This window comes from Streptomyces sp. NPDC016640 (genome assembly GCF_043076215.1).
Classification (GTDB): domain Bacteria; phylum Actinomycetota; class Actinomycetes; order Streptomycetales; family Streptomycetaceae; genus Streptomyces.
In genome coordinates, this window is sequence record NZ_JBIBRG010000006.1 from 229,316 (window position 1) to 286,172 (window position 56,857).

Sequence of the window (56,857 nt, forward strand, 5' to 3'; positions counted from 1 at the left end):
TCAGCCCGATGTCCTTGGGCAGGCCGGACAGACCGTAGGCGTCGCTCTCGTACGGCCAGCGCTGGGTGAGCGCGGCGTAGAGGAGGGCACCGATGGACTCGGTGTCGGTGCGCTGCGGGGTGTGGGAACTGATGCCCCGCAGCGCCGCGTTCACGGCGAGGCCGCGGATACGCCACTGGCCGGTCGAGGTACGCAGTACGGCATTGGGATTCAGGCGCAGATGGGCCAGGCCCTCGCGATGGGCGGCGGCCATGGCGGAGGAGATCTGACTGACCATCTGGTAGGCGTCGTACACCTGCAGTGGCCCGGCAGCCAGGAGCGTGGTCAGCTCGGTGGCGTCGGGGAGCCATTCGTGCACCACATAGACGACGTCGTTTTCCTCGACGGCGTCCAGGACCTGGACGAAGCGCGGGTCGCCCAGCAGGGCGGAGGAGCGGGCCGAGGCGAGAACGGACCGGGCGCGTGAGTGATCCGCCGGCAGGATGTGGACGCCGACGGCACGGCGGAGCTTCTCGTCCACGGCGCGCCAACTGCTGAATCCGTCCAGGCGGGTGACGCACTCCTCCAGGCGGTAACGCCTGGCGAGCTTGTGGCCGCTGTGCAGTTCGTGCGGCGAGGTCTTCCCGGAGCCTTCGGCCCCGGTGCTCTCCTGTGCCTCGTCGCTGTCCGTGTCCCGCTCCCGCTTCTTGGCCACACCGTCGGCCGTGGACTGGTCCGCCTGTGCGGTCAGCGACTGCTCGCCGCTGTTGTCTGCCACGTCGACGGCAGCTGTGCTCCGTTCCGCCACCGTCGTTCCCTGCCTCCCCATCCCATGCGCGTCGGCCGGCGTCCGTCGCGCGCCGTCCGACGCCGGAACCAATTGTGCCCACAGTCCGTCGCTCTGCACGACACATGGTCGCCGACGATGGTTGTGCGCCTACCCCCGGCCTCAGCGTCCAAGGCGTCCGCGGACCATGCCGACCAGGGAGTTGACCTCCTCGATGCGCATTCGGCGGGCGGCCACGAAGAAGATGCCGAACAGAACGATTCCGCCCGCCAGCAGTGCCGCGAACGATCCCGCGACGCCCTGGCCGAGCGTCTGCACGACCCCGTAGCAGGCCGCCCCGCTGAGCAGTGCGGCCGGCACGGAGGCGATGCACAGTCGCGCGTAGGTCCGCAGCACCCGGGCGCCGTCCAGGTCCCCGCCCAGCCGCTTGCGCAGTCGGCGCCAGGCGACGCCGACGCCGATCGCGTAGGCCAGTCCGTACGAGGCGGCCATGCCCACCACGGCCCAGCGGGCCGGAAGCACGAAGAAGCACACGGCCGAGGCGATCGCGTTGCCGGCGGCCACGATGACCGTGTTGTAGAAGGGCGTTCGGGTGTCCTCGTACGCGTAGAAGGCCCGCAGGACCACATACTGCACGGAGTAGGGGATCAGGCCGAGGCCGAAGGCCATCAGCATGTAGCCCATGTTGGTGGCCGCTCCGGTACCCGAGGAGCCGAAGATCAGCGTGCACATCGGGATGCCGAGCGAGACGAAACCGAAGGCGATCGGCACGATCGCGACCGCCGTGGTGCGCAGGCCCTGGGAGATGTCGTCCCGGACCGCGCCGCCGTCGTCCTCGGCCGCCGAGCGCGAGATACGGGGCAGGAGGGCGGCCATCAGGGAGACGGTGATGATCGCCTGGGGCAGGCCCCAGATGAGCTGGGCGTTGGAGTAGGCGCTGAAGCCCGTGCCGGAGATCTCGGTGCCCTTGACCGACGCGGTCGCCAACTGGGTGACCACCAGGGCGCCCGCCTGGTTGGCGAGGACGAAGAGGATCGTCCACTTGGCGAGCATGGCGGCCTTGCCGAGACCGTGGCCCTTCCAGTCGAAGCGCAGGCGGATGCGGAACCCGGTTTCGCGGAGGTAGGGGATCATCGCCAGGGCCTGGACCACCAGGCCGAGGAGGATGCCCACGCCGAGCAGCCGCTCGCCCTCCGGCGGGATGTTCTCGACGGTCATCCCGGAGTCGGCCGCGGTGCCGTAGACCCAGATGAACGTGCCGAGCGTGACGATGATGACGATGTTGTTCAGGACCGGGGTCCACATCATCGCCCCGAACCGGCCGCGGGCGTTGAGGATCTGACCCATCACCACGTGCACGCCCATGAAGAAGATCGAGGGCAGGAAGAAGCGGGTGAAGGTCACCGCGACGTCGTTGGCCGCGGGGTCGGTGGCGACCGAGACCGACAGCGCGCGCACCAGGAGGGGGGCGGCCAGCCACGCGAGGGCGGTGAGTGCGGCCAGGGCCACCATCACCAGCGTCAGCAGACGGTTGGCGTAGGCCTCGCCCCCGTCATCGTCGTCCTTCATCGACCGCACGAGCTGGGGCACGAAGACCGAGTTGAGACCACCGCCGACGGTCAGGATGTAGATCATCGTCGGCAGCTGGTAGGCGATCTGGAACGACTCGCCCAGCAGAGCGAGGCCCAGGGCGGAGACGATCATCGCGGACCGGACGAACCCGGTGAGGCGGGAGACCATGGTGCCGGCCGCCATCACGGCGCTCGACTTCAGCAGTCCCCCGGCACGGCCGCCCTTCTTCGGAGCGGGGACGGGAGCCGGTTCGGGCGCGGGTGGTTCGGCGGCGAGCGGTGGCGTGGCCCCCGCGTAGTGGCCGGGCGTCGGGGACGGGCCGGGGACCTGCGCGACTCCGTGGGGCTGCTGTCCGCCCACCGGCTGCGGGCCCGGGTATCCGGCTCCGGGCCGGTCGGGGTATCCGCCGCCCTGCTGGTGGCCGGGGTACCCGCCGCCCTGCTGCTGGTCCGGGAAGGCACCGCTCTGCTGTTGATCACGGAAGAGGTGGGCGAAGGCGTCCGGCTCGTGGTGCTGGTCCCCCGCCTGGCCGACCAGGTCGTCCACGCCCACGAACTGTGTCGTACGGGGATCGTCGCCGTACGGCAGGTACTGCGACGGACCGTCCGGTTCCGGCGCGGGCGTCGGGGCCCACACCCGCGGGTCGGGAGCGTACGGCGACTGGGGCGGCTGCCCGTACAGCGGCTGCTGCGCGGAGTACGTGCCAGGAGGCGGCGGCGGGTGGGCGGCGCGGTCGTAGAGCGCCTCGGCGACCGGGTCCTGGGCGGCGAGGTCCTGCGCCCGGTAGGGATCCTGGTCGTAGACGTCCTGGAGGTACGGATCGGCGGGTGGCTGCGGCACCTGGTCGTGCCCGGGCGGCGGACCCTGCGGGGGGTCCGACTCGGGATGGCCCGAGTTGCCCGCGGCATGGCCGCGGTCACCGTCGTACGGCGCGTTCATGGTTACCCCACCTCATCGTCCCGGGCCCACGGCCACGACATTCAACGGTCCACTCTCTCACCCGTGCCGGACGGGCCGGCACCTTCCGGTGCGGTGTCCGGCGCCGGGTCACTCGGCTGCTCCGGGTCGTCCGGGCGCGGGCCCGTCCCGGGCTGCTCGGTGAGACGTTCCCCGGGAGCCTCCGGGTTCTGCGGGCCGTCGATGTCCTCGCCCGCCTCGTGATCCTGCTCCTCCGCCTCGCGGGCCGCGGCACGCTTGCGCTGGGTGTACATCCGGAAACCGGCGAGGACGAGAAGCAGCACGCCACCGCCGATGACCAGCATCACCGTGGCGGTGATCTCGGTGACCCTCACGTCGAACGTGACGGCCTCCCCGTACTTCTGGCCGTCCTGCGTGTACAGCTGGGCGACCACCGTCGCCCGGCCGTTGGCGTTCGCGGACGTGGTGAACTTCACCGACTGGCTGTGGCCGCCGGAGACCGCGACGGGCTGCTCCTCGTAGGCGTCCCCCCCGATCTCGAGACGGGTCGGGTTGGTCGAGCTGAGCCGCAGCACAAGGTGGTCCACGGCCTGCACCAGGTTGTTCTGGACCGTCACGGGGATCGTGGCGCTGCGGCCGGAGAGTTTCGTCTCCGACTTGTCGATCAGCCTCACCTGGCTGATGAGCGTGTCGAGGTAGGCCTCGACGCCACTCCGGTAGATCGCCGCCTCGGACTGCCGCCCCCGCCACGACACGGACATCCCGCGGTTCAGGGCGCGCCCGAACGGGGTCACCACCCGGGACTGGTCGGAGAGGATCACCTCGAACTTGTCGAGCTTGGCCTGCGTCCTCGCGATCTGTTCGAACGTCGACCGCGGGAGTTCGCGCTTGCGCAGCGAGGAGGGGTACGAGGAGGCCGACGGGACCTTGGTGGTGGCGGCGGGGTCCGGCTTGGCCTTGGCGGCCGACGTGAGGTCCTGCGGCTCGGACCAGGATCCGTCCTGCAGGATCTGCAGCGCCTCGGCCATGGTCCGGGCCTGGCTCGCGGTCGGCGTGCGCTGCGGTGCGACGACGACGCTGCGCTGCTGACTCGTCTGCAGTCCGAGGGTCAGGCTCTGGGCCAGGAACCGCTGCGCCGCGAGCGTGGCGGAGGAGGCCTTGGTCATGTCGCCCTGGAACGCCGTGGACAGCCGCGCGTCGGCGACGACCGCGGTGGTGCCGCCGCCGATGGGGCGGGGCGCGGAGGGCGTGTAGGACAGGCCGTCGCTCTCCTCGAAGGTGTCGCTGCGGGCGATGACCTTGTCGGCACCGGCGGATGTGGCGACCTTCACGATGGAGGGGTCGACGGCGCCGTCCACGGGCCAGGCGAAGTCGGTGGTGGACTTCACGTGGAGGATCGGGTCCACCGTGCGGGAGGCGACGTCGGTGGCTTCCTTGAGGTGGCTCAGCGAGCCGGTGACGGAGGTGCCGCTGTGGGCGAGGGAGGCCAGGTCGGGGTCGCCGAACGGCAGCGCGACGACCTCCTTGTCCGCCACCGCGTTCTGCACCTCGGTGAGCCAGCGCTTGGCGACCGACTGGTGGCCGCCGACGATGGTGTCGTCCCCCGTGCCGGGGATCTCGTAGCGGTCGGTCATCGCCTCGACGGACGCCAGCAGGTCCGGGTCGATCACCCAGGTGACGTCGAGATCCCGGCCCAGGGCGACCATCCGGTCCAGCCGGCCCCCCGGGGAGATCTCCTTGGCGAGCTCGTCGTCGTGGAAGACCGGCGTCTGCTGCTCGTCCGAACCCGTCTCCGCCGTCATGTGGACCGTGGAGACCAGCGGCCAGAGGAAGGTCGTCTTCGTCCTGGTGTCGGCTTCCTCGGGTTGCCACGGAAGGAATGTCCGCTGGACGCCGAGGGTCTGCTCCCACGGCTGCGCGGAGGTCTGTCCGGCGAGTGAGACGGCCAGCTGATAGACGCCGTCCTTGCCGAGGTCCAGCTCGTCGACCGGTACCGAGAGGGTGAAGGGACGCGAGACGCCCGGAGTGAGTTCAGGGACCTCCTCGGCGTACTTGTCGCCGACCTCCGTGCCGAGGGGATTCCGGACGTCGTCGCTGTTCCTGGCGACGGTGTCGATCCCCGAGCGGGTGTCCAGCAGCGGCCCGACGCGCAGGTCCACGTGTGCGTCGGTGACGATCTGCTTGCCCTTGTTGGTCACCGTTCCGGACACGGTGACGGTGTCGCCCTCGCCGGGGGCGCCGGGGGTGAGGGAGTTCACCGAGACGGAGACCGGACCCGCTCCGGAGACGGCCTGGGAGGCGCCCGGGGCGGCGGCGTTCGCGGGGGACGCGGCCGGCAGCTGCATGAGCCCGGCCAGCAGCGGCGCTCCGGTGAGCAGGGCTCCGGTGCGCCGCAGCCAGCGGCGGGCAGGTGAGGGATGGGTCCCCTGGAAGTCTGCCGCCTCGGCCACGCGCTCGCCCGTCCCTCGTCATCGTCAGTGGTCGTCGGAATGTGCGTCCACGCATGGTAACGATGTGCGCTGGGGGGAAGTGCCGCGGACCGGTGCACAAGATCGGTGGACGTGGTCCTTGTCCGTGTATCGACGGGGGTGTCCGCGCGCGTCATGGGGGAGCTCCCGGCCGTTCGGGCCACGTACCCTCTTCTGTTGTGCCGAACGCCAACGAAGACACCAGTGCCCTGAGCCAGGTGCAGGACCGTGCAGTGAGCGAACTGCTGCGGGTCGCCCCTGTCGCCGACGACCTCGCCCGCCGCTTCCAGGAGGCGGGGTTCTCACTCGCCCTGGTCGGCGGCTCGGTACGCGACGCGCTGCTCGGCCGTCTCGGCAACGACCTGGACTTCACGACCGACGCCCGCCCGCAGGACGTACTGAAGATCGTGCGTCCCTGGGCGGACGCCGTCTGGGAGGTCGGGATCGCCTTCGGCACGGTCGGTGTGCAGAAGGACGCCCGCGTCGGAGACGTGGAACGAAGCTTCCAGATCGAGGTGACCACGTACCGGTCGGAAGCGTACGACCGCACCTCGCGCAAGCCGGAGGTGTCCTACGGCGACTCCATCGAGGAGGATCTGCTCCGCCGTGACTTCACGGTGAACGCGATGGCCGTCGCGCTCCCGGAGAAGCGGTTCGTCGACCCGCACGGCGGTCTGCAGGATCTCGCGGCGCGGGTGCTGCGTACGCCGGGTACCCCCGAGGCCTCCTTCTCGGACGACCCGCTGCGGATGATGCGGGCCGCCCGGTTCGCCGCCCAGCTCGATTTCGAGGTGGCCTCCGATGTGATCACGGCGATGAGGGAAATGGCCGGGCGCGTCGAGATCGTCTCCGCCGAGCGGGTACGGGACGAGCTGAACAAGCTGATCCTGTCCTCACACCCCCGTAAGGGGCTGTCGTTGCTCGTGGACACCGGTATCGCCGAACACGTCCTGCCCGAGCTGCCGGCCCTGCATCTGGAGAGGGACGAGCACCACCGCCACAAGGACGTCTACGAGCACACGCTGATCGTCCTGGAGCAGGCGATGGCTCTGGAGGAGGGCGGGCCCGACCTGACCCTTCGCCTGGCGGCCTTGCTGCACGACATCGGCAAACCGCGTACACGCCGCTTCGAGAAGGACGGCCGCGTCTCGTTCCACCACCACGAAGTGGTCGGGGCGAAGATGACGAAGAAGCGGATGACGGCGCTCAAGTACTCCAATGAGCTGGTGAAGGACGTCTCACGCCTCGTCGAACTTCATCTGCGTTTCCACGGCTACGGCATGGGAGAGTGGACGGATTCCGCCGTCCGCCGCTACGTCCGTGACGCCGGACCGCTGCTCGGCCGACTCCACAAGTTGACCCGCTCGGACTGCACCACGCGCAACCGGCGCAAGGCCGCCGCGCTCTCGCGTGCGTACGACGGCCTGGAGGAGCGCATCACCCAGCTTCAGGAGCAGGAGGAGCTGGATGCCATCCGTCCGGACCTCGACGGCAACCAGATCATGGAGATCCTCGGCGTCCAGCCGGGCCCGGCAGTGGGCCAGGCCTACAAGCACATGCTGGAGCTTCGGCTGGAGAACGGTCCGATGGAGCACGACGCGGCGGTGGCGGCGCTCAAGCAGTGGTGGACCGTGCAACAGGGCTGACAACGTGAGGCGGGGCCATGTTTCACGTGAAACATGGCCCCGCCTCACGGACGGAAGGGGTGGTGTTTCACGTGAAACACCACCCCTCGGGTGTCTGAGACGTCCGCCTTACTTGTCCTTCAGGCAGAGCAGGAAGTCCTTGCCGTCACCGCTCTCGGTGTACGTGTACTGGAAGTCCTTGGCCTCGGCCTCGCACTTGCTCGACGCCAGAGTCTCGGTGAGGAACGATCCCTCGATCTTGGCCAGCACCTCGTATTCGGCCTTCGCGTTGGCGCAGTCGACGACCTCGAGGTCCGGGTTGTTGTCGTCCGTGCTGCCACGGTGCATGCAGTCACCGGCCGAGGCGGTGTTCGCGTCGTCCCGGCTGGAGATGTAGCCGCCGATGGCCACACCGGCGACGATCAGAACGATGACGATGTTCTTGATCGTCTTGAAGCTGAGCTTGCGGCCCTGCTGCGGGGGGACCGGAGCGCCCGGCGGGGGGAAACCGGGCTGGCCGACCTGCTGCGGGAACCCACCCTGGGGCGGGTACGGAGCCTGGCCCTGGGGCTGGCCGTAGGGCTGCTGCTGGCCCTGTGCGAACGGATTGCCCTGGGGCGGCGGAGTGGTCACTTGGGGGTCCCCCTAGAACATAGGTACGTGACGCGAAAGGCGCGTTGATAAGACGCACGTAAGCTACCGGCCCCCACTGACAACTCTGTAGCCCTGTAAACCTCTGTGGCATTGATGTGACACTTACTGACGCACAAAACGCCCCATAGTCGTAGCTACTGCTCCGTAGATAACGGCGATCGTTATCACCAGTGGGACCGACCGGCCGTCCGGTGGGAGCATCAGGGCGGCCACCCCGGCGGCGCCGACGAAGGCCACGTTGAACAGGACGTCGTACACCGAGAAGATCCGGCCACGGAAACCGTCCTCGACGGCGGACTGGACGATGGTGTCCGTGGCGATCTTCGCGCCCTGGGTGGTCAGCCCCAGGACGAACGCCCCGGCCAGAAGCGGGCCGGTGGCGAACGGAAGACCGAGCGCGGGCTCCAGCACCGCGGCCGCGGCGGCGCACACCACGATCCAGCGACCCGGCCCGAGCCGCCCGGTGGCCCAGGGCGTCATGACGGCGGCGACGAAGAACCCGGCGCCCGAAGCCCCCAGCATCAGTCCCAGCAGAGCCAGTCCCTCGTCCGTGGTCGAGGTCAACACGTACCGGCACAGCATCAGCAGCAGGACGAGCATGGCGCCGTAGCAGAACCGCATCAGCGCCATGGCCGTGAGCGCCCAGGCGGCCTCCCTGCGCTGGGGCTCGACGAGGTGACGCACCCCCGCACCCAGGTCGCGAGCGGTGCCGGTGAGCGCCGTGGCCAGCCGGGCGCGTACCAACGCCCGATCGGGTCCGAGCAGTTCCTTCCCGATGCGCAGCGCTGCCACAGCCGCGCACAGGTACAGCGCGGCGCCCACCAGCACGACGGCCGCGTCGGAGTCGGCGATGACCAGGCGGACGGCGAAGGCGAGACCACCGCCCGCGGTCGCGGCGAGGGTTCCGGCGGTCGGGGACAGGGAGTTGGCGATGACCAGCCGCTCGGTGTCCACCACGCGGGGCAGCGCGGCGGACAGTCCGGCGAGGACGAAGCGGTTGACGCCGGTGACACACAGAGCGGAGACGAGGAGCAGCCCGTCGGGCACGCGGCCGAGGATCAGCAGGGCGGTCACCGACGCCATCAGGGCGCGCAGCAGATTGCCGTACAGGAAGACCTGACGGCGGCGCCAGCGGTCCAGGAGAACGCCGGCGAAGGGGCCGACCACGGAGTACGGGAGCAGCAGGACCGCCATCGCGGAGGCGATCGCCGCGGGCGACGTCTGCTTCTCGGGGGAGAAGACCACATAGGAGGCGAGCGCGACCTGGAAGACGCCGTCGGCACCCTGGGAGAGCAGCCGGACGGCGAGCAGGCGTCGGAAGCCCTGAAAGCGCAGCAGGACGCGCAGGTCACGGACGACGGCCATGGGGCCCAGCCTCACATAGGAAGAGGGTCTCCGGGACATACGACCCGGAGACCCTCAACTGCCCACAGCGGGGAGGTCCTAGCGCTCGACCTCGCCCTGGATGAACTTCTCGACGTTCTCACGGGCCTCGTCGTCGAAGTACTGCACCGGCGGGGACTTCATGAAGTACGAGGACGCCGAGAGGATCGGGCCGCCGATGCCCCGGTCCTTGGCGATCTTCGCGGCGCGCAGGGCGTCGATGATGACACCGGCGGAGTTCGGGGAGTCCCAGACCTCGAGCTTGTACTCGAGGTTCAGCGGGACGTCACCGAAGGCGCGCCCCTCGAGGCGGACGTAGGCCCACTTGCGGTCGTCCAGCCAGGCGACGTAGTCGGACGGGCCGATGTGGACGTTCTTCTCGCCGAGGTCCCGGTCGGGGATCTGCGAGGTGACGGCCTGCGTCTTGGAGATCTTCTTCGACTCGAGACGGTCGCGCTCGAGCATGTTCTTGAAGTCCATGTTGCCGCCGACGTTCAGCTGCATCGTGCGGTCCAGGACGACTCCGCGGTCCTCGAACAGCTTGGCCATCACGCGGTGCGTGATGGTGGCGCCGACCTGGGACTTGATGTCGTCACCGATGATCGGGACGCCCGCCTCGGTGAACTTGTCGGCCCACTCCTTGGTGCCGGCGATGAAGACCGGGAGGGCGTTGACGAAAGCGACCTTGGCGTCGATGGCGCACTGGGCGTAGAACTTCGCCGCGGCCTCGGAACCGACCGGCAGGTAGCAGACGAGGACGTCGACCTGCTTGTCCTTGAGGACCTGGACGACGTCGACCGGCTCCTCGGCGGACTCCTCGATGGTCTCGCGGTAGTACTTGCCGAGACCGTCGAGGGTGTGGCCGCGCTGGACCGTCACACCGGTGCCGGGGACGTCGCAGATCTTGATGGTGTTGTTCTCGGAGGCGCCGATGGCGTCCGCGAGGTCGAGACCGACCTTCTTGGCGTCCACGTCGAAGGCGGCGACGAACTCGACGTCGCCGACGTGGTACTCGCCGAACTGGACGTGCATCAGGCCCGGCACCTTGGCCGCCGCGTCGGCGTCCTTGTAGTACTCGACTCCCTGTACCAACGACGCGGCGCAGTTGCCCACGCCGACGATGGCTACGCGAACCGAACCCATTCCGGTTGCTCCCTGTGTGTACGAGTGAGGCCCTCAGCGGGTCTCACGTGGCGGTGTCGTCGGGCGTATCCGGCCGGGGATCGTCCCCGGACCGGGGCAGGCCGCCCGTCGCTCCAGATGTGGTGTCCTGTTGAGCGGGCCCTGCGGTGGCGGTTCCCTTGAGGTCCCGTCCGGCCCGCTCGCTCTCGATGAGCTCGTTCAGCCAGCGCACTTCGCGCTCCACGGACTCCATCCCGTGGCGCTGGAGCTCGAGCGTGTAGTCGTCGAGGCGCTCCCGGGTCCGTGCCAGGGAGACGCGCATCTTCTCGAGGCGCTCCTCCAGCCGGCTGCGGCGGCCCTCGAGCACGCGCATGCGGACGTCGCGCGACGTCTGCCCGAAGAAGGCGAACCGCGCGGCGAAGGTCTCGTCCTCGTACGCGTCCGGTCCCGTCTGGGAGAGCAGCTGCTCGAAGTGCTCCTTACCCTCCGCGGTCAACCGGTAGACGATCTTGGCCCGGCGTCCCGTGAGCGGAGCCGCGAGGGCGTCCTCGGTGGTGTTCCCCGGTTCCTCGATCAACCAGCCGTTGGCGACCAGCGTCTTGAGGCAGGGGTAGAGCGTCCCGTAGCTGAACGCACGGAACACACCCAGTGACGTGTTGAGTCGTTTGCGCAGCTCGTATCCGTGCATCGGGGATTCGCGGAGCAGGCCGAGTACGGCGAACTCGAGGATCCCGGAACGCCGGCTCATCGTCGCCTCCTCTCTGCCGCCGCCGTGCGGTGACGGGCTCGTGTACGGCTCGTCGCCGTCCTTATGCCGAGCTGATGTATCGACTCGATACATCAAGACGATAGAGCGGCCTCCCTCGGGCGACAAGGGGGCGGAGAGTGAACGGGATCACATCACTGCCTCATCGAGAGCAAGTTGCCTGATTTGAGGTGAACTTCTGTGCTCGGCGGGTTTTGGCGGTGCGTAGTCTGTGCGCCATGCACACCACCGGGAACCGAGTGACGCCCGGGGGCGTCCCCGTCCCTGGTGCAGTACGGGTGAATGCGGTAACCGCCGCATCCGTACTTTGGGGGGACCGGAAACCAGCCGCTGTTTCCAGGCGCGCAAGGGTGCGCCTGCCCGAGGAGTAGTCGTTCGATGAGCGAGCACCGTCGCAAACCGCCGCAGCCGCAGGGAGGCGGACGTGCCGCGGCCCGACGCGGCCAGTCCGGCTCGTCCTCCGGCCGCCGCGCGGCTCCGCGAGGCGCCACCGGGTCTCCGTCCCATTCCCTTGGGACGGGCTCCCGCGGCTCGGGGGGTGAGGACCATACGTACGGCAGCCGTGCCGAGGCACGACGCGCGGCACAGAGAGGCGGGGGCCGCCGGGCGGGTTCCGCCGGCCCCGGACGCGGCAGGGGCCGTGGGGCTCCTCCCGGCAAGAAACGGATCATCGACTATCCGCGCTTCGACAAGGACGGCTGGCGCCGCTGGACGCCGTCCTGGAGGCTCGTGTCCGGCCTGTGCATCGCCTTCTTCGGCAGCCTGGTGGCCGTGGCAGGGATCGGGTACGCGCTGGTGAGCGTGCCCGACGAGGGGCACGCCGCGGCGCTGTCGCAGAACAACGTCTACTACTGGGCCGACGGGGACCAGATGGTCGCCACCGGTGCGGGACAGAACCGGCAGAACGTGACCATCGACCGGATCCCCGAGGCCATGCAGTGGGCGGTGATCTCGGCCGAGAACAAGAGCTTCTACCAGGACTCGGGCGTCGACCCCATGGGTATCGCCAGGGCACTGGGCAACATGGTCCGGGGCGGTGACACCCAGGGCGGCTCCACGATCACCCAGCAGTTCGTGAAGAACACCTACCTGAGCCAGGAGCAGACGGTCTCCCGGAAGTTCAAGGAGATGTTCATCTCCATCAAGGTGGGCACGAAGCTCTCCAAGAGGGAGATCCTTCAGGGCTACCTGAACACCTCCTACTACGGTCGTGGCGCCTACGGCATCCAGGCCGCCGCACAGACGTACTACGGCAAGGACGCCGTCAAGCTCACTCCCAGCGAGTGCGCCTTCCTCGCCGCTCTGCTCAAGGGGCCGACGTACTACGACCCCGCGGGCAACGAGGGCCTGGACTCCTCGGCCACCAAGAAGGCCAACCGGGAGCGCTCCGAGGAGCGCTGGGGCTGGATCCTCGAGCAGATGCACGCCGACGACCACCTCTCGGACGCCGAGTACCAGAAGGCGACGGCGGAGTACCCCATGCCTCAGGGCCGCAAGGCCACCAAGGGCATGACCGGTCAGATCAGCTACCTCGTCGACACCGCGAAGCGGTACGTCCTGAAGAACTCGGACATCACCGAGGCGCAGTTCGACCAGGGCGGCTACCAGATCCACACGACCTTCGAGAAGGACAAGGTCGAGGCGCTGAGCCAGGCCGTCAGGAAGATCGAGAAGGAGAAGATCGACCCGGAGAAGCGCGAGCTGGACAAGCACGTCCAGTTCGGCGCGGCGTCGGTGCGGCCCAACGACGGCGCGATCGTCGCTCTCTACGGCGGAGCGGGCTTCGAGAACGGCCACTTCAACAACAACGCCGACACCTCGGGCGTCCCCGTCGGTTCGACGTGGAAGCCGTTCGTGCTCGCCGCCGCGATGCAGCACGGTACGTACAAGACGAACGGCGTGGGGCTCTCTCCGCTCAGCAAGTACAACGGTGACGACCATCTGAAGATCAGGAACAACGACGGCAGCTTCGTCCTCAAGAAGGACAACACTCCCTTCTTCCAGGAGAACGAGAGCGACCGCCCGTGGGGTTACATCACCCTCCACAAGGCGATGGAGCAGTCGGTCAACACGCCGTTCGTCCAGCTCGGCATGGACGTGGGAATGAAGAACGTGGCGGACGTGGCGGAGAAGTCCGGCATCCTCAGGGACACCTTCGCCGTCCCCAACGCGTCGTTCGCCCTCGGCACGTCGACGCCCAGCGCCATCCGCATGGCCGACGCCTACGCGACGTTCGCGGCGTCCGGCAAGCAGGCCGATCCCTACTCCGTGACCGCCGTCAAGTTCAGCGGTGCCGAGGTGCCCGGCTTCCAGAAGCCGCGCGTCAAGCAGGCGATGCCCGAGAAGGTGGCGCACAACGTCACCGAGGTCCTCGAGAACGTGATCCAGAACGGTACCGCCAAGAACGCGCTGGAGCTGGGGCGTACGGCCGCCGGCAAGACCGGTACGACCGACGAGAACAAGTCCGCCTGGTTCGTCGGCTACACCCAGCAGCTGTCGACCTCGGTCGCGATGTTCCGCGAGGATCCCAAGAGCGCCAAGCTGCTCTCCATGAACGGCACGGCGGGTGCGGACTCCATTCACGGTGGTGACATCCCCACGCAGGTGTGGACCGAGTACATGAAGGTCGCGCTGAAGGGGGAGCCCGACCCCGGTTTCCCCGAAGCCGAGGAGATCGGCCAGATCGCGGACGGGATCGGCGCGCCGTCTCCCACTCCGACGGCCACCGAAACCGAGGAAGAGGTGGAGGAGACTCCGTCGGCGTCCCCGTCGCCCATCGAGACCGAGACCACTCCGACGCCCACCGAGAGCACCACGTGTGAACCGTTCGACTTCAACTGCGAAGACGACGACAGCACGGGCGGCACGGACACGGGTGGCACGGACACCGGTGGTACGGACGGAGGAGCGTCCGGTTCACCGGCGCCCACGGAGAGCGGTGACACCGGTGACAGCAGAGGCAACGAAAACGGCAACGGCGGTTTCTTCGGAGGCCCGACCGATTAGCCGGATCGCCGCCCGGCTTGGGTGTTTCACGTGAAACATGGGCCGCCGTACCCTCGAGGTGCGGCGGCCCTCGGCGTATCCCCGGCCCTTTACGGCAGGATGTGCGGCATGTCCAGTGGAGAATCGACGCAAGCGAGCGCCCACGAGCCGGAGCTGGTGAAGCCGACCGAGGAGGACCGGGTCGCCGCGGCCGGCAGCGAGCTGATCGGCGGTCCGCTCGGGCGGCGTGCCCTGCTCGGGAGGTCATGGTGGACCCCGGTGCGGGTGATCGCGCTCGTGGCGATCGGAATGTTCGCCCTCGGTCTGATCCAGAAGGCACCCTGCTACAACGGCGCCTGGTTCTTCGGTGCCAGCTCCCAGTACACGCATGCGTGCTACTCCGACATCCCGCACCTCTACCAGGGGCGTGGCTTCGCCGACGGTCTGGTGCCGTACTTCGACAAGCTCCCCGGGGACATGGAGTACCTCGAGTACCCGGTGCTGACCGGCGTGTTCATGGAGGTCGCCGCCTGGCTCACCTCCGGCGACGGCAGCATCCAGGACCAGGAGCAGTGGTACTGGATGGTGAATGCCGGGATGCTCATGGCGTGTGCGGCCGTCATCGCCGTCTGCGTGACCCGTACGCACGCCCGACGGCCCTGGGACGGTCTGCTGGTCGCACTGGCACCGGCCTTCGCCCTGACCGCGACCATCAACTGGGATCTGCTGGCGGTCGCTCTGACGGCCGCCGCGATGCTGATGTGGTCACGGGGGCGTTCCCTCGCCTTCGGCGTCCTCCTCGGGCTCGCCACGGCCGCCAAGCTCTATCCCGTGCTGCTGCTCGGACCGCTGCTGGTGCTGTGCTGGCGTGCGGGACGGTGGCGGGAGTACGGGACGGCCCTCGCCGGTGTGGCCGTCGCCTGGCTGGTCGTGAACGGGCCGGTGATGCTGTTCGCGTTCGACGGCTGGTCGAAGTTCTACACCTTCAGCCAGGAGCGGGGTGTCGACTTCGGGTCCTTCTGGCTGATCGTGGCCCAGAACTCGGACGATCCGCTGAGCACCGACACGGTCAACACGTTCGCCACGCTGCTGATGCTGTTGTGCTGCCTGGGCGTCGCGGCGCTCGCGCTCATGGCTCCGCGCCGGCCGCGTTTCGCCCAGCTGGCTTTCCTGATCGTCGCGGCGTTCATCCTCACCAACAAGGTCTATTCGCCGCAGTACGTCCTGTGGCTGGTGCCGCTGGCGGTCCTCGCCCGGCCGAAGTGGCGGGACTTCCTCGTCTGGCAGGCCTGCGAGGTGGCGTACTTCCTCGGTATCTGGATGTACCTCGCGTACACGACGAGCGGGGACGCCCACAAAGGTCTGCCCACCGACGGCTACCACTGGGTCATCGGCGTGCATCTGCTGGGGACGCTCTACCTGTGCGCCATGGTCGTGCGCGACATCCTGATGCCGGAGCGCGATCCGGTCCGCCGGTCCGGCGACGACGACCCCTCGGGAGGGGTGCTCGACGGAGCCGAGGACGCCTTCGTGATCGGTCCCGCGGCCCATCCGGCGCGACCCGCCGCCCACTTCGACGGACCGCGGGTCGAATGGGGCAAGGCGGGAGCCGCCGGCGGTTCGCTCTGAGCGAACACGCCCTGAAGGTGGGGAGGTTCTGAGGTCCGAGGAGTCCTGAGGCGCAAGGCTTTTCGCGGCTCCCGGAACAGCGGGCGGTCAGGCGGGGAAGGGCCGTACACGGGGATCCGTGTACGGCCCTTCCCCGCTGTCCCGCCGACCCTGTCCCGCCGGAGCGGGTCCTCAGCCGTTCCGGGCGATGCTCAGCGGTCGACGAGCCGGTCGAACTGCGTGGTGGTGTGCCGGAGGTGGGCCACCAGCTCCTCGCCGACCGTCGGCTCCGGCGCGTCCGCCGGCACGAACAGGATCGACACCTGCATGTGCGGCGGCTCGGCGAACCAGCGCTGCTTGCCGCCCCAGACGAACGGCGAGAGGTTCCGGTTGACCGTGGCGAGGCCGGCGCGGGCGACGCCCTTGGCCCGTGGCATGACACCGTGCAGGGCCTTGGGGGCCTCCAGCCCCACACCGTGCGACGTACCGCCCGCCACGACCACCAGGTAGCCGTCGGAGGCGGCCCTCTGCTGCCGGTAACCGAACCGGTCCCCCTTGGCGACCCGGGTGACGTCGAGGACCGCGCCGCGGTACTCGGTGGCCTCGTGGTCCCCCAGCCACAGCCGGGTTCCGATCCGGGCGCGGAAGCGGGTCTGCGGGAACTGCTGCTGCAGCCGCACGAGGTCGTCGGCCTTGAGGTGGCTCACGAACATCGTGTGCAGCGGGAGGCGGGCCGCCCGCAGGCGGTCCATCCAGCCGATGACCTCCTCGACGGCGTCGGAGCCGTCGGTACGGTCCAGCGGCAGGTGGATGGCGAAACCCTCCAGCCGGACGTTCTCTATCGCGGCGTGCAGTTGGGGCAGGTCCTGCTCGCTGATGCCGTGCCGCTTCATCGAGGACATCACCTCGATGACGACGCGGGCGCCGACCAGGCCGTACACACCGTCGACCGACGACACCGAGCGGATCACCCGGTCGGGCAGCGGCACGGGTTCCTCACCGCGCCGGTACGGCGTCAGCACCAGCAGGTCACCGCCGAACCAGTCCTTGATCCGGGCGGCCTCGTACGTCGTGCCGACCGCGAGGACGTCCGAGCCCAGCCGTGTGGCCTCCTCGGCCAGCCGCTCGTGGCCGAAGCCGTAGCCGTTGCCCTTGCAGACGGGGACGAGTCCCGGGAACTGCTCCTGCACGTGCTTGTGATGCGCCCGCCAGCGCGCGGTGTCGACGTAGAGCGTGAGCGCCATGGCCGGACCTGGAACCTTTCTCGTGGCTGCGGTGTGTCAGAGGTGGGAAGCTGACGAAGTCGACGTCGTCGGGGCGACGGAGACCGGGTCAGCGGCGCGACATGTAGATGTCGAGCGCCTTGTGGAGCAGCTTGTTCAGCGGGAAGTCCCACTCGCCGAGGTACTCGGCCGCCTGGCCGCCGGTGCCCACCTTGAACTGGATCAGACCGAAGAGGTGATCGGTCTCGTCCAGCGAGTCGGAGATGCCGCGCAGGTCGTAGACGGTGGCGCCGAGCGCATAGGCGTCGCGCAGCATCCGCCACTGCATCGCGTTCGAGGGCCGGACCTCACGGCCGATGTTGTCGGAGGCGCCGTAGGAGTACCAGACGTGCCCGCCGACGATCAGCATCGTCGCCGCGGACAGGTTCACGCCGTTGTGCCGGGCGAAGTACAACCGCATCCGGTTGGGGTCCTCGGTGTTGAGGGCCGACCACATGCGCTGGAAGTACGACAGCGGGCGGGGCCGGAAGTGGTCGCGCACAGCCGTGATCTCGTACAGCCGCTGCCACTCGGGCAGGTCGTCGTAGCCGCCCTGGACGACCTCGACGCCGGCCTTCTCCGCCTTCTTGATGTTGCGTCGCCACAGCTGGTTGAAGTTCCTGTGGACCTCTTCCAGGGAGCGGTTGGCCAGCGGTACCTGGTAGACGTAGCGGGGCTGGACGTCACCGAAGCCGGCGCCGCCGTCCTCGCCCTGCTGCCAGCCCATGCGGCGCAGCTTGTCGGCGACCTCGAAGGCGCGGGGCTCGATGAAGTCGGCCTCCAGATCGCGCAGGCGCTTCACGTCCTGGTCCTGGATGCCCCTTTTGATGGTCGAGGCCTCCCAGCGCCGGATGATCACCGGCGGACCCATCTTCACCGAGAACGCGCCCTGCTGCTTCAGGTGCGCGAGCATCGGCTCGATCCACTCCTGGAGATTCGGCGCGAACCAGTTGATGACCGGGCCCTCGGGCAGATAGGCGAGGTAGCGCTTGATCTTGGGCAGCTGCCGGTAGAGGACGAGGCCGGCGCCGACCAGCTCACCGGTCCGGTCGTCGAACCAGCCGAGGTTCTCCGCGCGCCACTCCGCCTTGACGTCGGCCCAGGCCGGGACCTGCATGTGACTCGCCGACGGCAGGCTCTGGATGTAGGCCAGATGCTGCTCTCGGCTGATGGTCCTCAGGGTCAGGGTCATTCGGGGCGCTCCTCGGGCTGGTGTGTCCCCATGGGTTCAGGGGCTCCGGCTCTCGCGCGAAGCCTACTGCGCCTCGGGGGCGCCCCGGTTGGGCGCACGGGACCTTCGCCCCGGCCCGTGGCCGGCCGGGGCGTCCGACGGTGTTCACAAGGGGTGGTGCCCGACGTCAGTCGAAGAGCCCGCCGAAGAGGCCACCGTGCGCCATGCCCAGGAAGAAACCGACCGCCGCGGCACCGAGGCCCAGGATGAGGCCGAAGCGCTCGCGCGTCGTCTCGGAGATCCACTGGCCGTACGCGCCGGTGAAGATCCCCAGCAGGCCGGTCCAGGAGCTGAGCAGGTGCAGGTGGTGGAACATCGCCGTGACGAAGGACGTGAGGCCCAGCACCAGGGTCACCGCGAGCAGCGTGGCCTGGAGCGGATGGGGCTTGCCGTCCGTGGCGAAAAGTCCTCCGGCGGTGTTGGGTCGCATTACCTGTGCCATGGGGCACCTCCTGCGAGAGGCGGCGGATCGTAGCGCCATACACACCCGATGTGTACAGATTGACCGTCCCCACGGCCGGATTTCAACCGGAAGCCGCTGTGCGGGTACTCTGTACCGTCTGCACCGGTGTCTGTCCGGACAGAACCAGGCAAGGGCAGGACCAGCGGTCCGGCCCGGTCGTCCTGGGAATCCGCCGCCCGACCTCGATTGTCAGTGGCGGCTGTTTTACTGACAGGCATCGTTGCGCAACGCATCACGACCCTCCTGCCACGGAACGACCGTGGCCGCTGAGTCCAAAGGAGGTGGGTTCCACATGCGTCACTACGAGGTGATGGTCATCCTCGACCCCGATCTCGAGGAGCGTTCTGTCTCCCCGCTGATCGAGAACTTCCTCTCTGTCGTCCGTGACGGCGGCGGAAAGGTCGAGAAGGTCGACACCTGGGGCCGTCGTCGTCTCTCGTACGAGATCAAGAAGAAGCCCGAGGGCATCTACTCGGTCATCGACCTGCAGGCCGAGCCTGCGGTCGTCAAGGAGCTCGACCGCCAGATGAACCTGAACGAGTCGGTCCTCCGGACCAAGGTCCTCCGCCCCGAGACCCACTGAGCCTTCCGCTCAGCTGATCTCGGGACTCGAGTAGCAGCACCAAGCAGCCAGCAGCAAACCCGCCGAGAGGTTCCCCCATGGCAGGCGAGACCGTCATCACGGTCGTCGGCAACCTTGTCGATGACCCCGAGCTGCGCTTCACCCCGTCCGGTGCGGCCGTCGCGAAGTTCCGTGTCGCGTCGACCCCCCGCACCTTCGACCGCCAGACGAACGAGTGGAAGGACGGCGAGAGCCTGTTCCTGACCTGCTCGGTCTGGCGTCAGGCGGCGGAGAACGTCGCCGAGTCGCTCCAGCGAGGCATGCGCGTGATTGTGCAGGGCCGGCTGAAGCAGCGGTCCTACGAGGACCGTGAGGGCGTCAAGCGCACGGTCTACGAGCTGGACGTCGAGGAAGTCGGCGCCAGCCTGCGCAACGCCACGGCCAAGGTCACCAAGACCACCGGCCGCGGTGGCCAGGGCGGATACGGCGGTGGCGGCCAGGGCGGCGGTGGCGGCCAGGGCGCCGGCTGGGGCGGTGGCCCCGGCGGTGGCCAGCAGCAGGGTGGCGGCGCTCCCGCCGACGACCCGTGGGCGGCCAGCGCTCCCCCCGGCGGCCAGCAGCAGGGCGGTGGCGGCTGGGGCGGTGGCTCCGGCGGCGGCGGTGGCGGCTACTCGGACGAGCCCCCCTTCTAGGTGGGCCGTACCCCACTTCTTGATCACACAGGAGAAACATCATGGCGAAGCCGCCTGTGCGCAAGCCTAAGAAGAAGGTCTGCGCATTCTGCAAGGACAAGGTCACGTACGTGGACTACAAGGACACGAACATGCTGCGGAAGTTCATTTCCGACCGCGGCAAGATCCGTGCCCGCCGCGTGACCGGCAACTGCACGCAGCACCAGCGTGACGTCGCCACGGCCGTCAAGAACAGCCGTGAGATGGCGCTGCTGCCCTACACCTCCACTGCGCGATAAGGGAAGGGTGACCGACTCATGAAGATCATCCTCACCCACGAGGTCTCCGGTCTCGGTGCCGCGGGCGACGTCGTCGACGTCAAGGACGGTTACGCTCGCAACTACCTGGTTCCGCGGAAGCTCGCGATCCGCTGGACCAAGGGCGGCGAGAAGGACGTCGAGCAGATCCGTCGTGCTCGCAAGATCCACGAGATCCAGACCATCGAGCAGGCCAACCAGGTGAAGGCTCAGCTCGAGGGTGTCAAGGTCCGCCTGGCCGTCCGCTCCGGCGACGCCGGTCGTCTCTTCGGTTCCGTCACCCCGGCCGACGTCGCTTCGGCGATCAAGGCCGCCGGTGGTCCCGAGGTCGACAAGCGCCGCATCGAGCTGGGTACGCCGATCAAGACGCTGGGCGCCCACGAGACGTCGGTGCGTCTGCACCCCGAGGTTGCCGCCAAGGTCAGCATCGAGGTCGTCGCTGCCTGAGCGCTACGCTCGCTGAAGCAGTGAAGATGGGGGCCGCACCCTTCGGGGCGGCCCCCATCGCCATGTTTCACGTGAAACGGTCAGCGTGCCGCGCCCGTGACGATCCAGCGGCCCGAGCGGGTACGGACCCACAGGGTCAGCATGCGCACGGTCATCATGAGCGTCATCGCGGCCCACAGCGCGGTGAGCCCGCCTCCGAATGCCGGAACCAGGAGCGCGGCGGGAGTGAATACCGCGAGGGTCAGCAGCATCGCCCATGCCAGATACCGTCCGTCACCCGCGCCCATCAGAACACCGTCCAGCACGAACACGATGCCGCAGATCGGCTGGGACAGTGCCACGAGTACCAGTGCGGGCAGTGCAGCGTCCTTGACCGCAGCATCGCTGGTGAACAAGGGAAGGAACACCGGCCGGGCGAGTACCACCAGCACGCCGAGGACGACACCGACCGCTGTGCCCCACTCGACCATGCGGCGACATGCCTCACGGGCGCCTTGGGCGTCGCCGGCGCCCAGATAGCGCCCGATGATGGCCTGCCCCGCGATGGCGATGGCGTCCAGCGCGAAAGCGAGCAGGCTCCAGAGGGAGAGGACGATCTGGTGGGCCGCGATGTCGGAGTCGCCCAGACGGGCGGCGATGGCCGTCGCGATCATCAGGACGGCCCTGAGTGAGAGGGTACGCACCAGCAAGGGGACGCCTGCCTGGGCCGAGGCCCTGATCCCGGTGGCGTCGGGTCGCAGCGAGGCTCCGTGCTCGCGAGCCCCACGCACCACCACGACGAGGTAGGCCGCGGCCATGCCGCACTGCGCGATGACGGTGCCCCAGGCGGAGCCCGCGATGCCGAGGTCGGCACCGTAGACCAGCGCGACGTTGAGCACACCGTTCGCGACGAATCCGGCGATGGCCACGTAGAGCGGTGTTGTGGTGTTCTGAAGTCCGCGCAGCACACCGGTTGCTGCGAGCACGATCAGCATGGCCGGTATGCCCAGCGCGGAGATCCTCAGGTACGTGATCGCGTAAGGGGCCGCTGTGTCCGAGGCGCCGAAGAGATCCACCAGAGCGGGCGCCGTGAGCAGGACGACGGTTGTGACGCAGGCCCCGAGGAGCAGCGCCAACCAGATTCCGTCCATGCCCTGGCGGATGGCCGACTGGAGTTCGCCGGCTCCGACCCGCCGGGCAACGGCGCCCGTGGTGGCGTAGGCCAGGAAGACGAAGACGCTGACGGCGGTCATCAAGAGGGCCGAGGCGACGCCGAGGCCGGCCAGTTGCGCCGTGCCGAGATGGCCGACGATGGCGCTGTCGGCCATGACGAAAAGGGGCTCGGCGACGAGAGCGCCGAAGGCCGGGACGGCCAGCATGACGATCTCTCGATCATGCTTTCGTCGGGCGGCTCCTGGGGGTGCGGGGGCCTGTGTCATGTGCACTAATCTAATCGTCCACAGGTAAGAGATGCAAAGCTCCAGTGGTCCTTACGTCGTGGCTCTGGGTGTGGGCTTGCGTACACCACATGAAGCGATCTTGATCCGGCTGGGAAAGTTTTTCTTCTACACAGCCGGTGGATGGCAAACATGCAGGTCAGGGCAGTCTTCGCACGGGAGTTCCGGGCTTGTTCACAGGGCTGTCCACCGGCTCGTGCACAGGTTTGGCGGAGTTCTCCACAGCATTGGCCCAGTCATCCACACGGCCTGTGGATAACCAGATTGGCTGACGGTGCAGACGGGCCTACGGTGGTCCGGCGCCCACTCCGTCCGCCGGTTTCACAAACACCACAAATCCGGCGCGCGTCAAACGGAGTTGGGCCTCTTATTTGTCAGTGCCGTGCCGTAGAACAGAGGGGCACGGCGAGGTCCGCTCGGCGGACGGGAGGAGGTGGCTCGGTGAGCATTTCCGAGCCCTTGGACGACCCGTGGGCCGACAGCGGACCCAGTGATCGTCTGCCCGCCTCCCGCCGTCGCGACGACCGGGGCCGGGGCCGCGACGAGCAGCACGACCGCGGTCGGGACAACGGCGAGTGGGACGGGGGAGGCTCCGCCTTCGAGCGGGTACCGCCCCAGGACCTCGATGCCGAACAGTCCGTTCTGGGCGGCATGCTCCTGTCCAAGGACGCCATCGCCGACGTGGTCGAGATCCTCAAGGGGCACGACTTCTACAAGCCGGCCCACGAGACCGTGTACACGGCCATCCTCGACGTCTACGCCAAGGGAGAACCAGCCGACCCCATCACGATCGCCGCTGAGCTGACCAAGCGCGGCGAGATCAACAAGGTCGGCGGGGCCTCGTATCTGCACACCCTCGTCCAGACGGTGCCCACGGCGGCCAACGCGGCGTACTACGCGGAGATCGTGCACGAGCGGGCGGTGCTGCGCCGCCTGGTCGAGGCCGGTACCCGCATCACGCAGATGGGATACGCGGCCGACGACGACGTCGACGAGATCGTCAATCGTGCGCAGGCCGAGATCTACGCGGTCACCGAGCAGCGCACCAGTGAGGACTACCTGCCGCTCGGCGACATCATGGAGGGCGCCCTCGACGAGATCGAGGCGATCGGGTCGCGCAGTGGCGAGATGACCGGGGTGCCCACCGGGTTCACCGACTTCGACTCGCTCACCAACGGCCTGCACCCGGGGCAGATGATCGTCATCGCCGCGCGTCCCGCGATGGGCAAGTCCACGCTCGCCCTGGACTTCGCGCGCGCCGCGTCCATCAAGAACAACCTGCCCAGTGTCATCTTCTCGCTCGAGATGGGGCGCAACGAGATCGCGATGCGTCTGCTGTCCGCCGAGGCCAGGGTCGCCCTGCACCACATGCGTTCGGGCACGATGACCGACGAGGACTGGACGCGCCTGGCCCGCCGGATGCCGGACGTCTCGGCGGCGCCGCTCTACATCGACGACTCCCCGAACCTGTCGATGATGGAGATCCGCGCCAAGTGCCGTCGTCTGAAGCAGCGCAACGATCTGAAGCTGGTCGTCATCGACTACCTCCAGCTGATGCAGGCCGGTGGTTCCAAGCGGGCCGAGAGCCGTCAGCAGGAGGTCTCGGACATGTCCCGTAACCTCAAACTGCTCGCCAAGGAGCTGGAGATCCCGGTCATCGCCCTCTCCCAGCTCAACCGCGGACCCGAGCAGCGCACCGACAAGAAGCCGATGGTCTCCGACCTGCGAGAGTCCGGCTCCATCGAGCAGGACGCCGACATGGTCATCCTGCTGCACCGCGAGGACGCCTACGAGAAGGAGTCCCCGCGTGCGGGCGAGGCGGACCTGATCGTGGCGAAGCACCGAAACGGGCCGACGGCGACGATCACCGTCGCCTTCCAGGGGCACTACTCGCGCTTCGTGGACATGGCCCAGACCTGACCGGTGGCCGTTGCAGGGCCTCGGATTTCGCGGCACGGTCTCATCTCCGATGGCACATCGCGGCACTTGTGCCGTCTTCGTGAGACTCGCTGGTCGGGGTTCTCATCCTTCCGGGTGGTGGGGTTCCGGCCCGTTCCGCCCGTCAGTGCCTGGCTGACACCCTTGGCTGTACGAGTCGTTGCCCGGAGGGCGGGGGTACGCGATGGGCGGTGTCACGGCGTCGGTGAGCATCCGTCAGCAGCGCGGTGCTCTTGTGGAGGACCGGGGCTGGGGTACGGCACCTGCCGGCCTTCTGCAGTCGGCTCGTGCGCGGCGGACGTTCCGTTGGTGCAAGGGCCAGAAGCACTACCCGGGTATCCGCTGGTCAGCGGCGATGCGCGACCACGTGATCTACGAGTCGCGTGTGGAACTGTCGCGGTTGCTCTGTGCCGCTCCGATCCGTCCGTACGCGGCATCGTGGCCCCGCCGTTCCTGCTGAAGGCCGTTGTGGAGGGGCAGGCCCGCAAGCAGATCCCGGATTGCATCCTGACCACTGAGCAGGGTTCGGTAGTGGTGGATGTGAAGCCGCATCGCCGGCTGTCCACCCCCGGGGTGGCGTTCACGTTCGCGTGGACCCCGGCAGGCGGTCGAGTCGCGTGACGGGCGCTCAGCGCCTCGTCTCGTACCTGGTCAGGGTCACGCCGCAGGAAAACGTCCGCGTCTCCACCAGGTTCAGGTTCACCCAGCTGTCCAGCGCGGTGAAGAACGGCGTGCCGCCGCCCACCAGGACCGGCGCGGTGGCCAGCACGTACTCGTCAATCAGCCCGGCCCGCATGGCCGCCCCGGCGAGCGTCGCGCCGCCGATGTCCATCGGGCCGCCGTCCTCGGCCTTGAGCCGGGTGATCTCGGCTACCGCGTCGCCGGTGACCAGGCGGGTGTTCCAGTCGACCTTGTCGATCGTCGAGGAGAACACCACCTTCGCCATGTTCCGCCAGCGGCGCGCGAACTCGATCTCCGCCGGGGTGGCGTTGGGCTGCCGGTCGCCGGTCGGCCAGTAGGAGCTCATCGTCTGCCACAGCTTGCGCCCGTACAGCGACAGGTCGGTCGCCTGCAACTGGTCGGACCAAAACCGGAACAGCTCGTCGCTCGGCACGCTCCAGCCGATGTCGTCGCCGGGCGCGGCGATGTACCCGTCCAGGGTCAGGTTCATGCCGTAGATCAATTTCCGCATGGCGCCAGCCTTCCGTGAGTCGGTCTCACGCGTACGGACCGGCGCGGCGCGGGAAACTCATCGGTGCGCGATCTGAGCTCGCATGCGGTCCCCGTGCTCGGTGGCTCAGCCGCAGACTCATCGTTCCGCCGAGGAAACGGCATCGATCCGAGACTGATCCTGGGTGACATCGCGGTGAGACAACAGAGGACCAGCAGGTCACAGAAGATCGACATGTCATCGGCGGCGAGCCTTCACAGACCGTGCTGGACTGAGGGCATGACGACACCTCAGGAAGAACTGCTGCCCGGGACACGGCGTGCGTTGATGCACCGGATCGCCGTCGCCCAGACCGAGGGACGTGCGCCGTCGCTCGTCGCGGCCGTGGTGCGGGGCGGGGAGACGGTGTGGACGGGGGCGCGGACATCGGTGGAAGGGCATGCCCCGGACGAGGACGTGCAGTACCGGATCGGGTCGATCACCAAGACGTTCACCGCCGTTCTGGTGCTTCGGCTGCGCGACGAGGGGGTGCTCGGCCTCTCCGACCCGGTGGAGGAGTACCTGCCGGGTACGGGGGCGGGCGGGGCGACCATCGCCGAACTGCTCGCGCACAGCGGCGGACTGGCCGCCGAAACGCCCGGCCCCTGGTGGGAACGGACCCCGGGGTCCCTGCGCCCCGAACTCTCCGACGTGTTGGGCGAGCGGCCCCTGCTTCACCCCGCGGGACGGCGGTTCCACTACTCGAACCCGGGATACGCGTTGCTCGGTGCCGTTGTCGAGAAGCTGCGGAATGCCTCGTGGGAGGACGTGCTTCGGCGGGAAGTGCTCGAGCCCCTGGGCCTGCACCGCACAAGCATGCGACCGAAGGCGCCGCACGCAGGGGGTTGGGCGGTACATCCGTGGGCGGACGTGCTGCTGCCCGAGCCGCTGGAGGACCTCGGGCGGATGGCCCCGGCCGGACAATTGTGGTCCACCGCCGGCGATCTGGCGCGCTTCGCGGCCTTCCTGATCGAGGGGGACGAGCAGGTGCTGAGCGCCGCGTCGTTGCGGGAGATGAGGACGCCGGCAGCGCCGGTCGAGGCGGCGGACGTGGCGAGCGGTTATGCCTACTGCCTGGGCCTGGAGCTCCGTCACCAGGACGGACGTGCCCTGGTGGGGCACACCGGATCACTTCCCGGCTTCCTCGCGTGTCTCACGGCGAGTGTGGCGGACGATGTGAGCGCGGTCGTCCTGGCCAACTGCACCTCGGGTCCGGCGCCGTTCACGGTCGCCGCCGACCTGGTCCGGATCGTCGCCGAGGCCGAACCCCGTATCCCCGCTCCCTGGCAGCCGCTGAGGGAGGCCGAGCCCACGCTTCTGGAGCTGGTGGGGCAGTGGTACTGGGGGACGAACGCCTTCGCCCTGCGGTTGTCGGCCGACGGGCTCTTCTCGCTCGAGCCGCTGTCCGGTACGGGCCGGCGGTCGCTTTTCCGCCCGACGGGGGACGGCACCTGGGTGGGGCTGGAGGGGTATTACGCCGGTGAGTTCCTGAAGCCGGTACGGCGCCCGGACGGGTCGTTGAGCCACCTCGACCTGGGCTCGTTCGTGTTCACGCGCCGGCCGTACGACGACCGGGCTCCGGTGCCGGGCGGAGTGGATCCCGAGGGCTGGCGGGGCATCGGCTGACTTCCGGGCATGTGGGAAGTTCGTGCGGGGCCTTGTTTCACGTGGAACAAGGCCCCGCGGGTGGTGTCACAGCGCGAGTTTGAAGCCCACGTGGGAGGCCGTGAAACCGAGCCGCTCGTAGAAGCGGTGGGCATCCGTGCGGGAGATGTCCGAGGTCAGCTGGACCAGTTGGCAGCCCTCGCGGCGGGACGCGTCGATCGCCCATTGGATGAGCCGGCCTCCCAGGCCACCGCCACGCTCGTCCGCATGGACGCGGACCCCTTCGATGATCGACCTGGTGGAGCCGCGGCGGGACAGGCCCGGGATGATCGTGAGCTGAAGAGTGCCGACGACGCGCCCCTCGTGAACCGCGACGACCAGGTGCTGGTTGGGGTCGGCGCTGAGTCGCTCCAGCGCGGTCAGGTACGGGTTGAGGTCGTTCGGTGACTCCCGCTGCGCGCCCAAGGGGTCGTCCGCGAGCATGCCGACGATAGCGGGGACGTCCTCGGCGGCCGCGGCACGTACTTCTGGATCTCCCATGCCCGCACCCTACGCAGACACGGCCGAAGGGGGTGGCCTCTCCGGCGCGCGATCACCCGCCGTCTATACGGGCACGGGCGCCTTCAGTGTTTCCACGGTCCGGACGAGCGGGGCCAGGTCGGGATTCTTCGCCGCCTCGTCGAGGGCCTCGCGCAGGGCGGTGTCGTTCGTGGGTCGCGCCTCCTCCAGAAGCTCGAGGCCGGCCTCGGTGACGTTGGTGTAGATGCCGCGCCGATCGGTCGGGCACAGATAGCGCTCCAGCAGACCGCGGTCCTCGAGCCGGGTGACCAGCCGCGTGGTGGCGCTCTGACTGAGCACGACCGCGTCGGCGACCTGCTTCATCTGCAGATGGCCGCCGTCGCCGTCGTGCTGCCGGCTCAGTACATCGAGCAGGGAGTACTCCCGCACGCTCAGATCGTGCCGAGTCTGAAGAACGCGCTCGATGTGGGCCTCGATCCTCCCGTGCAGCAGGGAGAGTGCGCACCACCCCTGAGCGAGGGCGGTGAGCGCGGGGTCCGTGGCGGTCATGGGCGTTTCCTCCGTCCAGGAGCTGCTGTCCTCCAGCGTAGAACAAGCGCGCAATAGACCGCGCTTGCATGTATCCCGCGTCTGCAATTATTGTTTCAAAGCGAAAAGCGCTTCTGCAATCTTTGGGAAAGGTCTGCCCCTCATGCCTCTCGCGCTCCTGGCCCTCGCGATCGGAGCCTTCGGGATCGGCACCACGGAGTTCGTGATCATGGGTTTGCTGCCCGAGGTCGCGAGCGACTTCGATGTCTCCATCCCCACGGCCGGCTACCTGGTGACCGGCTATGCGCTGGGTGTCATGTCCGGCGCCCCGCTGATGACCGTGCTCGGCACCAAGATCTCCCGCAAGCGGATGCTGATGCTGCTGATGGGACTCTTCATCGCCGGAAACCTGCTCTCGGCGCTGGCCCCGTCCTTCGGCGTCATGCTGACCGGGCGGGTGGTGGCCTCCCTGGCCCACGGTGCCTTCTTCGGCATCGGCTCGGTGGTCGCGGCCGACCTGGTCGCCCCGGACAAGAGGGCCGGAGCCATCGCTTCGATGTTCACCGGGCTGACCGTCGCCAATGTCGTCGGCGTACCGCTGGGCACCCTCGTCGGCCAGTCCACCGGCTGGCGCGTCACATTCGGCATCGTCGCCGCCCTCGGCGTCGTCGGCCTGGCCGGCATCGCGGGGCTCGTCCCCGACGTGCCCAAGCCCGAGGGCGTACGGCTGCGTCACGAGCTGGCCGCCTTCGGGAACGTCCAGGTGCTGCTCGCCATGGCGATGACCGTCCTCGGCTTCGGCGGCGTCTTCGCGGCCATCACCTACATCGCACCGATGATGACGCACGTCACCGGCTTCGCCGACGGCTCCGTCACCTGGCTGCTGGTCCTCTTCGGCCTCGGCATGGTCGGCGGCAACCTCATCGGCGGCCGGTACGCGGACCGCGCCCTGATGCCCATGCTGTACGTGTCGCTGGGCGCTCTCGCCGTCGTCCTCGCGCTGTTCACCCTGACCGCGCACAACAAGGTCGCCGCGGCCGTCACCCTCGTCCTCATCGGCGCTCTGGGATTCGCCACGGTGCCGCCGCTGCAGAAGCGCGTACTCGACCAGGCCCACGGCGCCCCCACGCTGGCCTCCGCCGTCAACATCGGTGCCTTCAACCTCGGCAACGCGCTGTCCGCCTGGCTCGGCGGCCTCGTGATCACGGCCGGCCTCGGCTACACCGCGCCCAACTGGGTCGGCGCCGTCCTCGCCGCGGCCGCCTTGGTGCTGGCCCTCGTCTCGGCCGCTCTGGAGCGCCGTGACACCGCGGGCACCCTGGTCGCCCGCTCGGTGCCCGCCGAGCAGCGGAGCGCCGTCCCCCGTTGACCCACGGAGCGGCGGCGCGGGGCCGGAGCCGTCCTCGCGTCTCCCGGCTCCCCGTCCCGCCACGACCGCCTACTCGTACCGCGAGGAGAAACCCCTCATGAGCACCAGCACCGCCGTCGTCCCGCTCAGCACCACGGATGCCGAAGCGCTCGTCACCGCCGCACACCGGGCCGCCGAAGCCGGCGGTGTCACGGTCAGCGTGACCGTCCTGGACGCAGGCGGGCACCTGCTCGCCTTCCGCCGCGACGACCGCGCCGTGCTGATCTCCGGTGAGACCAGCACCCGCAAGGCGTACACCGCTCTCCAGCTCGACGCGCCCACCGCCGGCCTCGTGGACGCCGTGCAGCCCGGAGGCCTCTTCCACACTCTGCCCACCGCGCTGGACCGGCCGCTGCTGTTCATCGCGGGGGGCGTGCCCGTCCGGCGCGCGGGCCGGCTGATCGGTGCGATCGGTGTCGGCGGTGGCGCGCCCGAGCAGGACCACGCCTTCGCCACGGCCGCGGTGGAGACCCTGGACTGACGTGGAGCCCCTGGACCGACGAGGGCGCCCACCGGACGCGATCGGAGACGCGGCGGCGCCGGCTCCGGGCCCCCGGGGCCGGCGCCGCCGCGTCGGCGGGGTCAGCCCGCCGCGACCGTCACCGGTGCGAACCGCCGGCTCCAGTCCCCGGGCGGTTCCGTGATCCCGTACGTCATGACGTCGTTGAACGCGACGGACGCCAGCCCGCGTTCCTTCGCCCAGCCCAGCAGCTCTTCGTGCCGGATGTCGATGTCCGTGCGCACCGGCCGGTCGGTGCGGGCGGCGAGGGATGCGAGGAGCGCCTTGGCCGTCGCGGTGTCACGGGCGATCAGCGGGCCCACGACATGGGTGTCCATGTTGGGCCAGGCGGCCGCGTAACCGATGAGCCGCCCGTCCTCCTCGGCGACGCGCAACTGGTCGGCGAAGGCGGGCAGCCGGGTGACGATGTGCGTGCGGTCAGCCCCGAACACCTCCTCGTCGAGCCGGAGAACGGCCGGGAGATCCTCCGCGGTCGCGGCCCGTGTGGCGATCCCCGATGGAGTGCCGGTGGGTACGAGGTGGCCGCGCAGCATCTCGGCCCGACCGGTCACCTTGAACCCCAGCTCCTCGTAGAGCGGCCGGCCGGAGGGGGTCGCGTGCAAGGTGAGGGGCGTGGTGCCCATCGCCGAGACGACATGACGCATCAGCCGGCGTCCCACGCCCCGGCGCGCATGCCGTTCGGCGACCAGGACCATGCCGATGGCAGCCAGATCAGGCTGCTCGTAGGGCCCGTACTCGGTGACGACGCAGGCGGACACCAGGCCACCGCCGGGGTCGTCGATGCCGTAACCCTTCCCGGCCGCCAGGAGGAGACCCCACTTGTGTTCCTCCCGTGGCCACCCCCGGTTCTCGGACAAGTCGGCGCAGGCGGTGAGATCGCGGAGCGTCAGACGGCGGATGGGTGATGAGGCAAGGGAAGGTGTCGGCACGCAGGTCAGGCTGTCCGACGGGGGGCTTCCGCGTCCACCCGTTTCAGCAGACTCGTGCGAGCTTTTGGCCACGCCGCGGCCGGCGGCGCGAGTCGTGCACGGTCGGGCGTCACCCCAGGTCGGGGGCGTGCATGGCGCGTACGCCCTCGATGTTGCCGTCGAGGTAGTGCCGCAGCGACAGCGGGACGAGGTGGACGGAGGCGATCCCGACACGGGTGAACGGTACGCGGACGATCTCGTACTCGCCGACGGGTTCGTCGACCTCCGGGCCGTGCCGCAGGGACGGATCCATGGATTCCAGACGGCATACGAAGAAGTGCTGCACCTTCACACCGGTGGCGCCGCCGTCCTCGCCGATGTGCTCGACGGTGTCGACGAAACAGGGCACCACATCGGTGATCTTGGCGCCGAGTTCCTCGTGCACCTCGCGATGCAGCGCATGGACGACGGTCGGGTCCTCCGGCTCGACCCCGCCGCCGGGGGTGACCCAGTAGGGATCCAGGCCGGGCTTGGTGCGCTTGATCAGGATCAAGTTCTCGCCGTCCAGCAGAACGGCTCGGGCGGTGCGCTTGACCACGGGTCGGACGGTCATGGGGACAATGTGGCCCGGCTGGTTCCACGTGAAACATCGCGGGACACCACCGCCCGGCTTTCCGCTGCGGGACCTCGCCGTGGTGCTCAGCACCAGTCGGCGGCCGCCTGCTCCAGCCACTCGTGGGCCCGCGCGATGTGCGGCATCGCCAGCGTGCCGGTGCGGACCACCAGGAAGTACGTACGCAGTGGGGACACCGCCGGTTCGTGCAGGGGCACGACGTCGCCCCGTTCCAGCGCGCCCGCGCACAGGTAGCGGGGCAGTACCGCCAACCCCGCTCCCGCGGTCGCGCAGGCCAGCACCGCGCGCAGATCCGGGACCACGACCGTGCCCGGGGCGACCGGGCGGGAGTCGAAGACGGAGGCCCAGTAGCGGGCGACGAGGGGCAGCGACTCGTGCACCTCGACCACCGGGACCTGCTCCAGGACGGACGGACCGTGGTGGCGGAGCGCGTCGGGCCCGATCCGCTCGGCCCAGTGGGGGGAGGCGACCAGGACGTGCTCCTCGTCGCAGAGCGCAGTCGCCGAGAGCAGGGCGCCGCGCGGCCGGACCGTGCTGATGGCCAGATCGTGATGCCCGGCGGCCAGCCCCTCCAAGGATTCCTCGGCTGTACCGAAGGAGGCACGCAGGGCGAACCCCTGGCCGTTCTCGCCGGTCAGCTCAGTGAGTGCGGGCAGCGCCCGCTCGGCGATGAACTCCGGAGGGCCCGCCAGATGCAGCGTCCGCAAGGACGAGTCCTCCTCCAGCCCGGACTCGGCTATTTCCACGAGGGCGTCGAGGTGCGGCGCCGCCTTGTGGGCCAGCTCGTCCCCGATGGTCGTGGGGGTCACACCGCGCGCCTGCCTCAGGAACAGAGGCCGTCCCAGCTGCCGTTCCAGCGTCCTTATCTGCGAGGTGACGGCCGGCTGGGAGAGGCCGAGCAGGGCAGCGGCACGGGTGAAGGAACCGGCCCGATGCACGGTCACAAAGGTCCGCAGCAAGGCCAGATCCACGGCACACCCTCCCCTCGTCAGCTCCCGCTGCAGACCCGGACGCGCTCAACTATAAATAAGTCGATAGGTCGCTGTCGCTAACGTGATTGGACACTGACACTGAGTCAACTAGCCTGGTTGACGCGTTTCCTGGCGCGCGGAACCGAGAACGGTCCGAGCCACGAGGGGGGAGGCTCGGACCGTCCGCCGCGGTGCGCCGGGTGTCCGCCGGCCGGCAGAAGCGGCCGGTCAGACGGCCGACTCGGCCAGGGCGCGCAGCACGTCCGCCACCAGGTCCTCGGGGTCCTCGGCGCCCACGGAGAAGCGGATGAAGCCCTCCGGCACCGCGTCCCCGCCCCAGCGTCCGCGCCGCTCCGCCGTGGACCGCACGCCACCGAAGCTCGTCGCGTCGTCCACGAGCCGCAGCGCGTCGAGGAAACGGTCCGCGCGCTCGCGCGTGGGCAGCGTGAAGGAGACCACGCACCCGTAACGCCGCATCTGCCGTGAGGCGATCTCGTGCGAGGGATCGTCGGACAGCCCCGGGTAGCGCAGCCCCGTCACCTCGGGCCGCTCCCGCAGCGCCCGGGCGAGCGCCAGCGCGGTGGCGCTCTGCCGGTCGACGCGCAGCTGCAGCGTGGCGATCGAGCGGTGCGCGAGCCAGGCCTCCATGGGCCCGGGAATGGCACCGACGATCTTGCGCCAGCGACGGACTGCCGCCATGGCCTCGGTGTCGCGGCCGGTGACGTATCCCAGGAGCACGTCGCCGTGCCCGGTGAGCTGTTTGGTGCCGCTGGCCACCGCGAAGTCGGCGCCGAGCTCCAGCGGGCGCTGGCCGAGCGGTGTCGCGAGGGTGTTGTCGACGGCGACCAGGGCACCGCACGCATGAGCCGCCTCGGCGAGCCGTCGTACGTCGCACACGTCCAGCTCCGGATTCGAGGGCGTCTCGATCCACAGCAGCTTGGCGCCGTCGAGGACCCCGAGCTGGGCGTCGCCGCCCGTCGGTGCCGTGCGCACCTCGATGCCGTACGTCTCCAGCTGGGCACGGGCCAGGGGCAGCGCCTGGTAGCCGTCGTCCGGCAGGACGACCGCATCGCCGGCGCGCAGCTGGGAGAAGAGCACCGCGGAGACAGCGGCCATGCCCGAGGAGAAGACCAGGGTTTCGACACCGTCCTGCCCGGGCGCCTCCAGCTCGCCGATGGCCCGCTCCAGCAGCGTCCAGGTCGGGTTCTCGTCCCGGCCGTAGGTGTACGGGCCGGTGGGGTCGCCCGGCAGGTGGAAGTGGGCCGCGAACACGGGGCCGGGCAGCGTGGGCTCGTGCTTCACCGGCTCGGGCAGCCCGGCCCGCACCGCGCGGGTGCCCTCACCCGGTCCGTCCGGCAGCGCCGTCCCCTGGCCCGCGTCCGTCGTCGAATCGTTCATGCCACCTGTCCTTCCACCCGCTCACTCACCGCGGCGAGCAGTCCGGTGCTCGCCGCCTCCACCATCTCAAGGCACTCGCCGAAGCCGTCCGCGCCCCCGCCCTCGTGCCAGCCGCCCGTACCGGCGCTGTCCACCTCGACCAGGCCGCCGAGCCCGGCATCCGCCACCCGCGCGCGGAAGACGGATTCGGCGATCGGTGAGCGGCAGATGTTGCCGGTGCAGACGAAGCGGACGCGGTAGGTCATTACCTCAGTCCCCGTCGGGCAGGACGACGTTGAGCGCCCAGGAGACGACGGAGATGATCAGGCCGCCCAGTACGGCCGTCCAGAAGCCCTCCACGTGGAAGCTCAGGTCGACCTGGTCGGCGAGCCAGGAGGTGAGGAGCAGCATCAGCGCGTTCACCACCAGGGTGAACAGCCCGAGCGTCACGATGAGCAGGGGGAGGCTGAGGAGCTTCACGACCGGCTTGACCAGGAAGTTCACCAAGCCGAAGATCAGGGCGACCAGGAGCAGGGTGCCGATCTCCTTGCCCGTGCTGTCGCCGGTCAGGGTGATCTTGTCAAGCAGCCAGACCGCGACCGCCAGGGCGCCCGCGTTGGCGATCGTCTTGACTAGGAAATTCATCATGTGTCTGATCGTGGCAGACACGATCGGGCTTGAGCAGTGAGGCAGGGGCGGGACAAGGCGATGAAGGCATTCCGGCTGGACGAACTGGAGGCGGAACGCGCCGCCAACGACGGGGCCTACCTGCAGTTCCTGCGGGAGCGGAACATGTCGGTCGGTCTCTACGCGCTGGACGCCGGGACCCAGGATCCGCAGCGGCCGCACCAGCAGGACGAGGTGTACTTCGTCGTCAGCGGACGGGCGGCGATCACCGTCGGCATGGAGACCACCCAGGTGGCGCGCGGCAGCGTGGTGTACGTACCGGCCGGCGTGGCGCACAAGTTCCACCACATCAGCGAGGATCTCCGGGTGCTGGTGGTGTTCTCTCCCCCCGAGAGCTGAGCCGCGGTCTCGGGGTTCCCTAGGGGAACGGTCAGGGGAGGACGGGGGATCCGAGGCCCCCGCCGAACCACCTGCCGCCCTAGCATCGAGTGCGGGACATCATCGACGCGACCCGGCACTCGGCGGGCGGAGAGGTAAGGACGAGGGCGATGAGAGAGATCTTCGCGGGACTGCCGTGGTGGGTGAAGTGGATCGCGGTGCCGGTCATCGCCCTGGTGGTGTTCGGCGGGCTGATAGCGAACGTGGTCGGCTTCGTGATCGGACTGCTCTTCAAGGTGCTGGTCTTCGTGGCGCTGGTCGGCGGACTGATCTACGTCGTCCGGAAGTTCACGTCGAGCTCCTCGTCGCGCGGCGACTGGTGAGCCCACGGGGACCGGTGGGTCGGTAACAGGAATCACCGGTTCCCTCGGGCGGGGGAAGTTTCTCCGGCGGGCCGTCTGCGTGCGGTGACAGCCCGTTAGAGTCCGGAACTCGACGCGGGGACGATCCCCGCGAGCGGCGACCCACACCCGTGTCTCCCCACACGGGCTGCCCCCTCGCGTTTCGGGAGTGACCCTTGGCCACGACTGGTACCGCCTCCGCACATCCGACCGGGATTCCTCCCCAGCCCCAGTCGTCGGCGCCTCCCGCCCCGGCGCCGGCCGCGACCCTCATCGGCTCCGTGCAACGAGCCATGCGCCTGTTGGAGACCGTCGCCGGGCACGAGTACGGGGCCCCGGCCAAACAACTCGCCCGGGAGACCGGGCTGGCGCTGCCCACGACGTACCACCTGCTGCGCACCCTGGTGCACGAGGGCTATCTCCGCCGCGACAAGGGGCTGTTCTTCCTGGGCGAGGCGGCGGAGCGGCTGAGCAGCAGCGGAGCCCAGCAGAAACGTCGCAGCACCGTGGTCGACATCCTGGCCCGTTGGCGGGACGCGATCGGGGCGCCCGTGTACTACGCGGTGTACCGCGAGGGCGAGGTCGAGGTCGTCTGGGTCTCCGGCAGCCCGGCCCATCCCGCGGTCGAGGAGTGGGCCGGCTTCCGGGAGACCGGCCACGCCCACGCGGTCGGGCAATGCCTGCTCTCCCAGCTCGACGAGGACGCCCGCCGCGACCATCTCGACCGCTACCCGGTGCTTCCCCTCACGCCGTACACCGTGCGCGACGACCACAGCCTGCTGAGACGCCTGGGACGGACGGGGCGCATGGAGCTGGTGACGGAACGTCAGGAGTACGCCCTGGGGGCGGTGTGCGCGGCGATCCCGATCACCGTGGGCACCACGGCCGCCTCGGTGGCCATCTCCCTGCCCGCACATCAGGCCGACCGGCTGGTCCCCGCGGCGCAGCGACTGCAGGCCGAGATGGGGCGCCTGATCGGCTCGCTCGCGCTGTCTATCAGTATCTGAAAACTCACTCCTTGTGATCTGTTGTGTACGTTCAGCAAGATTCCCTCTAGTGTCACGGTCCATGCCCGGCCAGTCCGCGGCGAATGACGGGGTAGGCGATGCGCGAATCCGTACAGGCAGAGGTCATGATGAGCTTTCTCGTGTCGGAGGAGCTTTCCTTCCGCATCCCGGTGGAGCTGCGTTACGACACCTGTGATCCCTACGCCGTGCGGCTGACCTTCCACTTGCCCGGGGACGCCCCCGTAACCTGGGCTTTTGGCCGTGAGCTGCTGATCGACGGGGTGGGCCGGCCGTGCGGCGAGGGCGACGTCCGCGTCTCGCCGGTCGATCCCGAGACGCTGGGCGAGGTGCTGATCCGGCTTCAGGTCGGCAGTGATCAGGCGGTGTTCCGCTCTTCGACCGCACCGCTCGTGGCCTTCCTCGACCGCACCGACAAGCTGGTGCCGCTGGGCCAGGAAGGGGCGCTCGCCGACTTCGACGCCCACCTCGACGACGCCCTGGACCGGATCCTGGCGGAGCAGAGCGCCGGATGAAGCGTTACTCCAGTCGGGTGGCCTCCAGGCGGAACGCTTCCGCGCGTTTCGCCCCGCGGGGCGGGCATCAGCGCTTGCGGCGCCTGCCCCTTCCGCCGCGCGCCGCGGTCGGCCGGGCATCCGGTACCTGCCCGTGCTCCCGTGCCCCTGTCCGAGCCGTCGGACGATCGGCGGAGACCACCAGCGCGGCCAGAGCCGTGGTGACCGGCACCGAGGCCACAAGACCGATCGAACCGATCAGGGTGCGCACGATCTCCTCCGCGACCAGCTCGCTGTTGGCGACCGTTCCCACGCTGCTCTGCGCGATCGAGAACAGCAGCAGCAGCGGCAGCGCGGCGCCCGCGTAGGCGAGAACCAGCGTGTTGACCACGGACGCGATGTGATCACGGCCGATCCGGATGCCCGCGCGGTACAGCTCGCGCCAGCCCATCGACGGATTGGCGTCGTGCAGTTCCCAGACCGCGGAGGTCTGCGTGACCGTCACGTCGTCGAGCACACCCAGCGAACCGATGATGACGCCGGCCAGCAGCAGACCGCTCATGTCGATCTCGGGGTACAGGCCATGGATCAGACCGGTGTTGTCGTCGGTGTCGCCGGTGAGCGCGGCCCAGCCGATGAAGACCGAGCCCAGGATGCCGATCAGCAGCAGGGAGATCAGTGTGCCGAGCACCGCCACGGAAGTACGGGCCGACAGCCCGTGACAGAGGTACAAGGCGATCAGCATGATCGCACTCGCCCCCACCACCGCCACGACCAGCGGGTTCGAGCCCTGCAGGATCGCGGGCAGGACGAAGAAGTTGAGCACCAGGAAGCTGATCGCCAGCGCGACCAGCGCCATGACACCCCGCAGCCGTCCCACGGCCACGACGGCGAGCGCGAAGATGCCGGCGAGCAGCGCCAGGGGGAAACGCCGGTTCACGTCGGTGACCGAGTACTGCAGATCCTCGGGCGCCGAGGGCTCGTAGGCGACGACGACCCCCTGACCCTCGCTCAGCTGCCGCGACTGGTCCGGCTGCACGATCTCGTTGAACGTACGGCCCTTGTCCTCGCCGGTGTCGACCCGGATGGTCGCCTTCTTGCAGGTGCCGTTCGCCTGCTGCTGGGCGGAGGAGCCCTCGGCGGTGGAGGTGTCGCCGGTCGGGACGCCTCCGGAGGCGTTCACCGACTGGCAGCTCACCTCGACCACCTCGGTGACCGTGGCGCTCTGTGTCTGCCGGTCGAATCCGACACCGGTGCGCTCGTGCGCCGGGGCACCCCCCGGCCACAGCACCGCCAGTCCGATCAGCACCGCCGCGGCGAACGGGATCAGGATCGCCGAGATGACCCTGCGCAGATGACGGGACACGGGCGCTGCCGGGCCATGGCCATGACTGTGCCCATGGCCGTTTCCGGCACCGGATCCCGCGCCGGATCCGTTCGGTGGCTCAGGAGGGGGAAACGGGGGAGGCTGAGTCGAGGTCACCGACCGATCATCGCAAGAACGACGGGGGCCCTCTGTTCACCGCGCCAGAAATGACGCTAGCGTGGAGGCACCTTTTGTACACGCGGGAGCTCGGAGCACCGGGCTGAGAGGGCGCTGACCTCCGTCCCAACGATGTTTCACATGAAACATCACCGACATCGAGTGATGTTTCACACGGAACGTCGGCAGACGGAAACCGCTGCGTCGACCGCCGAACCTGTTACCGGGTAATGCCGGCGTAGGGAGTAGGTCTCACATGACCAGCAAGGACGCACGCACGCCTGCCTCCACACAGAACCCGACGGAGACGTCGGTGAACGGGGAGGCCGGGAAGTCCGTCGGCTGGCACAAGGCGTACGTCGAGGGCACACGCCCCGACCTGCGCGTGCCGGTCCGCCAGGTGCACCTCACCAACGGGCAGTCGGTCACCCTCTACGACACATCGGGCCCGTACACCGATCCGCTCGTCGACACCGACGTCCGCAGGGGGCTGGCTCCGCTGCGGGAGAACTGGATCACCGCCCGGGGCGACACGGAGGAGTACACGGGCCGCCCCGTCCGCCCCGAGGACGACGGGATCAAACACACCTCTCCGCGCGGGGGCCTGCGCAACCTGGACGCCGTCTTCCCGGGCCGGCCCCGCCTGCCGCGCCGGGGCCGCCCGGGCCGGCCGGTCACGCAGCTGGCGTACGCGCGGCGCGGCGAGATCACACCCGAGATGGAGTACGTGGCGATCAGGGAGAACGTCTCCCCCGAGGTGGTCCGCGAGGAGATCGAGGCGGGGCGGGCGGTGCTGCCGGCCAACATCAACCACCCGGAGATCGAGCCGATGATCATCGGCAAGCGGTTCCTGGTGAAGGTCAACGCCAACATCGGCAACTCCGCGGTGACGTCCTCCATCGAGGAGGAGGTCGAGAAGATGACCTGGGCGACCCGCTGGGGCGCCGACACGGTCATGGACCTCTCCACCGGCCGCAACATCCACACCACCCGGGAGTGGGTGCTGCGCAACTCCCCCGTGCCCATCGGTACCGTGCCGCTCTACCAGGCCCTGGAGAAGGTCGACGGCCGAGCCGAGGAACTGACCTGGGAGATCTACAAGGACACGGTCATCGAACAGGCCGAGCAGGGTGTGGACTACATGACGGTCCACGCGGGTGTGCGTCTGGCGTACGTGCCGCTCACCGCGAACCGCAAGACCGGAATCGTTTCGCGCGGCGGTTCGATCATGGCCGCGTGGTGCCTGGCGCACCACAGGGAATCGTTCCTGTACGAGAACTTCGAGGAGCTCTGTGAGATCCTCGCCGCGTACGACGTCACCTACTCGCTCGGCGACGGACTGCGGCCCGGCTCCATCGCGGACGCCAACGACGAGGCACAGTTCGCGGAGCTGCGCACGCTCGGGGAACTCAACCGGATCGCGAAGGGCTTCCACGTTCAGACCATGATCGAGGGCCCGGGACATGTCCCGATGCACAAGATCAAGGAGAACATCGACCTCCAGCAGGAGATCTGCGACGAGGCCCCGTTCTATACACTCGGCCCGCTGACGACTGACGTCGCGCCCGCGTACGACCACATCACCTCCGGCATCGGCGCCGCGATGATCGCCTGGTGGGGCACGGCCATGCTCTGCTACGTCACGCCCAAGGAGCACCTGGGCCTGCCCAACCGTGACGACGTCAAGACCGGCGTCATCACCTACAAGATCGCCGCGCATGCCGCCGACCTAGCCAAGGGGCACCCGGGAGCACAGGAGTGGGACGACGCGCTGTCCGACGCCCGCTTCGAGTTCCGGTGGGAGGACCAGTTCAACCTCGCCCTCGACCCGGACACGGCACGTGAGTTCCACGACGAGACCCTCCCGGCGGAACCCGCCAAGACGGCCCACTTCTGCTCGATGTGCGGTCCGAAGTTCTGCTCGATGAAGATCTCGCAGGACATCCGCCGAGAGCACGGCGGCAGCCGGGCCGAGATCGAGGAGGGCATGGCGCAGAAGTCGAAGGAGTTCGCGGCGGCGGGCAGTCGCGTGTACCTGCCGATCGTGGACTGATCGGGAACTGACGACGGTCCGGTCCGGGTGCGGCTCCGGCCTGGGCGGCGGCCCCGGTCCGGGTGCGGCCCCGGGCCGGGCGGCGGAGCGGTGGCTCGCCGGACGGCAGGTGCGGGGGTGGTGCTCATGGCGGTGGCGCGCCGTGAGCGGCACGCTCCGGGTACCGGGCCGGCCGGTTCCCCCTCCCCTTTCCCGGACCGGGTCGGCAGACTGGCCCCATGACAGCAGGTTCGATGAGCAAGGGATCCAATCTTTCCGTCGATGCCCCCGTGGTGCGCGTTGAGCTCGCCTGGGTGCCCGGGCCCGGGGTGCCCGACATCGACGCCTCGGCCCTGCTCCTCACGGCGGCCGGACGCGTGCGGGACGACGGCGACTTCGTCTTCTACAACCAGCCGCGGCACGCGTCCGGCGCCGTGACGCACCAGGGGAAGCGAAGTGCTCCCGGTGCCGCGGCGGACACGGTGGAGGTGGACCTCCGCTCGGTGGAACCGGTGGTCGAGCGGATCGTGCTGTGCGCTTCGGCCGACGGCGGGACGTTCGGGCAGGTGCCTGGGCTGGTGCTCCGGCTGCTCGACGCCGGGTCGGGCTCCGAGCTCGCCCGCTTCGACATGGCGGCGGGGACCGAGACCGCCTTCATCGGCGGCGAGCTGTACCGGCGACAGGGCACGTGGAAGTTCCGCGCCGTGGGGCAGGGGTATGCATCCGGGCTCGCGGGGCTGGCCACGGACTTCGGCATCACCGTGGACGAACCCTCCCCGGCGGCCATCGGGCCCCAGGCGTCCTCCGTTCCCCCGCCGGTTCCCCCCGCGGTGCCGGTCGCGCCCGCCCGGCCCGCCACGGCAGACCCCGGCGCCCCGCGTCTCACCAAGGGTGAGGAGCGGCTGCCCGTGGACATGCGCAAGCGGCTGTCCCTGCGCAAGGAGCAGGTGGCGGTCAGTCTGCGCAAGCACGGGGCCACCGGCGTCACCGCGCGCGTCATCCTCGTACTGGACGCCTCGGGGTCCATGTCCTTCCTGTATTCCAAGGGGGTCGTGGCCGATGTCGTCGAGCGGATGGCCGCGGTCGCGGCACAACTGGACGACGACGGGGAGATGCAGGCCTGGACGTTCGCCTCGAACCCGGCCCGGTTGCCGGATCTGCGGCTCGGGGAGCTTCCCGAGTGGCTGCGGCTGCACGTGCGGGTGGGGGAGATGGGCCTCTTCCGGCGCGGGCGGAAGAAGGGGCTGGATCCGAGCCAGGTCGACATGCGGGACGTCGGCATCCAGAACGAGGAGCAGAAGGTCATCGCCGAGGTGCGCGCGTTCGTCCGGGACCATCCCGCGTCCGCTCCGACCCTCGTCCTGTTCTTCTCCGACGGTGGCGTCTACCGCAACAGCGAGATCGAACGCGAACTTCGCGAAGCGGTGGAGGAGCCGGTGTTCTGGCAGTTCGTGGGGCTGGGCCGGTCGAACTACGGCGTGCTGGAGCGGTTCGACACGCTGCCCGGGCGCCGTGTCGACAACGTAGGGTTCTTCGCCGTCGACGACATCAGCACCGTGCCGGACCCGGAGCTGTACGACCGTCTGCTGTCCGAGTTCCCGTCGTGGATCACGGCCGCGGGACGGGCGGGCATCCTCTGACGACCCGCCGCCCCGGCTCCCGCCCGGGGGCGGGGACCTCCCGGAGGACTGTGCCTCGGGAGGGCTCCGTCCCCCAGGGAGTCACTCCGGCTGGTGTTCCGGACCTCCGAAGTCCGGGCTCGAATAGTCCGGACTGGAATAACTCGGCCGGGTGCCGCGGGCCGGGCCTTCTCCGGGGCTGGTGAAACCCGGCCGGCCGTATCCGAGGTGCGGGATACGGCCGGCCGGCGCGGGCGGCACCGTGTGCTGGAGCGCGGTGGCCGTCGCCGGGTCGGTGAGCGCGTCCCGCAGGAACGGCAGGATCCCCCGCTCCAGCAGGGCCTCGCGCCAGGCGTCCCTGGCCCGGGTCACCTCCTCGTCGAGCTCGTCGTACGTGCCGCCGAGCGCCGAGGGCTTGTTGCGCAGCGCGGTGATCAGCAGACCCACGGCGGCGACGAGGATGGCCACCGCCGTCACCGCGCCGAACACCCAGCCGGTGGTGAGCATGGTCCGCGCGAACGCGGCGCCGGGGTCGAGCATCCGCAGGACGTAGCCGACGAGCAGGAAGATCGCGGCCGCGGTTCCGGCCAGGACGGGTGCCAGGACGGCGACGACGGCGACGGCGCCCGCCCCGGCGGTCTCGGCGACCTCGCCCATGGTGGCGGCGAGCCCCACAGCGCGCGTGCCCGGTTCGGTGGAGCCGGACTCGTGGACGGACGGGTCGGACGGCGACGACGGCCGGCGCAGTTCCTCGCGGACCTTCACATAGTGCCGGTACTCGGTCGCCGCGGCCGCCGTGATGATCGGGCCGGCGTTGAGCGCCATCGTGCGCAGCTGCTCCGAGTCCAGCCGCTGTCCGGCAGCGGCCGTTTCCTGGATCTGTGGTGCGGAGCGCAGCGCCTCGTCGAGAATCCGCCCGTATTCCTGGCGGTCCTCGCTCAGCAGGTGCTGCGGAACGCTGTTCATGTGCATCCCCCGATGCTCCGTAGGGCTTGGGGGCTCGGCATGCTGACGAGCCGTCGGGCAGAAACGGAGGGGAGCCTGCTACGGATAAGCCGATGGTAGAGCCGTGACGGTGTGCGGTGACAGGGGGTTCACCGAATTCGCCGTGCGCGGGATGCGTCCGAGAACCGGCGAACGACGTTTCCGTGAAGCCTCAGACACCGAGCGGCAGTTGCTGGACCAGCAGTTTTCCGGCCATCGTCACGCCGCCGTCCATCGCGATGGCGAGTCCGTCGGCGTAGACATGCGGTCCGGCGACCACGGGGCCGCTGTCGTCCTCGCCGTCCTCGGAGCCGACTTCGCCCAGCAGATAGGGAATCGGGCTGTGACCGTGAACGACCCGGGTGCCACCGTACGTATCCAGCAGGGAGCGCACGGCGTCGGCGCCGCCCTCGTCGCGGAAGGAGAACCGCTTGGTGAACTTGCGGAACAGGTCCCAGACCTCGTCGGCGTCGTTACGGGTGAGCGTTTCGCGGACGGTGTCGTTGACCTCCTCGATGGAGCGGCCGTAGTCGAGGTAGGCGGTGGTGTCGGAGTGGAGCAGCAGATGGCCGTCGACCTCCTCGACGGCGTCGAGGCGGGCCATCCACTGCAGGTGGTGGTCCTGGAGGCGGTCCATGTCGGTCTTCTGGCCGCCGTTGAGCAGCCAGGCCGCCTGGAAGGTGGCGGTGCCCGCGCCGGAGTTGACGGGGGTGTCGCCGAACCGCTTGGCGCCGAGCAGCAGCAGTTCGTGGTTGCCCATGAGGGCCTTGCAGTAGCCGCCGGCCGCGGCGGCCTCGGCGGACAGCCGCATCACGAGGTCGATGACGCCGATGCCGTCCGGGCCGCGGTCGGTGAAGTCGCCGAGGAACCACAGCCGCGCGGTGCCGGCGCACCACTGGCCCGCCGCGTCGACGAGGCCCTGCTCCCGGAGGGCGGCCACCAGCTCGTCGAGATAGCCGTGGACGTCGCCGACCACGTACAGCGGTCCTTGACCGGTGGTGGGCTGGGGGGCGGGGACGGACGCGGGGTCGACGGTCACCTGAACAGTGTCACCCCGGTTGATGACCGGGAGGTCCCGCTGGGTGGGCGTGTATCCCTCCGGATAGGCCTCCTCCGACGGTGGGACGACGTCACCCGGGTGGGTGCTGTGGGCATACGGACCGGCGTCGTTGACGTACGCGGGTACCCGGAAGTCGCGCACCGTCGCCGTGCGCTCCACCTCGGGTCCCGGACCGGCCCCCTGAGTCATCGACCCCTCCACCATCGCGCCGCATCTGCACCGCGTCGGACTGCCTGGTCGCAGCGGCCCGCGGTGTCGTGGGCCCATCATAGGAATGCGGATCGCGCTGTGTGATGACCCAGGGGTGGTGAATCGGAGCAAGACCCCGGGTCGCTGTGGCTTTCGCCCCGTTTGAGCCGGTGTTCGGCGGCCTGGTGACCGCCCTGGCCACGCGTCCGCCGCGGGTGGCGGGCGCGCCTGCGAGAAGGGCCCGGTCCGATTCCCTCGGAGGAGTGGCCGGGCAGCGCCCTCCTTGACCCCTCCGCAGCCTCCGGGAATCTCCGCCAGGGAGGCTCTCCCCTCCGCACGGGGTCCACGGAGCCACGGGGTCCACGGGCGGGGAGCCCGCCCCCGCCCGTGGGCCGGTGTCACGTTCCGTTCGGTGATCGCGGCGGGCTGACCGTCGTACGGGGCGGACGGCGCTGCGAGGAGGTGCGCACGATCAGCTCGGTCGGTATGACCTGCTCCACCGGATGGTCCGCATCGACCCCCTCGATGGCGTCGATGAGCAGCTGGACCACCGCCGTGCCGATGCGGCGCGGTTTCAGGGAGAGCGTGGTGACGGGCGGCTCGGTGTTCGCGTAGACGGTGGACTCGCTGCAGCAGACCAGCAGCAGGTCGTCCGGGACGCGCAGACCGTAGCGGCGGGCGGCGGCGAGCAGGTCGGTGCCGTTGGGGTCGAACAGGCCGTAGACGGCGTCGGGGCGGTCGGGACGGGCGAGCAGCCGGTCGGCGGCGACGGCGCCCGCGCACGGGTCGTGCGCGGGATAGGCCTCGTACACCGGTTCCTGGCCGACCCGCTCGCACCAGCGCAGGTACGCGGTGGTCGACAGATGGGTGTAGGTGTCGGTCGTGGTGCCGGTGAGCAGGCCGATGCGGCGGGCACCGGCGCCGGCGAGGTGGTCGAGGATGCCGAGGACCGCGGCCTCGTGGTCGTTGTCGACCCAGGCCGTGACCGGCAGCGAGCCGGCCGGCCGGCCGTCGGAGACGACCGGTAACCCCTGGCGGACCAGTTCGCTGACCACCGGGTCCTGGTCGGAGGGGTCGATGACGACCGTGCCGTCCAGGGCGACGTTGGACCACACGTCGTGGCGGGAGGTCGCGGGCAGGATGACGAGGGCGTAGCCGCGGGCGAGCGCGGCCGAGGTGGCGGCGCGCGCCATCTCGGCGAAGTACGCGAACTCGGTGAAGGTGAAAGGTTCATCCCCGTACGTGGTCACGGTCAGGCCGATGAGTCCGGACTTCCCGGTGCGGAGCGTACGGGCGGCGGCCGAGGGGCGGTACCCCAGTCTGTCGGCCACCTCGCGGACGTGGCGCCGGGTGGCGTCCGGGAGCCGGCCCTTGCCGTTGAGGGCGTCGGAGACGGTCGTGATGGAGACTCCGGCGGCGGCGGCCACGTCCCTGATGCCCGCTCTGCCCGGCCGGCCGCCTCGGCGTGAGGTATCCGCGCGGCTCACCTGGTGCTTCCCTGCTGCTGTCATGGCGAGCCGATAGTAGGGCTCATGCGGTGGGGTAGGGCGGACGCATATGCACACATCGACAGGCACGTTTCTGCAAGATCATTAGTGCCCAATACCCTGGGAAAACAAGGGTGTTGAGCGTTCCAATGCCAGTACCTGGCGTGTCGGCGCATGCGTGCCTGGCGAGGGTGTGATGTTGCGAAGAGGTCTCAACTCACCTGCACGGGGGACGCGCGCCACGGCGCGAGACACCGGCGCGTAGATATATGTGCGGCGCGCCCCTGGCTCGCGCGCCTTTCATACACCTTCGAGCGATGTTGCCCCTGTTGCTCTTGTGACTGACGAGGCATGCGCGAGCCCTCGCCGCACCTATACGCAGCGGCGGTGAATCCTCATAAGGTGAGCAGTATTGGATGTCGGCGGCGGTCATGGGCCGCCGGTCTTCGCGAGGAGGACTGCGGTGAGCGAGACGAGCCCCAAACTGCGCGCCGAGCTGGAGGGGGTCCCCACCTACAAGCCGGGCAGGCCGGCGGCCACCGGCGGACCGGTGGCGTACAAACTGTCCTCCAACGAGAACCCCTATCCGCCACTGCCGGGTGTGATGGAGATCGTGACGGCCGCGGCCTCCTCCTTCAACCGCTACCCGGACATGGCCTGTACGGCCCTGACGGCCGAGCTCTCCGACCGCTTCGCCGTTCCCGCGTCCCACGTGGCCACCGGAACCGGCTCGGTGGGTGTGGCCCAGCAGCTGCTGCAGGCCACCTCGGGTCCGGGCGATGAGGTGATCTACGCCTGGCGGTCTTTCGAGGCTTATCCGATCATCACGCAGATCAGCGGTGCCACCTCGGTCCAGGTGCCGCTGACCCCGGGCGATGTGCACGACCTGGACGCGATGGCCGAGGCGATCACCGACCGGACCCGGCTCGTCTTCGTCTGCAACCCCAACAACCCGACCGGCACGGTCGTGCGCCGGGCCGAGCTCGAACGCTTCCTCGACCGGGTGCCCGGCGACGTGCTGGTGGTGCTGGACGAGGCCTACCGCGAGTTCATCCGGGACACCGAGGTGCCGGACGGCGTCGAGATCTACCGGGAGCGGCCCAACGTCTGCGTCCTGCGGACCTTCTCCAAGGCGTACGGCCTGGCAGGGCTGCGCGTCGGCTTCGCGATCGCCCACGAGCCGGTGGCCGCGGCGCTGCGCAAGACGGCGGTGCCGTTCGGGGTGAGCCAGATCGCGCAGGACGCGGCGATCGCCTCGCTGCGGGCCGAGGACGAGCTGATCGGCCGCGTCGGCTCGCTGGTGTGTGAGCGCAACCGGGTGATGGACGCGCTGCGCGCCCAGGGCTGGACGGTGCCCGAGAGCCAGGCCAACTTCGTGTGGTTGCGGCTCGGGGAGCGCACCGTGTCTTTCGCGCAGGCGTGCGAGCAGGCGGGTGTGGTCGTCCGGCCGTTCGCCGGTGAGGGCGTGCGGGTCACGGTCGGGGAGACCGAGGCGAACGACATCTTCCTCAAGGTGGCGGAGGGCTTCCGCAAAGAGCGCTGACCAGCACGTACGTCCAGGCGGCCGACGGGTCATCCCGTCGGCCGCCGCCTTGTGCGCCGCAGCTTCCGGCAAAGGGGTTGACGTCACAGGGGACCCCCCTTCCGGGTGTGCAAAGCAGTAGGTCATAATTGCTTGTGAATGTGAACGCGTTCACAAGCGCATCCCGTTTTCCCGAGTTGTGGGGGACGAACGGGAGCGAAAAGCCGCTGCGACCACGGCGAAGTAAGGAGAGACGACGTGGACCTGGCTCTGGCGCCGGAGACCCTGGCGCGATGGCAGTTCGGTATCACCACCGTCTATCACTTCCTCTTCGTCCCCCTGACGATCTCGCTGGCCGCCCTCACCGCCGGGCTGCAGACCGCCTGGGTGCGTACGGAGAAGGAGAAGTACCTCAGGGCGACGAAGTTCTGGGGCAAGCTCTTCCTGATCAACATCGCGATGGGTGTGGTCACCGGCATCGTGCAGGAGTTCCAGTTCGGCATGAACTGGTCCGACTACTCGCGGTTCGTCGGTGACGTCTTCGGTGCCCCGCTCGCCTTCGAGGCCCTGATCGCCTTCTTCTTCGAGTCCACCTTCATCGGCCTGTGGATCTTCGGCTGGGACAAGCTGCCCAAGAGGATCCATCTGGCCTGCATCTGGATGGTCTCGATCGGCACCCTGCTGTCGGCGTACTTCATCCTCGCCGCCAACTCCTGGATGCAGCACCCGGTCGGCTACCGGATCAACGAGGAGAAGGGCCGCGCCGAGCTGACCGACTTCTGGCTGGTGCTCACCCAGAACACCACCCTCAACCAGGTCTTCCACAGCTTCTCGGCGGCCTTCCTGACCGGCGGCGCCTTCATGGTCGGCATCGCCGCCTTCCACCTGATGCGCAAGAAGCACATCCCGGTGATGCGGACCTCGCTGCGGCTCGGCCTGGTCACGCTGGCGGTCGGCGGCCTGTTCACCGCGGTCAGCGGCGACACGCTCGGCAAGGTCATGTACGAGCAGCAGCCGATGAAGATGGCCGCCGCCGAGGCCCTGTGGGACGGCGAGAGCCCCGCGCCGTTCTCCGTCTTCGCCTACGGGGACGTCGACGAGGGGCACAACAAGGTCGCCCTGGAGATCCCCGGCCTGCTGTCCTTCCTCGCCCACAGCGACCTCGATTCGTACGTGCCCGGCATCAACGACACCAACGAGGCCCTGCGGGAGCAGTTCGGACCCGGTGACTACAAGCCCATCGTCCCCGTCGCCTACTGGGGCTTCCGCTGGATGATCGGCTTCGGCATGGCCTCTTTCTCGCTCGGCCTCCTGGGACTGTGGCTCACCCGCAAGAAGTTCCTGCTGCCGGCCGCCTGGCGCACCGGCGGGGACGAGGTGCCGCATCTGGTACTGCTGAAGCAGCCGCTCGGCTCCCGGCTCACCCGGCTCTACTGGCTCCTGGCGCTGTGGACCATGGCGTTCCCGCTGATCGCCAACTCCTGGGGCTGGATCTTCACCGAGATGGGCCGGCAGCCCTGGGTGGTCTACGGCGTGATGCAGACCCGGGACGCGGTCTCCCCCGGTGTGTCCACGGCCGAGGTCATCACCTCGATGTCCGTCTTCACCCTGCTCTACGCCGTCCTGGCCGTCATCGAGGTCAAGTTGCTCGTCAAGTACGTCAAGGCCGGCCCGCCCGAGCTCGGCGAGTCCGACCTCCATCCGCCCGCGAAGCTCGGCGGCGACATCCGTGACGCCGACAAGCCGATGGCCTTCTCGTACTAGGCAGAGGGAGCTGCACCGTCATGGAACTGCACGACGTCTGGTTCGTCCTGATCGCCGTCCTGTGGACCGGCTACTTCTTCCTGGAGGGTTTCGACTTCGGGGTCGGCATCCTCACCCGGCTGCTCGCCCGTGACCGCGCGGAGAAGCGGGTGCTGATCAACACCATCGGCCCCGTCTGGGACGGCAACGAGGTGTGGCTGCTCACGGCCGGCGGCGCGACCTTCGCCGCCTTCCCCGAGTGGTACGCCACGCTCTTCTCCGGCTTCTACCTGCCGCTGCTGCTCATCCTGGTCTGCCTGATCATCCGCGGTGTCGCCTTCGAGTACCGGGCGAAGCGGCCGGAGGAGCACTGGCAGCGCAACTGGGAGACGGCGATCTTCTGGACCTCGCTCCTCCCGGCCTTCCTGTGGGGCGTGGCCTTCGGCAACATCGTGCACGGCGTGAAGATCGACGCCGACTTCGAGTACGTGGGCACCGTCGGGGACCTGCTCAACCCGTACGCCCTGCTGGGCGGCCTGGTCACCCTGACGCTGTTCACCTTCCACGGCGCGGTCTTCACGGCACTGAAGACGGTCGGCGGCATCCGGGAACGGGCGCGGAAGCTGGCCCTGCGCGTGGGTCTCGTCACCGCCGTACTGGCGTCGGGCTTCCTGCTCTGGACGCAGGCCGACCGGGGCGACGGCACCAGCCTGGTCGCACTGGTCGTGGCGGTCGCCGCGCTGGTCGCCGCCCTGGTGGCGAACCAGGCGGGACGCGAGGGATGGTCGTTCACCCTGTCCGGCCTCACCATCGTGGCCGTCGTGGCGATGCTCTTCCTGACGCTCTTCCCGAACGTCATGCCGTCCACGCTCGACGCGGACTGGAGCCTGACCGTCACCAACGCCTCCTCCAGCGCCTACACCCTGAAGATCATGACCTGGCTCGCGGTGATCGCCACGCCGGTGGTGCTGGTCTACCAGGGCTGGACGTACTGGGTGTTCCGCAAGCGGATCGGCACCCAGCACATCGCCGACCCCACGCACTGAGGTGTGTTTCACGTGAAACCAATCGATCCGCGTCTGCTCCGGTACGCCCGCGCCACCCGCGGCTTCCTGGTGGCGGTCGTCGGCCTGGGGGCCGTCGGCGCCGGGCTGGTCATCGCCCAGGCCATGCTCATCGCCGAGGTGGTGGTGGGCGCGTTCCAGGACGGCATGTCCGCCGGCGAGCTCCGCACCCCCCTGCTGCTCCTCGTCGCCGTCGCGGCCGGCCGCGGGCTGGTCGGCTGGCTGACCGAGCTGGCCGCCCACCGGGCGAGCGCCGCGGCGAAGTCGGAGCTGCGGGGCCGGCTGCTGGAGCGGGCGACGGCCCTGGGTCCGGGGTGGCTGGACGGCCAGCGCACCGGATCGCTGGTCGCCCTGGCGACCCGGGGTGTCGACGCCCTCGACGGCTACTTCTCGCGCTATCTCCCCCAGCTGGGGCTCGCGGTGGTCGTACCGGTGGCGGTGCTGGCGCGGATCGTCACCGAGGAATGGGTCTCGGCGGCGATCATCGTGGGCACCCTGCCGCTCATCCCGGTCTTCATGGTGCTGATCGGCTGGGCCACCCAGTCCCGGATGGACCGCCAGTGGCTGCTGCTGTCCCGGCTGTCCGGACACTTCCTGGACGTCGTCGCCGGACTGCCGACGCTGAAGGTCTTCGGGCGGGCCAAGGCGCAGGCGGAGTCGATCCGGCGGATCACCGCCGAGTACCGGCGGGCGACCATGCGCACGCTGCGGATCGCCTTCATCTCCTCCTTCGCGCTGGAACTGCTGGCCACGCTCTCGGTGGCGCTGGTCGCCGTGACGATCGGCATGCGTCTCGTCCACGGCGACCTGGACCTCTCCGTCGGCCTGGTCATCCTGATCCTGGCGCCCGAGGCCTATCTGCCGCTGCGGCAGGTGGGCGCGCAGTACCACGCGGCGGCCGAGGGCCTCGCGGCGGCCGAGGAGATCTTCTCGGTGCTCCGGACGCCCGCGCCGACGCCCGGAACGGGCGCGGTCCCGGCGGGCGCCCTGTCCTTCGACGGCGTGACGGTCCGCTACCCCGGCCGGTCCACGGACGCCGTCTCGGACGTCTCCCTCACCGTCTCCCCCGGTGAGACGGTCGCGCTCGTGGGACCGAGCGGAGCGGGCAAGTCGACCCTGCTGAACGTGCTGCTGGGGTTCGTCCGGCCCACCGGGGGGCGGGTGCGGATCGGGGGAGCCGATCTCGCGGAACTCGACCTCGCCCAGTGGCACGGCCGCGTCGCCTGGGTGCCGCAGCGGCCGCACCTGTACGCCGGGACGATCACCGAGAACGTACGGCTGGCCCGGCCCGACGCGGACGACGACGCCGTACGGCGCGCCCTGCGGGACGCGGGGGCCCTGGAGTTCGTGGACGCGCTCCCCGAGGGTGCCGGCTCCGTCCTCGGCGAGGACGGAGCGGGTCTGTCGGCCGGACAGCGGCAACGGCTCGCGCTGGCCCGGGCGTTCCTCGCGGACCGGCCCGTCCTGCTGCTCGACGAACCGACGGCCGCACTGGACGGTGCCACCGAGGCCGGGATCGTGGCGGCGGTGCGGCGGCTGGCCGCCGGCCGGACGGTGCTGCTCGTGGCACACCGGCCGGCACTGCTGGCCGTCGCGGACCGCGTGGTGCGGCTCACGGAACCGACGTCCACGGGCCGGGAGGAGACCGTACGCCGGGGGACCGGACCGGCGCCGGCCGTCGAAGCCGCCCCCGTAGCGGACCGCGGACCCGCCGAGCCCGTCCCCGGCACGGTCCCGGGCGGTGTGCTCGCTCGCGTGCGGACCCTGTCCTCCGCCCGGCGCGGGAGGACGGCGCTCGCGCTGCTGCTCGGCACCCTCGCACTGGGCAGCGCCGTCGGGCTCATGGCCACCTCCGGGTGGCTCATCTCCCGCGCCTCGCAGCAGCCGCCCGTGCTGTACCTGATGGTGGCCGTGACGGCGACCCGGGCCTTCGGCATCGGGCGGGCCGTGTTCCGCTACGCCGAGCGGCTCGTGTCGCACGACGCCGTCCTGCGCATGCTGGCCGACACCCGCGTCGCGGTCTACCGGCGGCTGGAACGGCTGGCGCCCGCCGGGCTGCGCGGCGCCCACCGGGGCGATCTGCTCTCCCGGCTGGTCTCCGACGTGGACGCGCTCCAGGACTACTGGCTGCGCTGGCTGCTGCCGGCCGGTGCGGCCGTCGCCGTCTCCGCCCTGTCCGTCGGCTTCACGGCCTGGCTGCTGCCCGGGACCGGGGCCGTGCTCGCGGCCGGGCTGCTGGCGGCGGGGGCCGGTGTGCCCCTGCTGACCGGTGCCGTGGCCCGGCGTGCCGAACGCAGGCTGGCACCGGCCCGGGGCGTCCTCGCGACCCGGGTGGCCGATCTCCTCACCGGCACCGCCGAGCTGACCGTCGCCGGCGCCCTGCCGGCGCGGACCGCCGGGGCACGACGGGCCGACGGCACGCTCACCCGGATCGCCTCGCGCGCCGCCACCGCCACGGCGCTCGGCGACGGGCTCACCGCTCTGATCTCCGGCCTGACCGTCGCGGCCGCCGCGCTCGTCGGGGTCCAGGCCGTGGCCGCCGGCCGGCTGGACGGCCTGGCGCTGGCCGTGGTGGTCCTGACCCCGTTGGCCGCGTTCGAGGCCGTCCTCGGCATGCCGCTCGCCGTGCAGTACCGGCAGCGGGTGCGCCGCAGCGCCGAGCGGGTGTACGAGGTGCTGGACGCCCCGGCGCCCGTCCGGGAGCCGGACTCGCCCCGGCAGGCGCCCGCGTCGCCGTTCCCGCTCGTGGTCAGGGAGTTGACCGCCCGGCACGCCGGGCAGGACCGGGACGCGCTCGCCGGACTGGACCTGACGCTGGAGCGGGGCCGCAGGATCGCGGTGGTCGGTCCCTCCGGTTCCGGCAAGACGACCCTCGCGCAGGTGCTGCTGCGGTTCCTGGACCCGGGCGCGGGCTCGTACACGCTGGCCGGTGTGGACGCCCGCACCCTGGACGGCGACGACGTGCGGCGGCTGGTCGGACTGTGTGCGCAGGACGCGCATCTCTTCAACAGCTCGGTCCGGGAGAACCTGCTGCTCGCCAGGAAGGGCGCGACCGAGGACGAGCTGCGCGACGCGCTCGCCCGGGCCCGGCTGCTGGAGTGGGCCGACGGTCTGCCCGACGGGCTCGACACGCTCGTCGGTGAGCACGGGGCGCGGTTGTCCGGCGGACAGCGGCAGCGGCTGGCGCTCGCCCGCGCGCTGCTCGCGGACTTCCCGGTGCTGGTGCTGGACGAACCCGCGGAGCACCTGGACCTGCCGACCGCCGACGCGCTCACCGCCGATCTGCTGGCCGCCACCGAGGGCCGTACGACGCTGCTCATCACCCACCGGCTGGCCGGTCTGGAGGCGGTGGACGAGGTGGTCGTGCTGGACGGGGGCCGGGCGGTACAGCGCGGGGCCTACGCGGAACTCGTCGCCGCTGACGGCCCGTTGCGGTCCATGGCACGGCGGGAGGAGGCGGCCGGGCTCCTGGTGACGGCACGCTAGCTCCACGGCCTCACGCACGCGTGGCGCGTGACGGGACATCAGCGGCAGCCGCCGATGGCGCTGTTCGGCGCCGTCACTGGTCCGTCCGGGGCGTGTGGTCCCCCATGTGCACGACGTGAACAGGACCGTGTGCCGGGGCGGGGCCAGGATCGCAGTCATGCGCTTCTCCCGCCGTCATCCGCTGCTCGTCGCCGTGCCGCTGTGCGCGCTCGCGGTGCTCGCCGCCCGGCCCGCCGACGGCGACGGCTCCCACACTCCCGGGCACGGCTCCGCGTCCGGTGTCAGCGCGCAGGTGGCGCGGCTGTACGAGGAGGCGGCGGCGGCGACCGAGCGGTACGAGGCCGGCCGGCGCGAGGCCGAGGAGCAGCGGGCCAGGGCCCAGCGGCTGGAGGAGCGGCTCGACCACGAGCGGCGGGCGATGACCGGCCTGCGGGAGGACCTGGGGCGGATCGCGAGCTCCCAGTACCGGGACGGCGGAGGGCTGCCGCTCACGGCACACATGATCCTCGCGGACGACCCGGAAGAGCTGATGCGCGGCCAGCGGGCGGTGTCACAGGCGCAGGCGTCGCTCGACAAGGCCATCGGCCGGAGCCGGCGGGCCCAGGCACGGCTCGCCCGGGACGAGGCGAAGGCGGCGGCCGCGTGGCAGAGGCTGGAGCAGCGGAACACCGACCTCGCCGCCCAGCGGCGGGACATCGAGAAGAAGCTCGAGACGGCACGGTGGAGGCTCAAGGGCCAGGCGGACGCCTCGGTCGCCGCCGGCGCGTGCCGCGGTGCGGTACGGCTCGACCAGCCGGAGACACGGCTCACCACCCGCTGGGTGGCGCCGGTGGAGACGTACGAGCTGTCCGCGTCCTACGGCAGTGGCGGCGCGCGGTGGGCGAACCGGCACACCGGGCAGGATTTCGCGGTGCCCATCGGGACACCGGTGCGGGCGGTGGGCGCCGGGACGGTGGTGAGGGTCTCCTGCGGAGGGGCCTTCGGCATCGAGGTCGTGCTGGAGCACGCGGACGGTTACTACACCCAGTACGCCCACCTCGCGGCCGTCGCCGTCGACCAGGGCGAGCGGGTCCCGCCCGGGCGGTGGATCGGTCAGTCCGGCACCAGCGGCAACTCCACGGGTCCGCATCTCCACTTCGAGGTACGGGTGACGCCGGAGATGGGCTCGGCGGTGAGCCCGGTGCCGTGGCTGGGCCGGCGCGGGGTGTCGCTCTGAACGGCTACCGGCGCTCGTTCAGCAACTGCTCGATCACCACGGCCACCCCGTCGTCGTTGTTGGCGACCGTGCGGCCCGAGGCGGCGGCGATCACGTCCGGGTGGGCGTTGCCCATCGCGTAGGAGCGGCCGGCCCAGGTCAGCATCTCCACGTCGTTCGGCATGTCCCCGAACGCGACGACCTCCTCGTGGGAGATGCCGCGCTCGGCGCAGCACAGGGCGAGCGTGCTGGCCTTGGACACCTCGGGTCCGCTGATCTCCAGCAGGGCGCTGGGGCTGGAGCGGGTGACGTTGGCGCGGTCGCCGATGGCGAGCCGGCCCAGGGTGAGGAAGGCGTCGGGGTCGAGCTCGGGGTGGAAGGCGAGGATCTTGAGCACGGGCTGGTCGGCGGTGTGGGAGTCCGGGGACAGCAGGTGTTCGGCGGAGGCGAGGACGTCCGGGATCTCCAGGTGCAGCTTGGGGTAGGCCGGTTCCTGGTTGAAGGCGTAGGGCTGCTCGACGGCGTACACCGTGCCCGGGGCGGCGTCGCGCAGCAGCCGGACGGCGTCCAGCGCGTTCTCCCGGGCGAGCTCGCGCACCTTGACGAAGCGGTGCGCGCCGGGGCCGCCGTGCAGGTCGACCACGGCTGCGCCGTTGCCGCAGATGGCGAGGCCGTGGCCGTGGACGTGGTCGCTGACGACGTCCATCCAGCGGGCCGGGCGGCCGGTGACGAAGAAGACCTCGATGCCCGCCTCCTCGGCGGCGGCCAGCGCGGCGACGGTCCGTGGGGACACCGACTTGTCGTCGCGCAGCAGGGTGCCGTCGAGATCGGTGGCGATGAGCCGTGGTGTGGTGGTTGCCGGGGTCTCGGGCTGGCGGGTCGCTGAGGTCATCCGGCCATTGTCCCGCAGATGCCCGCACGGGCGTGCGGGACTCCGCACAGGTGAGTGGTGACTGCTGTCACCAGCGGTCCTCCGTCCTGTCCCGAAGCGGCCGGGGCTCATGCCCGGACGAGCGCTTCACCGCAGCTGCGCCGGTGCCTCCATGGCGATCCGTTCGAAGACCTTCTGGTCCGCGGCGAAGTCGGAGTCCGGGATGGGCCAGTGGATGACGATCTCGGTGAATCCCAGCTCGGCGTGGCGGCCCGCGAAGTCGACGAAGGCGTCCAGGGACTGCAGTGGGCGGCCGCGGTCCGGGGTGAATCCGGTGAGCAGGACCCTGTCCAGTGCCGCGGCGTCCCGGCCGAGTTCGGCGCAGGCGTCGGCCAGTTTCTTCGCCTGGCCGCGCAGGGCCATGAGCGACTGCTCGGGCGTGCCGTTCTCGTACAGCTTCGGGTCGCCGGTGGTCACCCACGCCTGCCCGTGCCGGGCCGCGAGGCGCAGCCCGCGCGGTCCGGTGGCCGCCACGGCGAACGGCAGCCGGGGCCGTTGCACACAGCCGGGGATGTTGCGCGCCTCGTGCGCCGCGTAGAAGTCGCCCTCGTAGGACACCGTGTCCTCGGTGAGCAGCCGGTCCAGCAGCGGAACGAACTCGGCGAAGCGGTCGGCACGCTCGCGCGGGGTCCACGGCTCCTGGCCGAGCGCGGTGGCGTCGAAGCCGGTACCGCCCGCGCCGATCCCCAGCGTGACGCGCCCGCCGGAGATGTCGTCGAGGGAGATGAGTTCCTTGGCGAGCGTGACCGGATGCCGGAAGTTCGGTGAGGTCACGAGGGTGCCCAGTCGCATCCGGTCGGTGACGGCCGCGGCGGCGGTCAGGGTCGGCAGGGCGCCGAACCACGGGCCGTCCCGGAAGCTGCGCCAGGACAGGTGGTCGTAGGTGTACCCCGTGTGGAAGCCGAGTTCCTCGGCCCGCACCCACGCCGTCCGGCTGCCTTCGTGCCAGCGGCGATGGGGAAGGATCACGGTGCTCAGACGCAGACTCATGGCACCGAGCCTATGCGCCGCCGCGGGTTTCACGTGAAACGATCGCCGCACACGTCGTCCTCATCGCACCCGTGCGCTCAGCCAGGGAGTGAGGACGATCATGGGGATGAACTCCTTGTGCGTCCGGTCTCCCGGCAGCGGCACGATCAGGAAGTAGCCCGGCGGGAAACGCCGCGCCCGGACGTATGCCAGCCCTTCGAACAGGGAGCGCAGGAAGGACGGCACGTCGTCACGGGGGATGTCGGGGCACTCCACGCCCTCGACATCGATCAG

50 protein-coding genes and 1 riboswitch (2 of these 51 cut by a window edge) are annotated in these 56,857 nt (G+C 69.8%); of the genes, 23 read left to right on the top strand and 27 right to left on the bottom strand.

Going from position 1 to position 56,857, the window contains the following annotated elements; genetic code table 11:
- The 3 genes from ACF07S_RS15010 to ACF07S_RS15020 all read right to left on the bottom strand — a co-directional run.
- Positions 1-787: the 5' end (the start) of a protein kinase family protein gene (locus tag ACF07S_RS15010; RefSeq protein WP_391962625.1), read on the bottom strand. 911 nt of this gene lie to the left of the window's left edge; 787 of the gene's 1,698 nt are visible here — the first part of the coding sequence; it begins with the start codon at positions 785-787; the stop codon falls past the left edge of the window.
- A gap of 141 nt (positions 788-928) precedes the next feature.
- The gene (murJ, locus tag ACF07S_RS15015) at positions 929-3,277 is read right to left on the bottom strand and encodes a murein biosynthesis integral membrane protein MurJ (RefSeq protein ID WP_391962624.1); all 2,349 of its coding nucleotides are present in this window, start codon (positions 3,275-3,277) and stop codon (positions 929-931) included.
- 41 nt (positions 3,278-3,318) lie between these two features.
- Positions 3,319-5,706 carry a DUF6049 family protein gene (locus tag ACF07S_RS15020; RefSeq protein WP_391974329.1) on the bottom strand — a complete coding sequence of 796 codons (2,388 nt, stop codon included), beginning with the start codon at positions 5,704-5,706 and terminating at the stop codon, positions 3,319-3,321.
- A gap of 197 nt (positions 5,707-5,903) precedes the next feature.
- Between ACF07S_RS15020 and ACF07S_RS15025 the strand changes: the two genes are divergently transcribed.
- Entirely contained in the window at positions 5,904-7,370 is a 1,467-nt protein-coding gene (locus tag ACF07S_RS15025; protein ID WP_391962622.1) for a CCA tRNA nucleotidyltransferase, read from the top strand.
- A 108-nt stretch (positions 7,371-7,478) separates the two neighbouring features.
- Here the strand turns inward: ACF07S_RS15025 and ACF07S_RS15030 are convergent, their stop codons facing one another.
- The 4 genes from ACF07S_RS15030 to ACF07S_RS15045 form a co-directional block, all read right to left on the bottom strand.
- Positions 7,479-7,982, bottom strand: coding sequence for a hypothetical protein (locus ACF07S_RS15030; protein ID WP_391974330.1), 504 nt, complete (start codon positions 7,980-7,982; stop codon positions 7,479-7,481).
- Positions 7,983-8,105: 123 nt separating this feature from the next.
- On the bottom strand, positions 8,106-9,368 hold the full coding sequence (locus ACF07S_RS15035; protein WP_391974331.1) for an MFS transporter: 1,263 nt from the start codon (positions 9,366-9,368) through the stop codon (positions 8,106-8,108).
- A gap of 78 nt (positions 9,369-9,446) precedes the next feature.
- Positions 9,447-10,529 carry an inositol-3-phosphate synthase gene (locus ACF07S_RS15040; RefSeq protein ID WP_391962619.1) on the bottom strand — a complete coding sequence of 361 codons (1,083 nt, stop codon included), beginning with the start codon at positions 10,527-10,529 and terminating at the stop codon, positions 9,447-9,449.
- Positions 10,530-10,572: 43 nt separating this feature from the next.
- Entirely contained in the window at positions 10,573-11,256 is a 684-nt protein-coding gene (locus ACF07S_RS15045) for a helix-turn-helix transcriptional regulator (RefSeq protein ID WP_391962618.1), read from the bottom strand.
- 396 nt (positions 11,257-11,652) lie between these two features.
- Between ACF07S_RS15045 and ACF07S_RS15050 the strand changes: the two genes are divergently transcribed.
- Both ACF07S_RS15050 and ACF07S_RS15055 read left to right on the top strand, forming a co-directional pair.
- On the top strand, positions 11,653-14,280 hold the full coding sequence (locus tag ACF07S_RS15050) for a transglycosylase domain-containing protein (RefSeq protein WP_391974332.1): 2,628 nt from the start codon (positions 11,653-11,655) through the stop codon (positions 14,278-14,280).
- Positions 14,281-14,379: 99 nt separating this feature from the next.
- Entirely contained in the window at positions 14,380-15,888 is a 1,509-nt protein-coding gene (locus tag ACF07S_RS15055) for a glycosyltransferase family 87 protein (protein ID WP_391974333.1), read from the top strand.
- A 191-nt stretch (positions 15,889-16,079) separates the two neighbouring features.
- Here ACF07S_RS15055 and ACF07S_RS15060 read toward each other — a convergent pair whose 3' ends face one another.
- From ACF07S_RS15060 to ACF07S_RS15070, 3 genes are all read right to left on the bottom strand, one after another.
- Entirely contained in the window at positions 16,080-17,111 is a 1,032-nt protein-coding gene (locus tag ACF07S_RS15060) for an alanine racemase (protein WP_391962615.1), read from the bottom strand.
- Positions 17,112-17,199: 88 nt separating this feature from the next.
- Positions 17,200-18,321, bottom strand: a complete 1,122-nt coding sequence (gene femX / locus ACF07S_RS15065) for a peptidoglycan bridge formation glycyltransferase FemX (RefSeq protein WP_391962614.1) — start codon at positions 18,319-18,321, stop codon at positions 17,200-17,202.
- A gap of 166 nt (positions 18,322-18,487) precedes the next feature.
- On the bottom strand, positions 18,488-18,802 hold the full coding sequence (locus tag ACF07S_RS15070) for a hypothetical protein (RefSeq protein WP_391962613.1): 315 nt from the start codon (positions 18,800-18,802) through the stop codon (positions 18,488-18,490).
- A 313-nt stretch (positions 18,803-19,115) separates the two neighbouring features.
- On the opposite strand from ACF07S_RS15070, the gene rpsF reads away from it, so the two are divergent.
- From rpsF to rplI, 4 genes are all read left to right on the top strand, one after another.
- Positions 19,116-19,406: a 30S ribosomal protein S6 gene (gene rpsF / locus ACF07S_RS15075; protein WP_019324683.1), complete on the top strand. Its 291-nt coding sequence runs from the start codon at positions 19,116-19,118 to the stop codon at positions 19,404-19,406.
- A gap of 77 nt (positions 19,407-19,483) precedes the next feature.
- A complete protein-coding gene (locus tag ACF07S_RS15080; protein WP_391962612.1) occupies positions 19,484-20,077 on the top strand; it encodes a single-stranded DNA-binding protein in 594 nt (197 codons plus the stop codon).
- A 41-nt stretch (positions 20,078-20,118) separates the two neighbouring features.
- Entirely contained in the window at positions 20,119-20,355 is a 237-nt protein-coding gene (gene rpsR, locus ACF07S_RS15085; protein WP_003949403.1) for a 30S ribosomal protein S18, read from the top strand.
- Positions 20,356-20,373: 18 nt separating this feature from the next.
- A complete protein-coding gene (rplI, locus tag ACF07S_RS15090; RefSeq protein WP_391962611.1) occupies positions 20,374-20,820 on the top strand; it encodes a 50S ribosomal protein L9 in 447 nt (148 codons plus the stop codon).
- An 80-nt stretch (positions 20,821-20,900) separates the two neighbouring features.
- Here the strand turns inward: rplI and ACF07S_RS15095 are convergent, their stop codons facing one another.
- The gene (locus ACF07S_RS15095) at positions 20,901-22,238 is read right to left on the bottom strand and encodes an MATE family efflux transporter (RefSeq protein ID WP_391974334.1); all 1,338 of its coding nucleotides are present in this window, start codon (positions 22,236-22,238) and stop codon (positions 20,901-20,903) included.
- Between the two features lie 459 nt (positions 22,239-22,697).
- Between ACF07S_RS15095 and dnaB the strand changes: the two genes are divergently transcribed.
- A complete protein-coding gene (gene dnaB / locus ACF07S_RS15100) occupies positions 22,698-24,176 on the top strand; it encodes a replicative DNA helicase (protein WP_391962609.1) in 1,479 nt (492 codons plus the stop codon).
- A 456-nt stretch (positions 24,177-24,632) separates the two neighbouring features.
- Complete coding sequence (locus ACF07S_RS15105; RefSeq protein ID WP_391974335.1) at positions 24,633-24,815, top strand: hypothetical protein; 183 nt, start codon at positions 24,633-24,635, stop codon at positions 24,813-24,815.
- 7 nt (positions 24,816-24,822) lie between these two features.
- On the opposite strand, the gene ACF07S_RS15110 is transcribed toward ACF07S_RS15105, so the two are convergent.
- The gene (locus tag ACF07S_RS15110; RefSeq protein ID WP_391962607.1) at positions 24,823-25,386 is read right to left on the bottom strand and encodes a dihydrofolate reductase family protein; all 564 of its coding nucleotides are present in this window, start codon (positions 25,384-25,386) and stop codon (positions 24,823-24,825) included.
- Positions 25,387-25,644: 258 nt separating this feature from the next.
- Here ACF07S_RS15110 and ACF07S_RS15115 point away from each other — a divergent pair, with 258 nt between their 5' ends.
- Positions 25,645-27,030, top strand: a complete 1,386-nt coding sequence (locus ACF07S_RS15115; protein WP_391974336.1) for a serine hydrolase domain-containing protein — start codon at positions 25,645-25,647, stop codon at positions 27,028-27,030.
- A 66-nt stretch (positions 27,031-27,096) separates the two neighbouring features.
- Here the strand turns inward: ACF07S_RS15115 and ACF07S_RS15120 are convergent, their stop codons facing one another.
- Both ACF07S_RS15120 and ACF07S_RS15125 read right to left on the bottom strand, forming a co-directional pair.
- Entirely contained in the window at positions 27,097-27,549 is a 453-nt protein-coding gene (locus tag ACF07S_RS15120) for a GNAT family N-acetyltransferase (RefSeq protein WP_391974337.1), read from the bottom strand.
- A 63-nt stretch (positions 27,550-27,612) separates the two neighbouring features.
- Positions 27,613-28,077 carry a MarR family winged helix-turn-helix transcriptional regulator gene (locus ACF07S_RS15125; protein WP_391974338.1) on the bottom strand — a complete coding sequence of 155 codons (465 nt, stop codon included), beginning with the start codon at positions 28,075-28,077 and terminating at the stop codon, positions 27,613-27,615.
- A gap of 142 nt (positions 28,078-28,219) precedes the next feature.
- Between ACF07S_RS15125 and ACF07S_RS15130 the strand changes: the two genes are divergently transcribed.
- Positions 28,220-29,425: an MFS transporter gene (locus ACF07S_RS15130; RefSeq protein WP_391962603.1), complete on the top strand. Its 1,206-nt coding sequence runs from the start codon at positions 28,220-28,222 to the stop codon at positions 29,423-29,425.
- A gap of 97 nt (positions 29,426-29,522) precedes the next feature.
- Positions 29,523-29,945: a heme-binding protein gene (locus ACF07S_RS15135; protein WP_391962602.1), complete on the top strand. Its 423-nt coding sequence runs from the start codon at positions 29,523-29,525 to the stop codon at positions 29,943-29,945.
- A gap of 101 nt (positions 29,946-30,046) precedes the next feature.
- Here the strand turns inward: ACF07S_RS15135 and ACF07S_RS15140 are convergent, their stop codons facing one another.
- From ACF07S_RS15140 to ACF07S_RS15165, 6 genes are all read right to left on the bottom strand, one after another.
- A complete protein-coding gene (locus ACF07S_RS15140) occupies positions 30,047-30,913 on the bottom strand; it encodes a GNAT family N-acetyltransferase (protein WP_391962601.1) in 867 nt (288 codons plus the stop codon).
- A 109-nt stretch (positions 30,914-31,022) separates the two neighbouring features.
- Positions 31,023-31,505: an NUDIX domain-containing protein gene (locus ACF07S_RS15145; RefSeq protein ID WP_391962600.1), complete on the bottom strand. Its 483-nt coding sequence runs from the start codon at positions 31,503-31,505 to the stop codon at positions 31,023-31,025.
- Positions 31,506-31,591: 86 nt separating this feature from the next.
- Positions 31,592-32,497 (bottom strand): LysR family transcriptional regulator, encoded by a 906-nt coding sequence (locus ACF07S_RS15150; protein ID WP_391974339.1) that lies wholly within the window; start codon positions 32,495-32,497, stop codon positions 31,592-31,594.
- 228 nt (positions 32,498-32,725) lie between these two features.
- Positions 32,726-33,895, bottom strand: coding sequence for a cystathionine gamma-lyase (locus ACF07S_RS15155; protein WP_391974340.1), 1,170 nt, complete (start codon positions 33,893-33,895; stop codon positions 32,726-32,728).
- Entirely contained in the window at positions 33,892-34,140 is a 249-nt protein-coding gene (locus ACF07S_RS15160) for a hypothetical protein (RefSeq protein ID WP_391962597.1), read from the bottom strand. The genes ACF07S_RS15155 and ACF07S_RS15160 overlap by 4 nt, the downstream gene beginning before the upstream one ends.
- A gap of 4 nt (positions 34,141-34,144) precedes the next feature.
- Entirely contained in the window at positions 34,145-34,522 is a 378-nt protein-coding gene (locus tag ACF07S_RS15165; protein WP_391962596.1) for a phage holin family protein, read from the bottom strand.
- Positions 34,523-34,582: 60 nt separating this feature from the next.
- On the opposite strand from ACF07S_RS15165, the gene ACF07S_RS15170 reads away from it, so the two are divergent.
- From ACF07S_RS15170 to ACF07S_RS15185, 4 genes are all read left to right on the top strand, one after another.
- Positions 34,583-34,900: a cupin domain-containing protein gene (locus ACF07S_RS15170; RefSeq protein WP_391962595.1), complete on the top strand. Its 318-nt coding sequence runs from the start codon at positions 34,583-34,585 to the stop codon at positions 34,898-34,900.
- Positions 34,901-35,049: 149 nt separating this feature from the next.
- Positions 35,050-35,262 (top strand): DUF5326 family protein, encoded by a 213-nt coding sequence (locus ACF07S_RS15175; protein WP_159534588.1) that lies wholly within the window; start codon positions 35,050-35,052, stop codon positions 35,260-35,262.
- A 299-nt stretch (positions 35,263-35,561) separates the two neighbouring features.
- On the top strand, positions 35,562-36,287 hold the full coding sequence (locus ACF07S_RS15180; RefSeq protein WP_391962594.1) for an IclR family transcriptional regulator: 726 nt from the start codon (positions 35,562-35,564) through the stop codon (positions 36,285-36,287).
- 98 nt (positions 36,288-36,385) lie between these two features.
- The gene (locus ACF07S_RS15185) at positions 36,386-36,820 is read left to right on the top strand and encodes an SsgA family sporulation/cell division regulator (RefSeq protein ID WP_391962593.1); all 435 of its coding nucleotides are present in this window, start codon (positions 36,386-36,388) and stop codon (positions 36,818-36,820) included.
- A gap of 67 nt (positions 36,821-36,887) precedes the next feature.
- Here ACF07S_RS15185 and ACF07S_RS15190 read toward each other — a convergent pair whose 3' ends face one another.
- Positions 36,888-38,282, bottom strand: a complete 1,395-nt coding sequence (locus ACF07S_RS15190) for a YibE/F family protein (protein WP_391974341.1) — start codon at positions 38,280-38,282, stop codon at positions 36,888-36,890.
- Positions 38,283-38,354: 72 nt separating this feature from the next.
- Positions 38,355-38,544: riboswitch (TPP riboswitch) on the top strand.
- Between ACF07S_RS15190 and thiC the strand changes: the two genes are divergently transcribed.
- The gene (gene thiC, locus ACF07S_RS15195; protein ID WP_391962591.1) at positions 38,539-40,335 is read left to right on the top strand and encodes a phosphomethylpyrimidine synthase ThiC; all 1,797 of its coding nucleotides are present in this window, start codon (positions 38,539-38,541) and stop codon (positions 40,333-40,335) included. It overlaps the preceding riboswitch by 6 nt.
- A 218-nt stretch (positions 40,336-40,553) precedes the next feature.
- Entirely contained in the window at positions 40,554-41,954 is a 1,401-nt protein-coding gene (locus tag ACF07S_RS15200; protein WP_391974342.1) for a VWA domain-containing protein, read from the top strand.
- Positions 41,955-42,035: 81 nt separating this feature from the next.
- On the opposite strand, the gene ACF07S_RS15205 is transcribed toward ACF07S_RS15200, so the two are convergent.
- From ACF07S_RS15205 to ACF07S_RS15215, 3 genes are all read right to left on the bottom strand, one after another.
- Positions 42,036-42,905, bottom strand: coding sequence for a hypothetical protein (locus tag ACF07S_RS15205; RefSeq protein ID WP_391974343.1), 870 nt, complete (start codon positions 42,903-42,905; stop codon positions 42,036-42,038).
- A gap of 184 nt (positions 42,906-43,089) precedes the next feature.
- Positions 43,090-44,181, bottom strand: coding sequence for a metallophosphoesterase (locus tag ACF07S_RS15210; RefSeq protein ID WP_391962588.1), 1,092 nt, complete (start codon positions 44,179-44,181; stop codon positions 43,090-43,092).
- A gap of 383 nt (positions 44,182-44,564) precedes the next feature.
- A complete protein-coding gene (locus tag ACF07S_RS15215) occupies positions 44,565-45,677 on the bottom strand; it encodes a LacI family DNA-binding transcriptional regulator (protein WP_391962587.1) in 1,113 nt (370 codons plus the stop codon).
- 439 nt (positions 45,678-46,116) lie between these two features.
- Here ACF07S_RS15215 and hisC point away from each other — a divergent pair, with 439 nt between their 5' ends.
- From hisC to ACF07S_RS15240, 5 genes are all read left to right on the top strand, one after another.
- Positions 46,117-47,196 carry a histidinol-phosphate transaminase gene (gene hisC / locus ACF07S_RS15220; protein ID WP_391974344.1) on the top strand — a complete coding sequence of 360 codons (1,080 nt, stop codon included), beginning with the start codon at positions 46,117-46,119 and terminating at the stop codon, positions 47,194-47,196.
- A 237-nt stretch (positions 47,197-47,433) separates the two neighbouring features.
- Positions 47,434-48,939 carry a cytochrome ubiquinol oxidase subunit I gene (locus ACF07S_RS15225; RefSeq protein ID WP_391962585.1) on the top strand — a complete coding sequence of 502 codons (1,506 nt, stop codon included), beginning with the start codon at positions 47,434-47,436 and terminating at the stop codon, positions 48,937-48,939.
- A gap of 20 nt (positions 48,940-48,959) precedes the next feature.
- Positions 48,960-49,964, top strand: a complete 1,005-nt coding sequence (gene cydB, locus ACF07S_RS15230) for a cytochrome d ubiquinol oxidase subunit II (RefSeq protein WP_391974345.1) — start codon at positions 48,960-48,962, stop codon at positions 49,962-49,964.
- A gap of 12 nt (positions 49,965-49,976) precedes the next feature.
- Entirely contained in the window at positions 49,977-53,468 is a 3,492-nt protein-coding gene (gene cydD, locus ACF07S_RS15235) for a thiol reductant ABC exporter subunit CydD (protein ID WP_391974346.1), read from the top strand.
- 157 nt (positions 53,469-53,625) lie between these two features.
- Complete coding sequence (locus tag ACF07S_RS15240) at positions 53,626-54,684, top strand: peptidoglycan DD-metalloendopeptidase family protein (RefSeq protein ID WP_391974347.1); 1,059 nt, start codon at positions 53,626-53,628, stop codon at positions 54,682-54,684.
- Between the two features lie 4 nt (positions 54,685-54,688).
- Here ACF07S_RS15240 and ACF07S_RS15245 read toward each other — a convergent pair whose 3' ends face one another.
- From ACF07S_RS15245 to ACF07S_RS15255, 3 genes are all read right to left on the bottom strand, one after another.
- Positions 54,689-55,555: a Cof-type HAD-IIB family hydrolase gene (locus tag ACF07S_RS15245; protein ID WP_391962581.1), complete on the bottom strand. Its 867-nt coding sequence runs from the start codon at positions 55,553-55,555 to the stop codon at positions 54,689-54,691.
- A 126-nt stretch (positions 55,556-55,681) separates the two neighbouring features.
- Entirely contained in the window at positions 55,682-56,584 is a 903-nt protein-coding gene (locus tag ACF07S_RS15250) for an LLM class flavin-dependent oxidoreductase (protein ID WP_391974348.1), read from the bottom strand.
- A 60-nt stretch (positions 56,585-56,644) separates the two neighbouring features.
- A protein-coding gene (locus tag ACF07S_RS15255; RefSeq protein ID WP_391974349.1) for a hypothetical protein crosses the window boundary here: on the bottom strand, positions 56,645-56,857 show its 3' end. Its footprint extends 246 nt past the window's final position; 213 of the gene's 459 nt are visible here — the last part of the coding sequence; its start codon lies beyond the right edge, outside the window; the stop codon is at positions 56,645-56,647.

Excerpts from the sequence above, each read along its gene's own strand:
- murJ (WP_391962624.1), bottom strand. The coding sequence starts at position 3,277 with ATGAACGCGCCGTACGACGGTGACCGCGGCCATGCCGCGGGCAACTCG.
- ACF07S_RS15035 (WP_391974331.1), bottom strand. The coding sequence starts at position 9,368 with ATGGCCGTCGTCCGTGACCTGCGCGTCCTGCTGCGCTTTCAGGGCTTC.
- ACF07S_RS15040 (WP_391962619.1), bottom strand. The coding sequence starts at position 10,529 with ATGGGTTCGGTTCGCGTAGCCATCGTCGGCGTGGGCAACTGCGCCGCG.
- ACF07S_RS15045 (WP_391962618.1), bottom strand. The coding sequence starts at position 11,256 with ATGAGCCGGCGTTCCGGGATCCTCGAGTTCGCCGTACTCGGCCTGCTC.
- ACF07S_RS15050 (WP_391974332.1), top strand. The coding sequence starts at position 11,653 with ATGAGCGAGCACCGTCGCAAACCGCCGCAGCCGCAGGGAGGCGGACGT.
- ACF07S_RS15055 (WP_391974333.1), top strand. The coding sequence starts at position 14,380 with ATGTGCGGCATGTCCAGTGGAGAATCGACGCAAGCGAGCGCCCACGAG.
- ACF07S_RS15060 (WP_391962615.1), bottom strand. The coding sequence starts at position 17,111 with ATGGCGCTCACGCTCTACGTCGACACCGCGCGCTGGCGGGCGCATCAC.
- femX (WP_391962614.1), bottom strand. The coding sequence starts at position 18,321 with ATGACCCTGACCCTGAGGACCATCAGCCGAGAGCAGCATCTGGCCTAC.
- ACF07S_RS15070 (WP_391962613.1), bottom strand. The coding sequence starts at position 18,802 with ATGGCACAGGTAATGCGACCCAACACCGCCGGAGGACTTTTCGCCACG.
- rpsF (WP_019324683.1), top strand. The coding sequence starts at position 19,116 with ATGCGTCACTACGAGGTGATGGTCATCCTCGACCCCGATCTCGAGGAG.
- ACF07S_RS15080 (WP_391962612.1), top strand. The coding sequence starts at position 19,484 with ATGGCAGGCGAGACCGTCATCACGGTCGTCGGCAACCTTGTCGATGAC.
- rpsR (WP_003949403.1), top strand. The coding sequence starts at position 20,119 with ATGGCGAAGCCGCCTGTGCGCAAGCCTAAGAAGAAGGTCTGCGCATTC.
- rplI (WP_391962611.1), top strand. The coding sequence starts at position 20,374 with ATGAAGATCATCCTCACCCACGAGGTCTCCGGTCTCGGTGCCGCGGGC.
- ACF07S_RS15095 (WP_391974334.1), bottom strand. The coding sequence starts at position 22,238 with ATGACACAGGCCCCCGCACCCCCAGGAGCCGCCCGACGAAAGCATGAT.
- ACF07S_RS15110 (WP_391962607.1), bottom strand. The coding sequence starts at position 25,386 with ATGCGGAAATTGATCTACGGCATGAACCTGACCCTGGACGGGTACATC.
- ACF07S_RS15115 (WP_391974336.1), top strand. The coding sequence starts at position 25,645 with ATGACGACACCTCAGGAAGAACTGCTGCCCGGGACACGGCGTGCGTTG.
- ACF07S_RS15120 (WP_391974337.1), bottom strand. The coding sequence starts at position 27,549 with ATGGGAGATCCAGAAGTACGTGCCGCGGCCGCCGAGGACGTCCCCGCT.
- ACF07S_RS15125 (WP_391974338.1), bottom strand. The coding sequence starts at position 28,077 with ATGACCGCCACGGACCCCGCGCTCACCGCCCTCGCTCAGGGGTGGTGC.
- ACF07S_RS15130 (WP_391962603.1), top strand. The coding sequence starts at position 28,220 with ATGCCTCTCGCGCTCCTGGCCCTCGCGATCGGAGCCTTCGGGATCGGC.
- ACF07S_RS15135 (WP_391962602.1), top strand. The coding sequence starts at position 29,523 with ATGAGCACCAGCACCGCCGTCGTCCCGCTCAGCACCACGGATGCCGAA.
- ACF07S_RS15145 (WP_391962600.1), bottom strand. The coding sequence starts at position 31,505 with ATGACCGTCCGACCCGTGGTCAAGCGCACCGCCCGAGCCGTTCTGCTG.
- ACF07S_RS15155 (WP_391974340.1), bottom strand. The coding sequence starts at position 33,895 with ATGAACGATTCGACGACGGACGCGGGCCAGGGGACGGCGCTGCCGGAC.
- ACF07S_RS15160 (WP_391962597.1), bottom strand. The coding sequence starts at position 34,140 with ATGACCTACCGCGTCCGCTTCGTCTGCACCGGCAACATCTGCCGCTCA.
- ACF07S_RS15165 (WP_391962596.1), bottom strand. The coding sequence starts at position 34,522 with ATGATGAATTTCCTAGTCAAGACGATCGCCAACGCGGGCGCCCTGGCG.
- ACF07S_RS15170 (WP_391962595.1), top strand. The coding sequence starts at position 34,583 with ATGAAGGCATTCCGGCTGGACGAACTGGAGGCGGAACGCGCCGCCAAC.
- ACF07S_RS15175 (WP_159534588.1), top strand. The coding sequence starts at position 35,050 with ATGAGAGAGATCTTCGCGGGACTGCCGTGGTGGGTGAAGTGGATCGCG.
- ACF07S_RS15185 (WP_391962593.1), top strand. The coding sequence starts at position 36,386 with ATGCGCGAATCCGTACAGGCAGAGGTCATGATGAGCTTTCTCGTGTCG.
- thiC (WP_391962591.1), top strand. The coding sequence starts at position 38,539 with ATGACCAGCAAGGACGCACGCACGCCTGCCTCCACACAGAACCCGACG.
- ACF07S_RS15200 (WP_391974342.1), top strand. The coding sequence starts at position 40,554 with ATGACAGCAGGTTCGATGAGCAAGGGATCCAATCTTTCCGTCGATGCC.
- ACF07S_RS15205 (WP_391974343.1), bottom strand. The coding sequence starts at position 42,905 with ATGCACATGAACAGCGTTCCGCAGCACCTGCTGAGCGAGGACCGCCAG.
- ACF07S_RS15210 (WP_391962588.1), bottom strand. The coding sequence starts at position 44,181 with ATGGTGGAGGGGTCGATGACTCAGGGGGCCGGTCCGGGACCCGAGGTG.
- ACF07S_RS15215 (WP_391962587.1), bottom strand. The coding sequence starts at position 45,677 with ATGACAGCAGCAGGGAAGCACCAGGTGAGCCGCGCGGATACCTCACGC.
- cydB (WP_391974345.1), top strand. The coding sequence starts at position 48,960 with ATGGAACTGCACGACGTCTGGTTCGTCCTGATCGCCGTCCTGTGGACC.
- ACF07S_RS15240 (WP_391974347.1), top strand. The coding sequence starts at position 53,626 with ATGCGCTTCTCCCGCCGTCATCCGCTGCTCGTCGCCGTGCCGCTGTGC.
- ACF07S_RS15245 (WP_391962581.1), bottom strand. The coding sequence starts at position 55,555 with ATGACCTCAGCGACCCGCCAGCCCGAGACCCCGGCAACCACCACACCA.
- ACF07S_RS15250 (WP_391974348.1), bottom strand. The coding sequence starts at position 56,584 with ATGAGTCTGCGTCTGAGCACCGTGATCCTTCCCCATCGCCGCTGGCAC.